Here is a 51,087-nt window from a genome sequence, read left to right as displayed (position 1 = left end):
CGAGAGCACGAACACGCAGTGAATGATGGTCTGCCACATCACGCCGCTCTCGGTGAAGCTCGTGGCCCGTCCTCCTGTCCCGCCAAGGTTGCTGGCCTCGATGAAAGTGCGCAACAGATGGATCGACGAAATGCCGATGATGGCCATCGCCAGTTTGATCTTCAGCACGCTGGCATTGACGTGGCTGAGCCATTCAGGCTCGTCCGGATGGCCTGCGAGATTCAACCGCGACACAAATGTCTCATAGCCGCCGACGATCACCATCACCAGAAGGTTCGAGATCATCACCACGTCGATCAGGCCGAGCACCGCCAGCATGATCTGCTGCTCGCTGAAATCGAACGAATGCGCGAACAGGTGCCACAATTCCTTCAGGAACAGCACGACATAGACGCCCTGCGCCACGATCAGCCCGACATAGAGCGGCAGCTGCAGCCAGCGCGAGCCGAAGATCAGCATCGGGATCGGGCGCAGCCGCAGCGTCTTCGGCGGCAACGGCGTTTCGGGCGTCATGGACATCGGCGGGGGTCTCGCTGCAATCGGGAATCGCGGAGCGCATCCGCGCGGCCTTATAGCCGACGCCCGCAGCGCGACCCGCGCGGCAACTGGCCGCAGCCGAAACGCAGCCGCGCTACTTGATCGCCACGATGAAGAGCCGTGGAAACCGCAGCAGCACCTTGCCGTCGGCCTGCGGCGGATAGGCGGCGGCGATCCGCGCGGTGTAGGCGGCGAGATAGGCCTTGCGCTCCGGCAGTTCCAAAGGATCGATGAACGGCCGCAGCCCGGTGCCCTTGACCCATTCGACGATCGCCATCGCGTCGTCCAGCACATGATTGTAGACGGTGTGCCAGATCTCCAGCCGGCTGCACAACGGCCGCAAGACATCGTAATAGGCGCTGGGCTTCGGCAAAGCGTCGCGCAGCTGCGCGGCCTCGGCCAGATGATGCCGCCACGGCTCCTGAAACGCCACCTCGCGCATCATGATGTGCGACGGCTCGTCGAGATTGTCCGGCATCTGCACCGCCAGCACGCCGCCCGGCTCCAGCGCGCCGACCAGCCGCTGCATATGCTTGAGATGGTTCGGCACCCATTGGAACACGGCATTGGCGAACACCACGTCGGTGCCGATCGGCGGCGCCCAATGCGCGATATTGGCCTCGATGAAATTGTAACCCGGCAGCCGATCGCGGGCCTGCCGCAGCATGTCGGCGGAGGTGTCGACGCCGGTGACCTTGGCCTGCGGCCAGCGCTTCACCAGAAGCTCGGTGGAATTGCCCGGACCGCAGCCGATGTCCGCCACCCGACGCGGATCATCCAGCGGGATTTGCGCCAACAGGTCGCGCGCCGGCCGAGTGCGCTCGTCCTCGAATTTCAGATACTGCTCGGCGTTCCAATCGGCCATCCGTCGAATCCCCGTACACCCCGCCCCACCGCGTCCTGCCATTATGCCAGCCCGCCGATACGGGCAAGATACGAAATTGCGGGTGAAAAGTTTGGCTGGTTTCGGCAGAGCTCGCGGGAAACTTCCGGCCCTCTGACCAATACCCTCGCCGCCGCTGCGCTTGCGCGCCCGGCGCCCGGCGCCCGGCGCCCGCAGCCGCGGCTTGACCTTTCTGTATATGATGACAATATACAACAATGTTCAGTCTGGACCAGATCACCGGGTTCGATTGGGACCCCGGCAACGCCCGGAAGAGCACCGACAAGCATGGCATCAGCCAGGCGGAGGCGGAGCAGGTGTTTGTCAACAAGCCGCTGCTGTTCTTGGACGATCCGACCCATAGCAAGAGCGAAGTGCGCTACCACGCCTATGGCAAGAGCAACGCCGGCCGGCTGTTACAGGTCAGCTTCACGTTGCGACAGGATGAAACGCTGCTGCGGATCATTTCCGCCCGCCCGATGAGCGCCAGGGAGCGCGCCCGCTATGCCGAAGAAGCTTAAGCCGATCCCGAAATTCGCCAACGAGGCGGAGGAGCGTGCCTTCTGGGAGTCGCACGATACCGCGGACTATCTTGATCTCAGCAAGGCGGTGCCGGTGCGCTTCCCCAACCTCAAACCGTCGACCACCGCGATCTCGCTGCGGCTGCCGGTCAGCCTGCTGGAGCAGATCAAGATCGCCGCCAACAAGCGCGACGTGCCGTATCAGTCGCTGATCAAGATCTGGCTAGCGGAGAAGGTGGGGTAGTAAGGCAGGAAAGCGTGGCTAACGGTGATCGACGCAACTATGAGCCAGCATTACTTGTCGCGTTAATACTACGGAGCAAGCCATGGCGACGACCGTAACAACCAAGGGCCAGATCACGCTGCCCAAGAAGGTCCGCGATGCTGCGGGCATCAAACCGGGCGACAAGGTCGAAGTTCGCAACACCGCATCGGGCGGGATCTTCATCGGGAAATCCGGCTCCGAGGCCGAATATCTCAAGAAGTTGCAGGCGATCGCAAAACGCTATCCGATCCGCGGCGGCACCACGGATGAGATCATGCTCGAACTGCGCGGCGATCCAGCGGACGACTTCGAGAAGTGACGCTGATCGATACCAATGTTTTGATCGACATCTTGTCGAGCGATGCCAATTGGCAACGATGGTCGTCCGCGGCGCTCCGGCAGCAATCGCAGCACGGCGTCCTTCTGATTAACGAAATCGTCTATGCCGAACTTTCCGGCCGCTATGCCAGCCAGCAAACGCTGGATGCGGCGGTCCACGAGCTTCACCTTCACTTCGAATGGCTTCCCAAGTCAGCGCTCTATATCGCGGGCCAGACCTTCACCGCCTATCGCCGTTCCGGGGGCGTCCGAACTGCCATCCTCGCCGATTTCTTCATCGGAGCTCACGCTGCCACGGCGAGAATTCCCATTCCGACGCGCGACACCGCACGATACCGCAGCTACTTCCCAGAAGTCGAACTGATCGCGCCGACCTGAGATTACCCTACCGCGTCAGCTTCTTGTACTTCGCCCGGTGCGGGATCACCGCGTCCTGGCCGAGCCTTCGCATCTTGTCCTTCTCGTAGTCCTGGAAATTGCCTTCGAACCATTCGACATGGCTGTCGTCTTCGAACGCCAGGATATGCGTGGCGATACGGTCGAGGAACCAGCGGTCATGGCTGATGATCACCGCGCAGCCGGCGAAATCCTCCAGCGCTTCTTCCAAGGCGCGCAGCGTATCGACGTCGAGGTCGTTGGTCGGCTCGTCGAGCAACAGCACGTTGCTGCCGGATTTCAGCATCTTGGCCAGATGCACGCGGTTGCGCTCGCCGCCGGACAGTGAGCCGACCTTCTTCTGCTGGTCACCGCCCTTGAAATTGAACGACGAGCAATAGCCGCGCGAATTGACCTCGCGCTTGCCGAGCAGGATCAGTTCGTTGCCGCCGGAGATTTCCTCCCAGACGTTCTTGTTGCCGTCGAGGCTGTCGCGGGATTGATCGACATAGCCCAGATGCACGGTCTCGCCGACCGTGATGCTGCCGGTGTCGGGTTTCTCCTGCCCGGTGATCATGCGGAACAGCGTGGTCTTGCCGGCGCAGTTCGGGCCGATCACGCCGACGATGCCGCCGGGCGGCAGCTTGAAGGTGAGGTTGTCGATCAGCACCCGCTCGCCGAAACTCTTGCTGAGGCCTTCGACGTCGACCACGTTCTGGCCGAGCCGCTCGGCCACCGGAATGATGATCTGCGCGGTCTGGCTCTGCTTCTCGCTGGCCTTGTTGAGCAGCTCCTCATAGCGCTGGTAGCGCGCCTTGGATTTCGCCTGCCGCGCCTTCGGCGAGGCCGCGATCCATTCCTGCTCGCGCATCAGGGTGCGCTGGTGGGCAGCGTCCTCGCGGCCCTCCTGCTCCAGCCGCTTCTGCTTCTGCTTCAGCCAGGACGAGTAGTTGCCCTCATAGGGAATCCCCTTGCCGCGGTCGAGCTCGAGAATCCAGCTGGTGACGTTGTCGAGGAAGTAGCGGTCATGGGTGACGATCAGGATCGCGCCGGGATAGTTGCGCAGATGGCCTTCCAGCCACGACACCGATTCGGCGTCGAGATGGTTGGTCGGTTCGTCGAGCAGCAGCAATTCGGGCTCGTCGAGCAGCAATTTGCACAACGCGACGCGGCGGCGTTCGCCGCCGGACAGTTTGGTGACGTCGGCGTCGTCGGCCGGGCAGCGCAGCGCGTCCATCGCCTGGTCGACCTTGCTGTCGAGGTCCCACAGCCCCGCGGACTCGATCTGGTCCTGCAGCTTGGTCATCTCGTCGGCGGTCTCTTCGGAATAGTTCATCGCCAGCTCGTTGTAGCGATCGAGGATCGCCTTCTGCTTGGCGACGCCGAGCATGACGTTTTCTCGCACGCTCAAGGCCGGATCGAGCTGCGGCTCCTGTTCGAGATAGCCGACCCGGGCGCCCTGCGCGACCCAGGCCTCGCCGGTGAACTCCTTGTCGATCCCGGCCATGATCTTGAGCAGCGTCGACTTGCCGGAGCCGTTGACGCCGAGCACGCCGATCTTGGCGTCCGGATAGAACGACAGGTTGACGTTATCGAGCACCTTGCGGCTCGGATAGGTCTTGGACAGACCCTGCATGAAGTAGACGAACTGGCGCGCCATCGTGATCCCTGAAAAGCCGTCGGATGTGTGGAAATGGTTGCCGCTGATGTAGCGGTGCGAGTTGCAAAGGGCAACCCGAGTGAAGGCGGCGTTAAGCCTTCATTAAGGATAGCGGGTCGATAAGGTGCGATCGCGGCATTCGAACCAATTTTTAATCAGTTCGGCGAACACTGCTGCAAGCCCTGCGCGCGTTTGGCGATCAGGCGGGGCACCCAACCGGGCATCAGCCATGGCTCACGTCGCGACGACGTCGTCCCCATTGCCGGAGCAGGCTTTCGAGCCGCCGGCGCGGCCGTTCGAGGAGATCCGCGACTTCTGGCGGCAGTTCTTCGTCGCCGCGTTCAGCCCGTATCGGCCGGAATTGCACTATATGCGCGGACCGGGGCCGGCCTTTGAAGCCAAGCACGGCCACCGCGGACGATCGCCCCAGCGCTGAGCGACCGCGCCGCATCCGCCGCTTTATGACACTCGCCGTTGTTTCGAGCAGCCTCTGCGGCTGAATCACGCACGCGCCACAGCGGCGGCGCGCTCCCCTCCCCCTTGCGGGGAGGGGAGCAGAGGCGCTCGTCAATTTATCGGATACGTCTTATCGGGACGTCTTTTGTCGGGGACGTCTTTTTGGACCGCTTACGCCGTCAGCGCACCGTCACCGGCGCCGGCAGCGCCGGCACCACGGTCGGCGCGGTGCCGGGCACCGGCGAGACCTGCACCGTCGAACCCGGCTGCGGCCCGGCGGGAGCGCCGATCGGCTGCGCCTGCGCGGTGGTGGTGGCGATCGGCGGCCGCGGACCGGCCGGCAACACCACGACGCGGGTGCCGACCTTGACCCGATCGAATAGATCGGAGACGTCGTCATTCAGCATGCCAATGCAGCCCGACGACACGAACTTGCCGATCGTCGAGGGCTGGTTGGTGCCGTGGATGCGATACACCGTGGCGCCGAGATACATCGCCCGCGCGCCGAGCGGATTGCCCGGGCCGCCGGCCATGAAGCGCGGCAGATAGGGCTGGCGCTCGATCATCTCGGTCGGCGGATGCCAATCCGGCCATTCCGCCTTGCGGGTGATCTTCTGCACGCCGTTCCAGGTAAAGCCATCGCGGCCGACGCGAACGCCGTAGCGGATCGCGCGACCGCCGCCCAAGATGTAATAGAGGTGCGTGTTCGGGGTATCGACCACCAGCGTGCCCGGCGGCTCCTTGGTCGGGAACGCGACTTCCTGGCGCCGCAGATTCGGCGGCAGCTGGACGTTGGTGTCGGCCTCGGGCTGTTCTTCCGGCGGCAACGCCGACAGCGTCACCGGCCGACCGTCATTGCCGGCCGCGCCACCCGGCGCGGCGCCGGCCTGCGACGGCGCGCCGACGGCTTCCGGCGGACGGACCGGGTGATTTTCATCGCCCGGATAGATGAAGCCCGCGCCGGGGCCACGGCCGGAGTCGTTGCCGCGATCGGAATACACCGGCGCGCCGGCGGGACGGTCGGAATAGATCACCGGCGGCGGCCCGGCGGGACGGCCGTAGCGCGGATCGTCCGGCGACAACACCGGACCCTGCGGAAGCTGGTTCTGCGGCGCGCTCTGCACCGCGCCGCGATCGGAATACACTGGGGCGCCGGCCGGCCGGCCATAACGCGGATCATCCGGCGACAGCACCGGCCCCGGCGCCGGCAACGCCACCGAACCCGGTCCGCGGCCGCCGTCTTCGTCGTCCAGCGCGTCGAAATCCGGCATCGCGTCGCCGCCGGCCCGCGGCGGATAGGCCGCAGGCGGCGTCGCGTAGGGCCCGCCGGCAGGAAGGTTGCTTTGCGCGGTGGCGAGCGGCATGACCACGGCGCTGGCGGCCACGGTCGCGAAAATCGTCAGAATGCGTTTGATCGTCATTACTTTTGTATAAACCCCAAGCCACAACCGGATCCTTAACGGGGATGGCGGACGATCACGGCACATTCAAGACAAAATCGCGAATTGCCGCGGAAATCGAGCATATTCTGCGGAACTTGCGACATTTGTGATCGATCGTTTGCGATCGTGCGGGGCAGGCGCCGCGGCTGCGGCGGCGCATCGCCGCATCGAGCGGTTCGCCGCGGCAAAGCCGCGGAAATTTCTGCGAATCGCCGCGACCGTTACGATATTCTGCAAGCCGGCTGATTCGCGGCGCGTCGCGGCGATCAGGCTCAAGTTGCGTTGTCACCGCGTTCCCGTTGGCTCAAGGCTCCTTCGCCCCGGCGAAGGCGGAACAAGACGAATGCTCCCCGGATTCCGTTTTCTGTTCACGGCGGTGGTGTTGTCGGTATCGCTGCTGGTATTCGGCCTCGGCGCTGCGGCGTTGCTGCGCGCCTCCCACGAACAATTCATCGCCACGCCGATCATCCGGCAGGCCTCGCCGCTGTTCGCCCGCCACGACGAGCCGACCGCGCCGCTGCTGACCATGCTGCGGGTCGATCCGGCGCCGGAGCGCGCCGCGCCGCAGCCGGCCAGCCTGACCGCGCCGACCTCGCCCGAGGCCGAGCCGGCCGTGATCCCCGGCGTAGCCGAGCCGCCCGCCGCAAGCCCGCAGGCCAGCACGCCCGCAGCGACGGGTGACACGCCTGCCCCCGCCGACTCCGCAACCACCGAGTCGGTAAAGACCGAAACGGCAAAGGCCGAACCCGCCGCGCTGCAATCGCCCGCCGCGGCCGAACCGGCGAAAGCCGAGCCCAAGGTTGAGCCGCCGAGCGTGATTGCAACGGTCGCCGAGGCGCCGGCCAGCCTCGCCGCGGCCCCGGCGGCGGTCGCCGAGCCGGCGCAGTCCGCTGCGCTGAGCGATCCGCCCGCCTCGCGCGACGCCGCGGCCGCCGTCGTGCCGGCAGCGACGCTGGTGGATCGTCCGAGCCCTGACGACGCCAAATCGGCAACGCTCGCGGAGGCCGCGACCGGCGAGGTCGCCGCGCCGCCCAAGGCCGCGATCAAGAAAAAGAAGAAACGCGTTCAGGCGCGCAAGCCGGCGAAACGCCGTCCGGCGGCGCGGTCGCGCAGCCGCCGCCCGGCGGTTGCCAAGCCGGCCGCCGCCTCACCGCTCGGAAATTAGCGACGCTTCGGCTCACGCCGGTCCGGTCGCGACCGGCGGGCCGTCCGGCAGCCCCCATTCCGCCCACGAGCCGTCATACAGCGCGGTGCGATCGACGCCGAGCCGCTTGAGCGCCAGCGTGATCACCGCCGCGGTGACGCCGGAGCCGCAACTGCTGACGATCGGTTTTTCCAGATCGACGCCGGCGGCGGCGAACACGGCACGCAATTCATCGGGCGATTTCATCGTCGCGTCGGCGTTGAGAAGATCGGTGAACGGCACGTTGCGGCTGCCGGGAATCCGCCCCGGGCGGCGCCCCGGCCAGGGCTCGGCGACCGCGCCCTCGAAGCGCTCGCGGGAGCGGGCATCGACCACCTGCTCGGCCTCGGAGTCGAGGTTGGCAATCACCTGGTCGATCTTGCGCAACCGCGCGGCGTCGAACCGCGGCGCAAAGTCTTGCGCCGGCGTGGCCACCTCGCCGTTCTCGACAGCGTGGCCTGCGGCGAGCCAGGCCTTCAGCCCGCCCTCCAGCACTCTCACATTCTCGAAGCCGTACAGCTTGAAGGTCCACCAGGCGCGCGGCGCGCCGAGATAATTGCCGGCGTCATACACCACCACGAGGCTGTCATTGCCGACGCCAAGCGCGCCGACATAGCGGGCGAACTGCTCCGGCTGCGGCACCATATGCGGCAGCGGATTGTCCGGATCGGCAACCGCGTCGACGTCATAGAACGCAGCGCCCGGCAGATGCCGCGCCAGATAGTCGTCATGCGCGGTCGGCGGCCGCGCCGCCGGCATCTTGTAGGAGGCGTCGATGACGCGGAGCTTCGGATCGGCGATGTGGTCGGCGAGCCATTGCGGCGAAACCAGCGGGTCGTGCAGAAATGTCATTGGGTGGGTCCGTTGTTATCAGGTGATCCTGGAATCGATAGTTGCATGCCGTCGCCCTCCGAGGCCTCCGCTGCGCTCCGGCGCCTCAGGGTGACGCCGTGGTGCCTTGGCGCCGACTTCGCGCGCCGTCATCCTGAGGCGCGAAGCCGCGCTTGCGGCGAGCCTCGAAGGATGACGAGATAGAACGCCGGCGCCACTTCGTCGACTCACTCCTTCGCCTTGCGCGGCGTCACATGCTCCACCGCGCCGCCGGCGTCGCGCCAGGCCGCAAAGCCGCCGGCGATATGCGCCACCGGCGCCAATCCCATGTCCCGCGCGGTCTTCGCCGCCAACGCCGAGCGCATCCCGCCGGCGCAATAGAACACGAATTTCTTGCTCTCCTGAAACACCGGCTTGGCATAGGGGCTGTCCGGATCGATCCAGAACTCCAGCATGCCGCGGGTGCAGGCGAACGCCCCGGGGATCCGGCCGTCGCGCTCGATCTCGCGCGGGTCGCGGATGTCGACGATCACCACCGCGTTGTCGGCGCCGATCTGATAGGCGGCGATCGCCTGCTCGGCGCTCAGCGTCTCGATCTGCGCGTTGGCCTCTTCGAGCAGCGCCTTGATGCCGCGGGTGATGTGCTGGGGCATGATGACCTTCGTTCAGTTTTTTCCGATGCATTCGCCGTGATCCGCAGCGCGCTCCCTCTCCCCGCTTGCGGGGAGAGGTGACGCATTCCGCGGCGCAGCGCCGATGACCGCCGCAAAGCCCTTACCGCACCAATTCCTTCATCGCGGCTTCCAGTCCCTCCAGCGTCAGCGGAAACATCCGCTCGGAGAACAGCCGGCGGATCAGCTTGGTGGATTGCGAATAGTCCCAGTGCCGCTGCGGCACCGGATTGAGCCACACCGCATGCGGATAGGTGCGGGTCACGCGCTCCAGCCAGACCGCGCCGGCCTCCTCGTTGATATGTTCGACCGAGCCGCCCGGCGTCATCAGCTCATAGGTCGACATCGCGGCGTCGCCGACGAACACCACCTTGTAGTCGTGCGGATACTTGTGCAGCACGTCCCAGGTCGGCGTGCGGTCGGTGAAGCGGCGGCGATTCTGCTTCCACACGCCTTCATAGAGGCAATTGTGGAAGTAGAAATATTCCATGTGCTTGAACTCGGCCTTGGCCGCCGAGAACAATTCCTCGACCTGGGCGACGTGGGAATCCATCGAGCCGCCGATGTCGAAGAACACCAGCACCTTGACGGCGTTGCGCCGCTCCGGGCGCATCGCCACGTCGAGATAGCCGTGGTTGGCGGTCTGCTTGATGGTGGTGTCGAGATCGAGTTCGTCGGGCGCGCCGGTGCGGGCGAATTTGCGCAGCCGACGCAGCGCCACCTTGATGTTGCGGATGCCGAGTTCGACATCGCCGTCGAGATCCTTGAACTCGCGCTTGTCCCAGACCTTGACCGCGCGCTGGTGCCGGCTCTTGTCCTGGCCGATCCGCACGCCTTCCGGATTGTAACCCTCGGCGCCGAACGGCGAGGTGCCGGCGGTGCCGATCCATTTGTTGCCGCCCTGGTGGCGGCCCTTCTGTTCCTTCAGGCGCTCGCGCAAGGTTTCCATCAGCTTGTCCCAGCCCAGCGCCTCGATCTGTTTCTTCTCCTCTTCGGTGAGATACTTCTCCGCCAGCTTCTTCAGCCATTCGGCGGGAATCTCCGCCTTCTCCATCGCATCGAGCAGGGTTTCCAGCCCCTTGAAAACGGTGCCGAACACCCGGTCGAATTTGTCGAGGTTGCGCTCGTCCTTCACCAGGGCGGCGCGCGACAGATAGTAGAAGTTCTCGACGCTCTGCCCGGCGAGGTCGGCGTCGAGCGCCTCCATCAGCGTCAGATATTCGCGCAGCGTCACTGGAACCTGCGCGTCGCGCAACGATGTGAAGAATTGCAGGAACATGGTTGAAGATTGCCTGACGCCCGGCGCGCGTCAAGAGGCCGTCACGACGGAAACCCCTGCAACGCCGAAGCCGGCGGCCGGCGCCGCCTGGCGGCGGCGGCAAGCCGCGCGGCGAAAACCGGGGCCGCTCTTAGCGCCCGGTAAAGCAGAGCGACGCTAGGATACGGTTCCCTTGGCGCCGAGCATCCCGCAAAATGCCTCCACAGACCAGCCGAATAGCACGACTGCTCAGCCACCCGGTCGCCGCAGCCGTCGTCGTTGCGCTGTTCGTTCTGGCGATGAGCGGCAGCGTGATCGGACTGGTGGCCTGGAAGGCCGCCACCGCGCGCAGCAGCGAACTCGCCCAGCGTTCGGTGGCGATCGAGAATCTGGCGCATTCGCTGGCCGATCAGGCGTCGCACGCGATCCAGTCGGTCGACGTCGCCTTGAGCAACATCGTCGATGCCTGGCCGGTGCGGGCGGCGGACCCGGAGCGCGGCAAGCGCCGCTTGAACGATCTCGTCGCCCGGCTGCCGCAGATCCGCGCCCTCGCCCTCGTCGACGCCGATGGCAACACCGTGTTGTCGACGCTGGCCGCCCCGATCCTCCCCGGCGAGGCGCTGACCAGCAACCTCGCCTTTCACCGCGCCAACGCCGACCGCGCGCTGCACATCTTCGCGCTGCGGTCCGCCGGCCAGCCCGGCGTCGGGCTGTCGAAACGATTGTCCAATGCCGACGGCAGTTTCGCCGGCGTCGTGGTGGCGCTGATCAATACCGAGCAATTCAGCGCGCTGTACCAGGCCTTCCAGCTCGGCAAGCGCGGCAGCGTCAGCATCCTGCGCGCCGACGGCACGGTGCTGATGCAATCGACGCCGACGCAGGCCGGGTCGAAGAACCCGCGCAGCGACACGGCGCCGGTGCCGTTGCCGGATTCCTTCAACGGCACCCACAAGAGGCTGGCCGCCGACGGCGCCTGGCAGCATTACGGCTATGCGCATGCGCCGCGCTATCCGATCATCGTGGCGGTGTCGCAGCATGAAGACGATATCCTGCAGGGCTGGCGCGCCGGGCTGCGCTCCGACATCATCGTCGCCGCGCTATTGTTGTGCTGCATCGCGCTGCTGGCGGCGCTGCTAACTTCGCAGTTCCGGCTGCGGCTGTCGATCGAGCGCGCGCTGCGCGACCGCGAGACCCGCTACCGGCTGTTGGCCGACAACATCGCCGACGTGGTGATGCTGCTCGACCGCGACGGCAAATTTCTCTACGTGTCGCCGTCGCTGCAAGCCGTGCTCGGCTTCAACCCGCGGCGACTGATCGGGCAATCCTGCTTCGACTACATCCTGCCGGCCGACATTCGCGCGGTGCGGCGCGCCGCCGCGCGCCTGAACAACGCCGCGGAAACCCGCACCGCCTCGTTCCGGACCTTGCGCGCCGACGGCTCGCAGGCCTGGGTCGAGGTCAACTTCAAGCTCACCGCCTCCGCCGACGCCGGCGGCACCGAGCTGGTGGCGGTGCTGCGCGACGTCACCGAGCGTCACAGGATGGAAGACGAACTCAAAGCGCTGAATTTCCGGCTCGCCGAGCTGGCGACCACCGACGGCCTCACCGAGCTTGCCAACCGGCGCAGCATGGATGGCTTCCTGCGGCTGCATTATCCGGCGCAGCCGCGGATCTCATTGCTGCTGATCGACATCGATCATTTCAAGCGCTTCAACGACGGCTACGGCCATCAGGCCGGCGACGCCTGCCTGCAACGCGTCGCCAGGGTTCTGGCCGACGCCACTTCCGCCACCGGGCTCGCGGCGCGCTACGGCGGCGAGGAATTCGCCGTCATTCTGCCGGGGGTCGGCGAACAGGACGCGGTGCAGATCGCCGAAACGATTCGCCGCGCCATCGCCGCGCTGGGGATTGCCACCCCGAGCCCCGACCGCAACCCGGTCACGGTGAGCATCGGCATCGCCAGCCGGACCTCGACGTCGCTCAACGAAGAGGATCTGCTGCGCGCCGCCGATCTGGCGATGTACGCGGCCAAGCGAAGCGGCCGCAATCGCAGCGTCGCCGCGTCGTCACTGCCCGACGATGGCACGGGCGTCGTGCCGCTCAATCGGCTGATCCAGGCCGGCTGATCCGCCGTCGCGACGCCGGCCGGCTGCGCTGGACCTGCGCGGTTTTTCAACTAGTGTGGTGGCAGGCCGTAGCGCAAGCTGCGTCATGAAAACCACAGGGCACACCACGGATGAAATTCACCGGCACCAAGGACTACGTCGCGACCGATGACCTCAAGATCGCCGTCAACGCCGCGATCGTATTGGAACGCCCGCTGCTGGTGAAGGGCGAACCCGGCACCGGCAAGACCGTGCTGGCCGAGGAAGTCGCCAAGGCGCTCGGCGCGCCGCTATTGACCTGGCATATCAAGTCGACCACCAAGGCGCAGCAGGGGCTGTATGAATACGACGCTGTGTCGCGGCTGCGCGACAGCCAGCTCGGCGACTCCCGGGTCTCCGACATCGCCAACTACATCAAGCGCGGCAAATTGTGGGAGGCCTTCACCCATCCGCAGCGCCCGGTGCTACTGATCGACGAGATCGACAAGGCCGATATCGAATTCCCCAACGACCTGTTGCTCGAACTCGACCGCATGGAATTCCACGTCTATGAGACCGGCGAGACGATCAAGGCGGAGAAGCGCCCGATCGTGATGATCACCTCGAACAACGAGAAGGAACTGCCGGACGCGTTCCTGCGCCGCTGCTTTTTCCACTACATCAAGTTTCCCGATCAGGAGACCATGAACAAGATCGTCGAGGTGCATTTCCCTGGCATCAAGCCGCGGCTGGTGGCCGAGGCGATGCGGATCTTCTTCGAGGTCCGCGAGGTGCCCGGGCTGAAGAAGAAGCCGTCGACCTCGGAGCTGCTGGACTGGCTAAAGCTGCTGCTCAACGAGGACATGGCGCCGGAGAACTTGCGCGAACGCGACCCGCGCAAGCTGATCCCGCCGCTGCACGGCGCGCTGTTGAAGAACGAGCAGGACGTGCATCTGTTTGAGCGGCTGGCGTTCCTCAGCCGGCGCGAGGTGTGAGGGTTGCCGTCGCCTGGGGAGCGCTTGCAGATCTTCAGCAGGAGGACAGCGGGAGTGATTTTGCCCGGCGCGTGATCGGACGGGCGACCGCGCTTAGCGCAGTTCCTCGCCGAAATCGAACAACGGCTCGTAGTTCCACTGCGGCCGCACCATGACCTGGCAGCCCTTCTCGAACGGCAGCACGCCGACGGTGCGCTCGTCGCGAATGATCTCCACCGACCAGTTCTTCGAGGCGTCGGGGTGCTGCTGCACCAGGCGCCGGATCACGCCGGCGGCGAACAGCGTGGCGTCGATATCATCGTCGAGCGCCGCCCCGTCGTGGCCCGGGCCATCGACGCGGTTGATCGGATCGCAGATGTGAAATCGGTAAAACGGCATGGCGTCACTTTGCCCGCTCAAACCGAAAACGAAATGATGTAAGTCAAATTGGAACCAGCAGCCATGCACAAACCGACGGCTTTTCGCTCCTAAAACTATCAGTCTCTCGAATCGTTCGCCCAGTTCCATGCTGCTCTCGGGCTAACGCAACCTGTCGTTGAGTTGAAAGCCGAGATGCGCCTTCACCGTCGGCCATTCCGCGGCAACGATACTGTAGATTACGGTGTCGCGTAGCGTGCCGTTCGGCGCCACCTGATGACTGCGCAGGATACCGTCCTGCTTGGCGCCGAGCCGTTCGATGCCGCGTCGCGAGGCGTGATTGAAAAAATGCGTGCGGAACTCGACCGCGATGCAATGCAGTTTCTCGAACGCGTGGGTCAGCAGCAATAACTTGCACTGGGTGTTGAGCCCACTGCGTTGCACCCGTCGCGCGTACCAAGTCGAGCCGATCTCGACGCGGCGGTTGGCGGCGTCGACATGCATGTAGCTGGTCATGCCGGCGATCGCGCCCTCGCCGTCGCGGACGGTGAACGGCAGCATCGCCCCGCCGCTCTGCAGCGCCAGCCGCCGCGCGATCTCGGCCTCCATGTCCTCGGGCGCCGGAATCGCGGTGTACCACAGCCTCCACAACTCGCCGTCCCACACCGCCGCGATCAGCCCGTCGCGATGCGCAGGCTCCAGCGGCTGCAGCGTCGCATGCGGGCCGCTGAGGGTGATCGGTTGAAGCCAAGACATCGGGAGTCCTTCCAAGAATCTGCCCAAGAATCTGCGGGCACCGCAGCTTTGCAAGCCGCGCCGCGGTGTTGCAACACATTTGCACCAACCGCGCGGCGTCACGCCACTGCGCCGGCGCGGGCTTTCCGCCGCGGATGATTAACAATCGAGCCGCCGCGGCGCGCCTGGCCGCTTCCGAAGCCGCGGCGTCGCGCTCCCTGCATTATCGCAGCCAAAACACGCCGGCGCGCCGGACGGCGAGGCGTTTCCGCGCCTGCGGCGGCCGCGCCTGCTTAACGCTTTATCCAACAACATCTTGCACATTTGCGCATTCAGAGGCGCGGCAACGCGGTTGATTCGATGCAGCACGACACACTTTCCACCAGCTTCGGCACTGTCATCTCGGTCCGCGGATCGTTGGCCCGGATCGGGCTGTTGGCGGCCAGCAAATTGGAGCGCGCGCAGGTGCGCGCAACCGTCGGCCGCTTCATCTCGATCCGCTGCGCCAATTCCACCATCGTCGCGATGATCACCGAAGTGTCGTGCGAGAATCTGTCACCGACCGACGATTATATCGCGATCGCCTCGGTCGACCTGCTCGGCGAGATCGTCAGCGCGCCGCTGCGCGCCAAATTCCAGCGCGGCGTCACCAATTATCCGACCATCGGCGATGCCGCCGAACTGATCACCCGAGAGGAATTGCGCACCGTCTATGCCCCGACCGGCTCCGACCAGATCAATGTCGGCACGCTGCAGCAGGACCAGTCGGTTGTCGCCTATGTCGACATCGAGGACATGCTGTCGAAGCATTTCGCGGTGCTCGGCTCGACCGGCGTCGGCAAATCCTCCGGCGTCTCGCTGCTGCTCAACGAAATCCTGAAATCGCGGCCGCATCTGCGGATCTTCCTGCTCGACGTGCACAACGAATACGGCCGCTGCTTCGGCGACCGCGCGCTGGTGCTCAATCCGCGCAATCTGAAGCTGCCGTTCTGGCTGTTCAATTTCGAAGAGATCGTCGACGTCTTGTTCGCCGGCCGCCCCGGCGTGCCGGAAGAATTGGATATCCTGGCCGAGGTGTTGCCGATCGCCAAGGGCGTCTACACCCAGTATCAGAACGCCGACCGCATCGGGCTGAAGCGGATCGATCCGAAGACCATCGGCTACACCGCCGATACCCCGGTGCCGTACCGGCTGGTCGACCTGATCTCGCTGATCGACGAGCGGATGGGCAAACTGGAAAACCGTTCCTCGCGCATCATCTATCACAAGCTGATCTCGCGCATCGAGACCGTGCGCAACGACCCGCGCTACGCCTTCATGTTCGACAACGCCAATGTCGGCGGCGACACCATGGCGGAAGTGATCAGCCATCTGTTCCGGCTGCCCGCCAACGGCCGGCCGATGACCATCATGCAGCTTGCCGGTTTCCCCGCCGAAGTCGTCGATTCGGTGGTGTCGGTGCTGTGCCGGATGGCGTTCGATTTCGGGCTGTGGAGCGACGGCGTGTCGCCGCTATTGTTCGTCTGCGAGGAAGCCCATCGCTACGCCTCCGCCGACCGCAACATCGGCTTCGGCCCGACCCGCAAGGCGGTGTCACGGATCGCCAAGGAAGGCCGCAAATACGGCGTCTATCTCGGCCTGGTCACGCAGCGCCCGGCCGAGCTCGATCCCACCATCATCTCGCAATGCAACACGCTGTTCGCGATGCGGCTCGCCAACGAGCGCGACCAGGCGCTCTTGCGCTCGGCGGTGTCGGACGCCGCCGCCAATCTGTTGTCGTTCATCCCCTCGCTCGGCACCCGCGAGGTGCTGGCGTTCGGCGAAGGCGTGGCGTTGCCGACCCGGCTGCGCTTCAAGGAAGTGCCGCCGCATCAATTGCCGCGCTCCGAGGCCACCATCGCCACGGTGCCGTCGGTGGCCGCCGGCCACGACATGCATTTCGTCGACGCGGTGCTGGAGCGCTGGCGCGGCGCCACCTCGCATCGCGAGGTGCCGAACGATCCCGGCCCGACCGAGCGGCCGATCGCCCGCAGCATCGAGTCGCCGCTGCTGCAGCCCTCGCTCGGGCTCGACCCCGACCGCTTCTCGCTCTTGAAGAAACCGCTGCGCTGAGCGCGGTGGCGCGGCCGGCTTGCTTTCGCGGCGGCGGCGACCGACACTACGCGCCCTGTTACGTTCGCCGGACCCCCTCACCATGCCGTCGCCGATCGCCCCGCGATTTCCCGTCCCCGCCCTCGACCAACTGCCCGACGACATCCGCGACCGGATTCTCGCGGTGCAGGAGAAATCCGGCTTCGTGCCGAACGTGTTCCTGACGCTGGCCTATCGGCCGGACGAATTCCGCGCCTTCTTCGCCTATCACGACGCCCTGATGGACAAGGACGGCGGGCTGACCAAGGCCGAGCGCGAGATGATCGTGGTGGCGACCTCGGCGGCCAATCAATGCCATTACTGCGTGATCGCGCACGGCGCGATCCTGCGGGTCCGCGCCAAGAACCCGCAGATCGCCGACCAGATCGCGGTGAATTATCGCAAGGCCGATATCACCCCGCGGCAGAAGGCGATGCTGGATTTCGCCATGCTGGTGTCGCGCGCCGCCGAAACCGTCACCGCCAAGGACATCGACGAACTCAGCCGCCACGGCTTTTCCGACGACGAGATCTGGGACATCACCGCGATCGCCGCATTCTTCGCGCTGTCGAACCGGCTCGCCAACGTCACCGCGATGCGGCCGAACGACGAATTCTACCTGATGGGCCGGTTGCCGAAATAGCACCCGCACGAGGCGATGGCATTGATCGAGTGGTCGGAGATCGTCCTGCGGCTTGGCGCCGCCACCCTGGCCGGTGGCGCGATCGGGCTCAATCGCGACCTGCACGGCAAACCGATCGGCGTGCGCACGCTGGGCCTCGTCAGCCTGGCCTCCGCCGTGGTGGTGATGCTGGCCGATCCCGGCGACAGCGTCGGCCGCATCACCGACGCCACCAGCCGGGTGATTCAGGGCATCTTGACCGGCATCGGTTTTCTCGGCGCCGGAGTGATCGTGCGCTCGCCGCGTCGCGCCCGGGTGCACGGCCTGACCAGCGCCGCCTGCACCTGGCTAACCGCCTGCGTCGGCATCGTCTGCGGCGCCGGGCAATGGCGCATCATCGCGGTGGCGCTGGCGATCGCCTTCGTCGTGCTGCTGACCGGCGGGCCGCTGGAACGCCGGCTGCATCGGCTGCTCGGCGGCAAGGAGCCGCCGAAGCCGGTCGCCGAAGCGCCGCCGAGCGACCCGCCAGCATGTTAGTCCGCGCCGCCGCCTCCCCGACCGACAGTCTCCTCGCTCCGCGCCGGCTTGCCGCGCGGCCGGCGCGCCGCATCACCAAGCCCGCTCGATGACCAGATCCCGGCAATCAAAATCCAAGCGGCGCATCATTCAGTTCGGCGGCCGCGAGATCGTCGCCGAAGGACTCGATCTCGGCTTCTGGGCCGACATCAGCCATCGCTGCATGACCGCCTCGTGGCCGAGCTTCATCGCCGGCGCGGCCGCGGTGTTTCTGATCTTCAACGCGGCTTTCGCGCTGCTGTATTGGATCGGCGACCAGCCGATCGCCAACGTGCCGGGCGGCGCCTATATCGATTTTTTCTATTTCAGCATCGAAACGCTGTCGACCGCGGGCTATGGCGACATGCATCCGCAGACCCATTACGGGCACTTCGTCGCCACAATCGAATTGTTCACCGGCATCTTTTCGATGTCGTTGATGACCGGGCTGATCTTTGCGCGGTTCTCCCGGCCCAATGCGCGGGTGATGTTCGCCAAGAGTCTGGTGGTGTCGATCCATGAGGGCAAGCCGACCCTGATGGCGCGGTTCGCCAATGAGCGCCACACCATCGTCAGCCATGCCACCGCGCAGATCTCGCTGTTCCGCACCGGCATCAGCAAGGAGGGCCACCGCTATGGTCACTTCACCGACCTGCCGCTGACGCGTGGCGACAGCCCGGTGCTGGCGCTGAGCTGGATGCTGTACCACGTGATCGACGCGCACAGCCCGCTGCATGGTCTTGGCCCCGACGAGCTGAAGGCCATGAACGCGCACTTCATAGTGCTGGTCCCCGGCTACGACGAGATGGCGGCGCAGACCGTGCGCTCGCGGCAGACCTACTTCCCCGACGACGTCCGCTTCGGCGAGCATTACGCCGATATCGTCAGCATCGCCGACAACGGCCGGGTCCGCATCGACTACAGCCGGTTCCACGACACCGAGCCGGACCGGCCCGACGCCGCGCCGGGCCGTCAAAGCCACTAAGCTAATATGCAAATTCGGCGGACGGTTTCCGGTTGTGGTCGGCGGGGTTTTTCTCCACACTGCGACGATGCGATGTCAGCAACATCGCGTGACGGATCAGCAGCCATGAAGGCCCAGCGACCGAGCATTGCCGACGATGATCACCGCGTGCTGCAATTCCGGCCGCGCGCCGGCGCGGCGCCGCCGCCGCAACTGCATGTCGAGCCGGGTTCGGGAACCGGGCCGCACCATCCGGCCGATGATCTCTCCCGCTATCAGCACAGCGGCGAGAAACCCGACGAGTTCCGCCATCGCATGTTGGCCAATCTGGCGGCCCTCGCCTTCACCATCGCGCTCACCGCAATCGGGATCTGGCTCGCGGTCAGTCTCGCCGACATGCGCAAGACCCAGGACTGCGTGTTGATGGGGCGGCGGGACTGCGCGCAGATCGGCAATTCGCAAGGCTGAGCCTCGATCTCCTCCGGAATATGATACCGCCAGGCTTTTGCCTGCCATTGAACTCCGGCCGGCGCTCCGTTATACGGGCAAACGATCGCTTCCTTGCCGCGCGGAGCCGTCCGGGGGACGCCTGGGTTTGGTTCCTGCAGCGAGCAAATTCTCTCCACCATATCAAAGGCTTCATGATGACTTCCACATTTGATCGGGTCGCTACAATCATTGCGGAAACCTGCGACATCCCGCGCGACACGATTACGCCGGAAAGCCACGCGATCGACGATCTGGGGATCGACAGCCTGGACTTCCTCGACATCGCCTTCGCCATCGACAAGGCGTTCGGCATCAAGTTGCCGCTGGAAAAGTGGACCCAGGAGGTCAACGACGGCAAGGCGACCACCGAACAGTATTTCGTGCTCAACAATCTCAGCGCCCGCATCGACGAATTGGTCGCGGCCAAGGGCGCGTAGCGCCCGCACCATGAACCTTGCTTATTTCCATCTGATCGACCGGATCGTCGCGCTCGACGTCGACAAGCGCAGCATCACGGTCGAAGCCCAGGTCCCCACCGAGAGCACGATCTTCGAGGGGCATTTTCCCGGCTATCCCTTGATGCCGGGCGTGCTGTTGATCGAGACCATGGCGCAGACCTCGGGCTGGCTGATGATCGCGCTGATGAAGTTCGAGCGCATGCCGTTCCTCGCCGCGGTGAAGGACGCCAAGATGCGCAACTTCGTCACCCCCGGCGAATTGCTGACCATCGAAGCCAGCATCGCTCATGAAGGATCCGGCTACAGCATGACCTCCGCCAAGATCTTCAGCGGCGGCAAGCTCGCCTGCAACGCCACCCTCACCTTCCGCCACGTGCCGTTTCCGAACCCGGATCTGCGCGGGCATATGGAAGTGATGGCCAAACGTATCGGTTTCCCGCAACAGGCGATCGCCCATGGCTGAGACGCAAACAGACGCAACGCAAGCGGTGGAAGCCTGGATCACCGGGATCGGCCTTGCCTCATCGCTGACCGAAGGGCTCGACGCGCATTGGGACGCGTTGAACGCCGGCCGCGTCAACGTCGACGCCAAAAGCCTCGCGCCCTATGTGGTGCATCCGCTGGCGCCGATCAGCTTCGATCAGCAGATCCCGAAAAAGGGCGACCAGCGGCAGATGGAGGCCTGGCAGCGGATCGGCACCTATGCCGCCGGTCTGGCGCTGGAATCCGCCGGCCTCAAGGGCAACAAGGACATCTTGTCGAAGATGGACATGATCGTCGCCGCCGGCGGCGGCGAGCGCGATCTGGCGGTGGATTCGGCGATCCTCAACGCCGAGGCGCAGGGCAATACGCCGCCCGGCTTCCTCAACGAACGGCTGATGAACGACCTGCGCCCGACATTGTTTCTGGCGCAGCTCTCCAACCTGCTGGCCGGCAACATCGCCATCGTCCACGGCGTCACCGGATCGTCGCGCACCTTCATGGGCGAGGAACAGGCCGGCATCGACGCCGCCCGCATCGCGCTGGCGCGGATCGCCGCCGGCCAGAGCGACATCGCGCTGATCGGCGCAGCCCAGAACGGCGAGCGCAAAGATCTGTTGATGCTGTACGAATTCGGCGACTTCAGCCTCAAGGACGCCTACGCGCCGGTGTGGCAGCGCGAACCCAAGGGCGGCTTCGCGCTCGGCTCCGGCAGCGCCTTCCTGGTGATCGAATCGCGCGCCCATGCCGAGGCCCGCGGCGCCAAGCCGTTCGCGCGGCTGCGCAGCGTGGTCGCCGATCTCGCCCCGCGCCAGCCCGGCGCGGTCGCCGCCACGCTGGACAAATTATGGTCGAAGCTCGGCCCGGTCGATGCCGGCCATGCCGCGATCATCACCGGCGCCACCGGCGCCGAGCCGGTCACCGCCGAGGAGCGTGCGTTTCTTCGTGAGCACGCTGATCTGCCGGTGCGCGCCACCGGCACCAGTTTCGGCCACATCATGGAAGCGCAGTTTCCGCTCGGCATCGCGCTCGCCGCGCTGTCGATTTCGCGCGGCGCCCTGTTTGCGCCGAACGACCCGACCGGCCTCGAGCGTGAGATGTCGTCGGCGCCGAACCAGATCGTGGTGATCGGCACCGGCCACTGGCGCGGCGAAGGCATGGCGCTGGTGGAGGCGATCAGTTGAACCCGCACCCGACGGAGTTGTCATGACAGCAACGCGCGATAAGTTCGGCCGACCGATCGTCGTCATCACCGGCATGGGCGTGGTGACCTCGCTCGGCGCCGGCAAGACCGACAATTGGGCCAAGCTGACCGCCGGCGAATCCGGCATCCGCACCATCACCCGATTCCCCACCGACGGCCTCAAGACCACGATGGCCGGCGCGATCGACTTCGTGCCGGTGGAGCCGTTCTCCTCCACCGTGCTGTCGGAGCGGCTCGCCGACATCGCCACCGAAGAGGCGATCGCGCAGGCCGGCATCGGCCGCAAGGGCGATTTCCCCGGCCCGTTGTTTCTCGCCGTGGCGCCGGTCGAGCTGGAATGGACCGCGCGCCGCGAGCTCGCCGCCGCGGTCGCGCGCGGCAACGACATCAACTACGACACACTGCTGGAGGTCTCCGGCGGCGGCAAGTTTGCGCCCTACCACCGCCGCTTCATGTTCGCCTCCGTCGCCGACCATCTCGCCGACACCTACGGCACCAAGGGCTCGCCGATCTCGCTGTCGACCGCCTGCGCCTCGGGCGCCACCGCGATCCAACTCGGCGTCGAGGCGATCCGCCGCGGCGAAGCCGACGCCGCCTTGTGCGTCGGCACCGACGGCTCGGTCAACGCCGAAGCGCTGATCCGATTCTCGCTGTTGTCGGCGCTGTCGACCCAGAACGATCCGCCGCAGACCGCGGTGAAGCCGTTCGCCAAGAACCGCGACGGCTTCGTGATGGCCGAAGGCGCCGGCGCGCTGGTGCTGGAAAGCTACCAAGCCGCCACCGCGCGCGGCGCCAAGATCCTCGGCATCGTCGCCGGCTGCGGCGAACTGGCGGACTCCTTTCACCGCACCCGCTCCAGCCCCGACGGCAAGCCGATCGTCGGCTGCGTGCGCAACGCCCTGACCGACGCCGGCCTGCTGGCCGAGCAAATCGACTACATCAACGCCCACGGCACCGGCACGCCGGAAAACGACAAGATGGAATATCTCGGCATCTCCACGGTGTTCGGCGAACGCGCCACCACCATCCCGGTGTCGTCGAACAAGTCGATGGTCGGCCATACGCTGTCGGCGGCCGGCGCCGTCGAGGCGATCTTCTCGCTGTTGACGCTGGAGCATCAGCGGATTCCGCCGACCATCAATTACGACGTGCCGGATCCGGCGATTCCGTTCGACGTGGTGCCGAACACGGCGCGCGACGCCCGCGTTACCGCGGTGATGTCGAACTCGTTCGGCTTCGGCGGCCAGAACGCCTCGCTGATCCTGACCGGCGAACCGGGCTAGTATTCGACGGCGGAGGCTGCGTCGCGAGCCCGGCTTCACCTGTCGCTTCGTAAGAGACCGCGCGCCGCCGCCGCGAGGCCGCCAGTCCTCCGACCTTGAGTTAACGCGCTCGGCGGTTGACGCCTCGGCTTCAACCGGCGATACGCAACCCGCGGAAATCCCGCCCTTTCGTCCGGAACACCATCCCATGCGCGCGCTCACCCTCGTCGCCGACCGCCAATTGGTGGTTGCAGAACTTCCCGATCCGCCGCAACCGGCCGAAGGCGAGGTGCAGATCCGCGTCGGCGCGGTGGCACTCAACCACATCGACGTCTGGGGCTTTCGCGGCATGGCCTTCGTCAAGCGCAAGCTGCCGATCGTGGTCGGCGCCGAGGCCGCCGGCGAAATCGCCGCGGTCGGCGACGGCGTCAGCCGCTTCAAGGTCGGGCAAAAGGTCGCGATGTACGGCGCGCTGACCTGCGGCCATTGCAAGCCCTGCCGCGACGGCCGCGACAATTTCTGCGAGAACGTCGGCGGGCTGATCGGCTTTCACGTCGACGGCTTCGCCCGCGAATTGTTGAACATGCCGGAGCGGCTGGTGATCCCGGTGCCGGACAGCGTCAGCGTGCGCGACGCCGCCTGCGCGCCGATCGCGTTCTCCACCGTGCAGCACATGCTGTTCGACAACGCCAAGCTGCAGCCCGGCGAAACCATTCTGGTGCATGCCGGCGGCTCCGGCATCGGCAGCGTGGCGATCATGATGGCGAAGGCGATCGGCTGCACCGTGATCACCACGGTCGGCGACGATTCCAAGATCGAAGGCGTGAAGAAGCTCGGCGCCGACCACGTCATCAACTACCGCAACGACCGCTTCGAGCACGAGACCCGCAAGATCACCAAGAAGAAGGGGGTCGACGTGGTGTTCGAACACGTCGGCGCCGACACCTTCAACGGCTCGCTGATGGTGATGAAGCGCGGCGGCCGCCTGGTCACCTGCGGCTCGACCTCGGGGCCGACCGCGACCATCAATCTGATGCAGCTATTCCAGCAGCAATACCGCATCTTTGGCTCGTTCGGCGCCACCATCCGCAACATCGAACAGAGCCTGGACAAGATCGCCGCCGGCATGCATCCGGTGATCGATACCGAGGTGCCGATCGAGGACGTCGAAGTGGCGCTGAAGCGCATGGAAAGCCGGCAGGTGTTCGGCAAAATCGTCGTTCACCTGCGATGAACCGGGTTCTGCTCCGCAGCGTCGCGATCGTCCGCACGCTGACCAAGTCGGCGCTCGGCGCCGTGGTCGGCGCGATCGCAGTCGGGCTGCTGCGTACCACCCGGCATTTCGATCCGATCGCCACCGCGGATTTCTTCGGCCGGGTGACGCGCAAGATCGGGCCGCATCTGCCGGAGCAGAACATCGGCCGCGCCAATCTGGCCGCCGCGTTCCCGGACAAATCCCCGCAAGAGATCGACGGCATTCTCGAGGGGGTGTGGGACAATCTCGGCCGGGTCGCTGCCGAATTCGCTCATCTCGATCACGTCTGGGATTTCGATCCGGCGCAGCCCGGCCACGGCCGCATCGAGCTTGCCCCGCGCACGCTGGAACTGTTCGAACAATTGCAACGCGACGGCAAGCCGGCGCTGGTGTTCGCCAGCCACACCGCGAATTGGGAATTGCCGGCCGTGGCCGCGGTGGCGCATGGGCTCGACTCCGCGGTGCTGTATCGCCCACCCAACATCGCCGCCGCCGATCGCATCGTGCAGCAATTGCGCGCGGTGAAAATGGGCGCGCTGATCGCCGCCGGCAGCGGCGCGCCGATCCGGCTCGCGCATGCGCTGCAGAGCGGCCAGCATGTCGGCATGCTGGTCGATCAATGGTTCTCCAACGGCGTCGAGGTGACGTTCTTCGGCCGCAAGACCCGGGCCAATCCGCTGCTGGCCCGGCTGCTGCGGCAGATCGACTGTCCGATCCACGGCGTGCGTATCATCCGGCTGCCCGAGCACCGCTTTCGCGTCGAACTGACCGAGCAGATTCCGCCGGTCCGCAATGCCAACGGCGAGATCGACATCCAGGGCACCATGCAGGTGATCACCTCGACGATCGAAGGCTGGGTGCGGGAATATCCCGAGCAGTGGCTATGGCTGCACCGCCGCTGGCGATAGCGGCTGCGGCGGCGCGGTCGCGCAATTCAAACACGACCGTCATTCCGGGGCGCGAGGCCGAAAGGCCGAGCGAACCCGGAATCTTGCAACACGACCGACTCTCACGTCCACAGCGAGATTCCGGGTTCGCTCGAGCTTCGCTCTCGCGCCCCGGAATGACAGCCTTTGGGGTTGCGAGAGCGCGGGCGCTCACCAGCAGAATGCTGCGGCCTCCGGCTACAGCCCGGTCTTCACCTTGGTCCACAGTCGGTTGATGACGCGCTGGGTGGCTGGGTCACGCGCGGTGATGATGAACAGCCGTTTCTCCGTCGCGGGATCCGGATACACCATCTTGTTGCCGATCACCTTGGGATCGATCAGCTTCTGGCTGGCCAGGTTGCCATTGGCGTAGGACAGGAAATCGGAATTTTTCGCCGCCACCTCGGGGCGATACAGGTAGTTGATCAGTTCGTGCGCCTCGGCGACATTCTTGGCGTCGGCCGGGATCGCCAGATTGTCGAAGAACATCTGCGCGCCCTCCTTCGGGATCGCATAGCCGATCTCGACGCCGTTGTTGGCCTCGGCGGTGCGGCTGCGCGCCTGCATGATGTCGCCCGACCAGCCGACCACCAGGCAGATCTCGCCGGTGGCGAGCGCGCTGAGATATTCCGAGGAGTGAAACTTGCGCACGTAGGGCCGCACCTTGCTGACCAGATCGGCGGCCTTCTCCAGGTCGGCCGGCTTGGTGGAGTTCGGGTCGAGGCCGAGATAGCTCAGCGCCGCGGGCAGGATGTCGTCGGGTGAATCCAGCATGTGCACGCCGCAGTCCTGGAACTTGGCGAGATTCTCCGGCTTGAACACCATCGCCCAGCTATCGATCACCGCGTCCGGACCGAGGATCCTGTGCACCGCGGCGACGTTGTAGCCGATCCCGGTGGTGCCCCACATGTAGTTCGCCGCATAGCGATTGCCGGGATCGTAGATCGCCAGCCGCTTGGTGACGACGTCCCAGGCGTTGCCGAGGTTCGGCAGCCTCGCCTTGTCGAGCTTCTGGAAGATGTTGGCGGCGATCTGGCGCTGCAGGAAATACGCGGTCGGCACCACCACATCGTAGCCGGACTTGCCGGCGAGCAGCCTTGTCTCCAGCGTCTCGTTGGCGTCGAAGGTGTCGTAGATCACCTTGATGCCGGTCTCGCGGGTGAAGTCGTCGAGCACGCCGGGCGCGATGTAGTTCGACCAGTTGTAGAAATTCACCACGCGCTCCTCGGCGCGGGCGGGCAGCGCCATGATCACGCAGCCGATGAGGGCCGCGAGAAACCGAAGACGACCGCTGAGGTGAAACCGCATCGTTGCTCCTATAGCGTTTTCGAGCGAAGTGGATCCCGGTTCGCGTGAAGAAAACGCGTCAAAATAATAAGCTAGAACTCCGGCTCTGATTCTATCAGAACCGCAATAGCGCTAGCGGCGGTGCACCGCATCCGACAGCCGCTCCAGCGCGGTGTCGAGCGTGGCGTCCTTCTTGGCGAAGCAGAATCGCACCACCGAGGTGACGGCGTCCTCCTCGTAGAACGCCGAGACCGGAATCGCGGCGACCTTGTAGTCGGTGACGATGCGCCGGCAGAACGTCTCGTCGGTTTCGTTGAGCCCGAGCGGCGCCAGATCGACGGTGAGAAAATAGGTGCCCTGCGACTGGATCACCGGGAAGCCGATGCTCTTCAGCCCGCTTGCCAGCCGGTCGCGGCTGACCGCGAGATCCTTGCGCATCTGCAGGAAGTACTCGTCGGCCTTGCCGAGCCCATAGGCCACCGCGACCTGCAAATTCGGCGCGGTGGTGAAGGTGAGAAACTGGTGCACCTTGGCGGCCACCCGCAACAGCGCAGGCGCCGCGCAGACGAAGCCGATCTTCCAGCCGGTCAGCGAAAAGATCTTGCCAGCCGAGCCGATCTTGATGGTGCGCTCGCGCATGCCGGGAATCGAGATCAGCGGAATATGCGCGCGGCCGTCGAACACCACGTGTTCCCAGACCTCGTCGCAGATCGCGACGGCGTCGAACTCCTGGCAGAACCGCGCCAGCAATTCGAGGTCTTCGCGCGGATAGACCACCGCGGCCGGGTTGAGCGGATTGTTGAACACCACCGCCTTGGTCTTGGGCGTGAACACCGCGCGCAATGCGTCTTCGGTCAGCCGCCAATACGGCGGCTCCAGCCGCACCAGCCGCGGAATTCCGCCGGCCTGGCGAATGATCGGCAGATAGGAGTCGTAGACCGGCTGGAACACGATGACTTCGTCGCCGGGCTCGACCACCGCGAGGATCGACGCGGTCAGCGCCTCGGTGCCGCCCGAGGTCACCATCACTTCGCTCATCGGATCGAGCGCGACGCCGTGCCAATGCGCATAATGCTTGGCCACCGCCTGCCGCAGTTCCGGAATCCCCATCATCGACGGGTATTGGTTGTTGCCATGCAGCACCGCGTCGGCGGCGGCGCGGCGGATGTCCTCCGGACCCGGATCGTCGGGAAACCCCTGGCCGAGATTGATGGCGTTGTTGTCGCGCGCTAGCTGCGACATCGCCTCGAATACCGTGACCGGCAGATCGGCAAAGACCGGGTTCATCGGCGGATCAGTGGCCCGGCTTGGTCGGCAATCCCGACGCCTTCCAGCCGAGAATGCCGCCGGCCAGATGCTTGTCATAGGCCAGCCCCGCCGCCTGCGCGGCCAGCGACGCGGTCACCGAGCGCTTGCCGGACCTGCAGGCGAACACCACCTCTTTGCCGTGCGGGTCCGGGATGGCTTTCGGATCGAAGCTCGACAGCGGCACCACCACCGCCTCGGGGTAGGCCTCCGCGGCGACCTCGTTGGGTTCGCGGACGTCGACCAGCAGATAGCGTCCCTCCGCAATCCCCGCCGACACCTGCTGCGGCGTCAAATCGTGAACCTGAGCTCCCACACCACTCTCCCCCGCCGTCGCACTGATCGGATCGAATTGCATACCCACGAGCACGGCGACACTCGGCAAGGGCAGCGCCAACGTCGCGCCTTGGGCGATGAAAATCAAGCGCTTGAACCAGTTGGTCATGGTCGGAATCCTCGGCAATGCGATTGAGACATTCTCTGCGAGGCGCCGTTCTGAGGCAAAATCATGCGACATTCATTGATCTGCGCGGTCCGGCCGAATCCGCGTTGCAGACCCGCGGCTGCAGCATCGCGCCGGCTCAGATGGTGACCTGGGTGCCGACCTCCACCACCCGCCCGGTGGGGATCTGGAAGTAGTCGGTGGCGTCGTTGGCGGAGCGGCTCAGCGCGATGAACAGATGGTTCTGCCAGCGCGGCATGCCGGATTGCGCGGCCGGCTTCAGCGAGCGCCGCGACACGAAGAACGACGTCGACATGATGTCGAACTGCCAGCCGAGCTTGCGGGCGATCACCAGCGCCTTCGGCACGTTGGGCGATTCCATGAAGCCGAAGCGCAGCCGCACCTTGGAGAACTTGTCGCTGATGTTCTCCATGCTGACGCGTTCGGCGAGACTGACCCGCGGAGTCTGCGCGGTCTGGATGGTCAGGATCACGTTGTGCTCGTGCAGCACCTTGTTGTGCTTGAGATTGTGCAACAGCGCGGTCGGCACATATTCCGGGTCGCTGGTGAGAAATACCGCGGTGCCCTTGACGATATGCGGCGGGCGCTTTTCCAGGCTCTGGATCAGATCGTTCAGCGGCACCTCGGTGCGCCTCGTCTTCAGGATCAGCATCGCCGAACCGCGCCGCCACACCCAGATCATCGCCGCCATCATCAGGCCGAACAAGAGCGGCACCCAGGCGCCCTCCAGCAGCTTCAGCAGATTGGCGCTGAAAAAGATGGCGTCCACCGCGACGAAGGGAAAGATCAAGGCGGCGGCCGCCGCCGGGCGCCAGCCCCACAATTTCCAGATCACCACGAAGCCCATCACGCCGTCGACCACCATGGTGGTGGACACCGCGATGCCGTAGGCCGACGCCAGACCGCTCGAGCTACGGAATAGCAGCACCAGCATCAACACCCCGATCAACAGCAGCATGTTGACCCGCGGCAGATAGATCTGCCCGGCGTGGGTCTCCGAGGTGTAGCGCACCTCAAAGCGCGGCAACAGGCCGAGCTGCACTGCCTGGCTGATCAGCGAAAACGCCCCGGTGATCACCGCTTGGCTGGCGATCACGGTGGCGGCGGTCGCCAGCACGATCAGCGGCAGCAGGAAATTCTCCGGGACCATGCGGTAGAACGTGTTCTCGACCGCATCGGGATGCGACAGCACCAGCGCGCCCTGGCCGAAGTAATTGATCAGCAGCGACGGCAGCACGAAGAACAGCCAGCCGGTCTGGATCGGCCTGCGGCCGAAATGGCCGAGATCGGCGTATAGCGCCTCGCCGCCAGTGACCGCGAGAAACACCGCGCCGATCGTCACCAGCCCGACCATACCATGCGACAGCATGAAGTGCACTGCGTGCCAGGGATTGATCGCCGCCAGCACCGAGGGATCGTCGTTGATGTGAATGAGCCCGAGCACCGCCAGCATGCTGAACCAGACGATCATCACCGGGCCGAACGCCGAGGCGACCTTCGCGGTGCCCCAGCGCTGGAATGCAAACAGCACCACCAGGATGCCGACCGTCAGCGGCACCACATAGTGCTCGAGCGCAGGTGCTGCGATCTTCAAACCTTCGACCGCCGACAGCACCGAGATCGCCGGGGTGATCATGGAATCGCCGATGAACATCGAGGCACCGATCACGCCGAGGCTCATCAGCACCACGCTGCGCCGCCCCAGCGCGCGCTGCCCGAGCGCCATCAAGGACAGCGTGCCGCCCTCGCCGTTGTTGTCGGCGCGCAGTAGCAGCAGCACGTATTTCGCCGTCACCACGATCAGTAGTGACCACAGGATCAGCGACAACACGCCGAGCACGATGACGCGGGTGACCTGGGCGCCTTCCGCGGCGACATGCACCGCCTCGCGGAAGGCGTAGAGCGGCGAGGTTCCGATGTCGCCGAACACCACGCCGATGCCGCCGAGCGTCAGCGCCCAGAAGCCTGTGGTGGGAGGAGCGTCGGGGGACGCGGCGCTGGTAAGGGCCATGATGCTGGAAACGCTCTGATGATAGTTTTGATCCCGACCGAGCCGGCGGGGCAGCCCCATATGGTGACGCGGATTATAACACCGTTGGTTCGATGTCACCCCCTGCGCGGCACTCCCCAACAGGGAAATCGCGGCACCAGACCGGGGCGGCGGACATTGAGCGGGCGGCCATCAGGCGGCGGGCCCGGCGGTTATCTTGCGCTCTAAGCCGTTGAAAGCCAAGATAAAACGCGCCGGCACACGGTCCCCGGATACCAGCTTTGCTAGGGTTTCAGCCCGGGCGGCAGCGGCGGGCTTTCCCGCATCAGGGTAATGGTGACCCGGCGATTGGCGGCCAGCATCGGATCGTCGGGAAATAACGGCTGGCTGTCGGCCTTGCCGGAGACCGCGAACACGTGGCTGGTCGGCAGCCCCTCGCGCTCCAGGATCTGGCGCACCGCATTGGCGCGGTCGGACGACAGGTCGAAGGCGTTGTAGTCGGTGCGCCCCGGCATCAGACCGGAGGAGGTGTGACCGACGATCGACACCCGCAGCGGGGTGGCGCGCAACGGCGCCGCCAGTTTCTGGATCAACAGCCGGGTGCGCTCGAACGGCACCTTGGAGCCGTCGGCGAACATCGAGCGGCCGTCCTGGTCGATAATCTCGAGGTTGAGGCCCTCTTTGGTCTCCTCGAACATGATGTTCTTCGACAGTTCGGTCAGTTCCGGCAGGTCCTGCAGCGCCTGGCGCAGCGACGCCGAGGCCAGCGCAAAATCCCGCTCGGCTTTGGTCTGCGAGGGCGTGGTCGTCGACTCGCCGCCGTCGTCCGGATTGGGGGTGTTGGTGGCCTCGTCGGGCGAGACGTGCGCCTTGTTTTTGACCTTGCCGCGGGTCGGGATGCCGTCGGTTTCCAGCACGCCGGAATAGCGCGAGTCGCTCTGCACGCCGAACGCCTCGCGGATCGATCCGGCGGCAACCTGCAGTTTGTGCTGATCCTGGTTGGAGAACGACACGAGCATCACAAAGAAGCTCATCATCAGGCCCATCAGATCGGCGAAGGTCACGAACCAGCCGTGGCCGCCCGCGTGTTCCTCCGCCTTTTTCTTCTTGGCCATGGCTTGTTTTCCGGACCGCCGCCAGCGACCGCCTACGCCGGCATCGGTTCGCCTTCTTCATGGCGATGTTTTTCCGGCAGATAGGCCAGCAGCATTTCGCGCACCAAGGTCGGGCTCTTGGAATCCCGGATCATCAGGATGCCGTCGATGATCAACGTGCGATTGGTCTCCTCGTCGATCTTCTTGCCGTGCAACTTGTCGGCGATCGGCAGGCAGAACAGGTTGGCGACCAGCGCGCCGTACAACGTCGCCAGCAACGCGGTGGCCATGAACGGGCCGAGCTTCGAGGGGTCGGTCATGTTGGCGAACATCTGCACCATGCCGATCAGCGTGCCGATCATGCCGAACGCCGGCGCGCAGTCGCCGATCGCGCGATAGATCTTGCTGCCCTCGTCGAGATGCATCAGGAAGTTGTCGCGATCCCGCTCCATGTTGTCGCGGATGAATTCCAGGTCGTAACCGTCGGCGACGTAGCGGATGCCCTTGGCCAGAAACGGTTCGTCGGTTTCGACCTTCTCGAGGCCGACCGGGCCCTGCTTGCGGGCGATCTCGGCGATCCGCGCCAGTTCTTCCACCAGGTCGCGCGCCGACAGCCGGCTCATCGTGAAGGCGAATTTGGCGCCGAGCGGCAGACCGTGCAGCATCACGCCGAGCGGGAAGCGGATCATCGTCGCGGTGATCGAGCCGCCGAAGATGATGATCATGGCATGTTCGCTGATGAACATGTGTAGATCGCCGCCCATGAACACCATCAGGGCGATCACGCACATGCCGCCGAGCAGTCCGGCGCTCGTCATAATATCCATTGCAAACTCCGAGGCGCACGCACTCGACTCAGCCGCACTTGGCGGCGGCACAACCCGTTCTGAGCAGCGCGGAACCACCGTAGCGTCGGCGCCATTAAAGACCCGTTACCGGATAAGTAATTATTAACAACAGCCTAATGGCGATGCGCAGAAGCCGTTCAAGGCCGCGCGCATCCTCCGCCCGACCGGCCGCGCCGCGCCAGACACCCCGGGCACACAGGTCTTGGCTGCAAATAGCGCGGGTCGGCCGGGTCGCTCTGGCGCGACAAACGCGCTATAGACCTCGCCGACCGCCTCGGCTGCGCACGGCGCACCGAAACCCCGCTGGCCGTGAACCGCCAGTCCTCCGCACCGGCGCCACGCGCCCGCGATTGAAGAAGACATGACCTTCACACAAAGCAACAGACTGGCGCCCTATCGCGCGGCACTACAGGCGTTGGACGACGACGGCCGGCTGCGGCGCCTGGTTCCGCGCGCCGGCATCGACTTCGTCTCCAATGATTATCTGGCGCTGGCCAACGCGCCGCGGCTCAGAGACGCGGTGACCGCCGCGCTCGAAGCCGGCACCCCGATCGGCTCCGGCGGCTCGCGCAGCCTGCGCGGCAACTGCGCCGAACATCAGAGCCTCGAAAGCTACGCCGCGGAGTTTTTTGGCGCCGACGCCGCGCTGTTTTTCGCCGCCGGCTATGTGGCGAATTTCGCCGTGCTGACCACGCTGCCGCAGCGCGGCGATCTGTTGGCGCTGGACACCCTGGTCCACGCCAGCATCCATGAAGGCGCCCGCGCCGGCCGCGCCGACTATCGCGACGGCGGTCACAACGACGCCCAGGCGATGGAGAATACGATCAAGGCCTGGCGCGCCGAGGGCGGCACCGGCCGGGTCTGGATCGTGGTCGAAAGCCTCTACAGCATGGACGGCGATTTTGCGCCGCTCGCGGAACTGATAGCGCTGGCTGATCGCCACGACGCCTTTCTGATCGTCGACGAAGCCCATGCCACCGGGATCTACGGCCCGCAGGGCCGCGGCCTCACCGCGCCGTTCGAGGGACGCGAAAACCTGATCGTGGTGCATACCTGCGGCAAGGCGCTCGGCGCCGCCGGCGCGCTGGTGACGATGACGCAGGTGTTGCGGGATTTCATGGTCAATCGCTGCCGGCCGTTCATCTTTTCCACCGCGCCGTCGCCGTTGGTGGCGCTCGCGGTGAGGGAAGCGCTGATGCTGTTGCGGGACGAACCGGAACGGCCACAACGGCTGCTCGATCTGATCCAGTTCACCCACCGCGAATTCGAAGCCCGCGGCGGACAGCGGCTGTCGAATTCGCAGATCCTGCCCTACATCGTCGGCGACAATGTGCGGGCGATGACGCTCGCCGCGGCGATGCAGGCGCGCGGCTTCGACATCCGCGGCATCCGGCCGCCGACGGTGCCGGCCGGCACCGCGCGATTGCGGATCTCGCTGACGCTGAACGTCGGCGAGGCCGAGGTGCTGGCGATGCTCGACGCCCTCGACGAAGAAACCAAAGGTGCCGCGAGATGAGCCAGGCGATCGTTGTCAGCGGCACCGATACCGACATCGGCAAGACGGTGTTTTCCGCCGGGCTCGCCGGATTTCTCGGCGCCTCCTATTGGAAGCCGGTGCAGGCCGGGCTCGACGGCGGCACCGATTCCGGCCGGGTTGCGGCGCTCAGCGGGCTGCCCGCCGAATGCATCCTGCCGGAGCGCTTTCGCCTCAACACCCCGGCCTCGCCGCATCTTGCGGCTTCGATCGACGGCGTTCGCATCGAACTCGACGCGCTCAACGTGCCGCAAATCGCCGGCCCGCTGGTGATCGAAGGCGCCGGCGGGCTGATGGTGCCGCTGAATTCCGACACGATGTATATCGACGCCTTCGCGCGCTGGAAGTTGCCGGTGGTGCTGTGCGCGCGCACCGCGCTCGGCACTATCAACCATGCGCTGTTGTCGATCGAAGCGCTGCGCCGCCGCGACATTGCGATCTGCGGCGTCGCCTTCATCGGCGACGAGGTGCGCGACAGCGAAGACATCATCTGCGCAATCGGCAAGGTGCGACGGCTCGGTCGGCTGCCGCGGCTCGATCCGCTGAATCGCCAGACGCTGCAGGCCGCTTTCGCAACCGCCTTCAACCGGGATGATTTCGTATCGTGAGCACCGCATCGCATTCGCCGATCTGGCATCCGTTCACCCAGCACGCGCTGCACGGCGCCATGACCAAGGTGGTGCGCGGCGACGGCGCCTATCTCTACACCGACGACGGCGCGCGCATCATCGACGCCATCGCCTCGTGGTGGGTGGTGACCCACGGCCATTGCCATCCGCATATCGTCAAGGCGATCCAGGAGCAGGCCGCGCAGCTCAACCAGATCATCTTCGCCGGCTACACCCATCAGCCCGCCGAAGACGTCGCCAAGGCGCTGTTGAAGCTGACGCCGAGCGGGCTGGACTACGTGTTCTTCTCCGACAGTGGCTCGACCGCGGTGGAAGTGGCGCTGAAGATGGCGCTCGGCTATTGGCGCAATATCGGCGAGCCGCGCTCGGGGATTGCGGTGATGCAGCACTCCTATCACGGCGACACCGTGGGCACGATGTCGGTCGGCGCCCGCGGCGTTTTCAACGCCGCCTATGAGCCGCTGTTGTTCGACGTCACGGTGATCCCGTTTCCCAGCGCCGGCCACGAACAGGCGACGCTGGACGCGCTGGAGGCGGCGTGCCGCGCCAAGCCCGCGGCGTTCATCGTCGAGCCGCTGTTGCTCGGCTCGGGCGGCATGCTGATCTATCCGCCCTCGGTGCTGCGCGAGATGAAGCGGATCTGCGAGGCGTCCAACGTGCTGTTCATCGCCGACGAGGTGATGACCGGCTGGGGCCGCACCGGCACGCTGTTCGCCTGCGAACAGGCCGAGGTGTTGCCCGATATCGCCTGCTATTCGAAGGGCCTGACCGGCGGCTCGCTGCCGCTGGCGGTGACGCTGTGCCGTGGCGAGATCTACGAGGCGCATTATTCGCCGGACCGCACCCGCACCTTCTTCCATTCCAGTTCCTACACCGCCAATTCGGTGGCCTGCGCCGCGGCGCGCGCCAACCTCGAATTGTGGCAGGATCCGCAATGCGCCGCCGGCGTCGCGGCGGTGGCGGCGATGCAGGCGCAGCGCCTGAAGCCGTTCGAGAACGATCCGCGGTTCGAGAACGTGCGCCGCATCGGCACCATCACCGCGCTCGATCTCAAAGCCCCGGACGGCGGCTATCTCGCCGGCATCGGGCCGAAGCTGCTAACCTTCTTCTCCAGCCGCAACCTGCTGCTGCGGCCGCTCGGCAACACCATCTATGTGATGCCGCCCTATTGCGTTTCGGCCGCCGATCTCGACGAAATCTACACCGCGATCGGCGACGCCGCCGACGCGCTGATTCCGGCTCAGTGAATCTCGGCGGAACGCCGCAACGCCTCCTTGAGGCGCTCGAGCGTGAACGACGGGCTGCGCGCGATCTCCAGGATCGGCGCCTCGCGGCGACCGCAGAGCTCCGCCGCCTCGGGCAGTTGCACGGCAACTTCTGGAGGAATCACCACCGCGCCGTGGCGATCGGCATGGATCAGATCGCCGGAGCGCACCGTCATTCCGGCAACCCGGATCTCGTCGGCAAAGCCCTCGACGTGGACATAAGCGTGCGACGGCCCGATCGAGCCGGCCAGAGCCTGGAAGTCCGGCGCCCATTGCCCGATGTCGCGGATCGAGCCGTCGGTGACGACGCCGCGGCAACCCAGCGCCTTGTGCACCGCGCTGTTGACCTCGCCCCAGAACGCGCCGAAGCCCGAGTCGGGCCCGTCGAGATCCTGGATCACGCTGATACGCGGCCCCTGCCCGCTGCCGACATAGTCGTAATAGGCCAGCCGCCGCGCCTGCTGTTCGGCCGGCGATAGGCTGGAGGCAACCGCGGCGCGGATCGTGGCGGTGCGGGCATAGCCGACGATCGGCGGCAGATCTGGGAACGGACATTGCAGCGGCTTGGTGGTGAAGCCGATCAGCCGACGCTGCGGCGCCACCAGTTCCAGCGCGTTGCAGATCGTCGGGGTGTCATAGCGCGCCAGCGCCTCGAGAACCGCCGCAGACAACGGCGCCGTCGTGGATGGGGTCAAGCCTGTCCTCCTGGTTCGCGTTTGGACAGCGCGCCGCGGCGCTGCCGGCGGCGACTATCCACGGACCAGGCGCGCTGCGCAACCCGGGGTCAATTCAGCCGCGGCGGCCGCTCGTCCTGCGTCGAATCGGCGGTCGGCGATAGCGACGAGGTCGGATGCGGCCCATGGTTGCCGGCAGCCGCGCCGTGCGCGGGATGCGCGGCGGCGTTGCGGGCGCGCTCGCGATACGACCGCACCCCGAGCGGCAGGCTGATCAGATACAGCAGTGTGCCGACCGACAGCATGTACCAGGGATAGCCGATCAGCAGCGCGATGATGAACACCACCGAGACGAACAGCGGCAACACCATTTCCGGCGGCACCCGCATCCGCACCGCCTTGCCGGAGAACACCGGCAGCCGCGACACCATCAGCCCGGCGATCACCAGCGTATAGAGCGCGGTCAGCACCGCCGGCAGCGACGGCGCGCCGAGAAACGACATGTAGACCGGCAACAGCACGGCGATGGCGCCGGCCGGCGCCGGCACCCCGGTGAAGAAATTCGTCGCGAAGGCCGGCTTGTTGGGATCGTCCATCGTCGAATTGAAGCGCGCCAGCCTGAGCCCGCCGCTGATCGCGAAAATCATCGAGGCGATCCAGCCGACATTGTGCAGCTCATGCAATTGCCAGAAATACAGGATCAGCCCGGGTGCCACGCCGAAGTTGACGAAGTCGGCCAGGCTGTCGAGTTCGGCGCCGAATTTCGACTGCCCCTTGATCATCCGCGCGACCCGGCCGTCGAGCCCGTCGAGCACCGCGGCGAACACGATCGCCGCCACCGCGAGCTCCATCCGCCCCTCGGTGGAGAGCCGGATCGCGGTCAGGCCGGCACAGATCGCCAGCAGGGTGATCACGTTGGGGACCAACATCCGCACCGGGATCGGGCCGAACCGGCGCCGCGGCGGGTCGTTGAATTTCGGATCAAACGGCATCGACATCGCCTTCAAAGATCAAGCTTATGGATTGCGCACGATCCAGACCCGGATCCACTTATCCCATTTTCCGGATCATGCTTTGGCTTGCCACATATAGTCCGTCCGCGGCGGCTTCGCCATCGCCGGCGCTGGCGTCACCTGCGACATCGGCGTCAGGCCGCCCGATAGCTGCGACCGCCGTCGCCCTGGCGGAAGTCGGCCAGCACGGTTTCGCCGGCGATCGAAGTCTGTCCCGGCGACACCAGCGCCTTGGCGCCGTCCGGCAGGTAGACGTCGAGCCGCGAGCCGAAGCGGATCAGGCCGAAGCGTTCGCCGGCGCCCAGCGTCTGCCCGACCCGGACGAAGGAGACGATCCGCCGCGCCACCAGGCCGGCGATCTGGATCACGCCGATCTGGCCGCCGGCGGTCGAGATCACCATCGAATTGCGCTCATTGTCCTCGCTGGCCTTATCGAGGTCGGCATTGATGAATTTGCCGGGGCTGTAGACGATGCGCTCGACCCGCCCGGCCACCGGGGCGCGGTTCACGTGGCAGTTGAACACGCTCATGAAGATCGAAATCCGCAGCAGCGGCTTGTCGCCGAGGCCGAGTTCGGCCGGCGGCACCATCGCCACCACCATCGACACCCGGCCATCGGCCGGCGCCACCACCAGGTCGTCGCGCACCGGCGTCACCCGCACCGGATCGCGGAAGAACAGCGCGCACCAGATCGTCAGCACCACGCCGATCCAGCCCAGCGGCGTCCACAGCCAGAACAGCAACAGACTGATCAACGCGAAGCCGCCGATGAACGGATAGCCTTCGCGATGGATCGGCGGAATTTGCGCACGGATGGAATTGACGATCGACATCAGCTCACTGCTTCTGTTGTCCCCTCGCCCCTTGTGGGCGAGGGTGGCGCGTCGCGCGGCGACGGGCCGGGAACCGGGTTATATGAAGAATCGCGCGGCGCCGCCATGATTCGCTTGTGGGATGGGCTGGTGTCGTTCAGCGGGCCGCTCACTCCGCAGCGTCCGGGGTGGCCAGGGTGTCATGCTCCACCTCGCGGTCCGGCACCGAATCGTCGAGCGCCGGCGCGCGGGGCGGTGCAGCGACCTCCTCGCCGATCAAGGCCAGCTTTTCGCGCGCCTCCTGCGCCTCGCGCTGCCTGTTCCACATGCTGGCGTAAAGCCCGTTTGCGGCGAGAAGCTGGCCGTGCCTGCCGCGCTCGACGATGCGCCCCTGGTCCAGCACGATGATCTCGTCGGCGCCGACGATGGTGGACAGCCGATGCGCGATCACCAGCGACGTGCGGTTGCGGGATACCCGCTCCAGCGCATCCTGGATTTCCTGCTCAGTGTGACTGTCGAGCGCCGAGGTGGCCTCGTCGAGCAGCAGGATCGGCGGCGCCTTCAGCACGGTGCGGGCGATCGCCACCCGCTGCTTCTCGCCGCCGGACAGTTTCAGGCCGCGCTCGCCGACCTCGGTGTCGTAGCCTTTCGGCGAGGCCTGGATGAAGGCGTCGATCTGCGCGGTCTTCGCCGCCTCCTCGACCTCGGCGTCGCTGGCGTCCCAGCGGCCGTAGCGGATGTTGTAGCGGATGGTGTCGTTGAACAGCACGGTGTCCTGCGGCACCATGCCGATCGAGGCGCGCAGCGAGCCCTGCGTCACCTTGCGGATGTCCTGACCGTCGATCAGGATGCGGCCGCCGGAGACGTCGTACAGCCGGAACAACAGCCGCGAGATCGTCGACTTGCCGGCGCCGGAGGGGCCGACGATCGCCACGGTCTTGCCGGCCGGCACCTCGAAGCTGAGCCCCTTGAGGATCGGCCGCGCCGGATCATAGGAGAACCGCACGTCGTCGAAGCGGACATGGCCGCTCGACACCACCAGCGGCGCGGCGCCGGGCAGATCCTTGACCTCGGGGTTCTTGGTCAAGACGCCGAACATCTTCTCGATGTCGACGATCGCCTGCTTGATCTCGCGATACACCATCCCCATGAAATTCAGCGGCTGGTAGAGCTGGATCATCATGGCGTTGACCATGACGAAATCGCCGACCGATTTGTTGCCGTTGCGCACGCCGATCGCGCACATCAGCATGGTCGCGGTCAGGCCGCAGGTGAAGATCACCGCCTGGCCGGCGTTGAGCACGGCGAGCGAGGTGTAGGTCTTGACGCTGGCGCGCTCGTACCGCGCCATGGTGCGGTCGTAACGCTCGGCCTCTCGGGTCTCGGCGCTGAAATATTTCACGGTCTCGTAGTTCAACAGCGAATCGATCGCCTTGGTGTTGGCCTCGCTGTCGGACTCGTTCATGTTGCGGCGGATGCCGATCCGCCATTCGGTGGCGAGATAGGTATAGTACATGTAGATCACCACCGTGATCAGCGTCACCAGCACGTAGCGCCAGTCGAACTGCCACAACAGCACTCCCATCAGCAGCGACACCTCGACGATGGTCGGCACCAATTGCAGGATCACCATCCGCACGATGACCTCGATGCCGTTGCGGCCGCGCTCCAGCACCCTTGTCAGCCCGCCGGTCTTGCGCTCGAGGTGAAACCGCAGCGACAATTCGTGCATATGCACAAAGGTCATGTAGGCGAGCTTGCGCACCGCGTGCATCGCCACCTTGGCGAACACGCCGTCGCGCCACTGCGTCAGCACCGCCATCAGCACCCGCACCGCGCCGTAGCTCGCGGTCATGAGCAGCGGCGAGGCGATCAGCCACAGCGTCCAGTTCGACGACTCGACCGGCGCGGTGTCGGCCCCGGTCAAAGCGTCGATCGCCCATTTGAAGGTGAACGGCACCACCATGGTGGCGAGCTTGGCGATCAGCAGCAGCAGCATCGCCCAGACCACGCGCATCTTCAGGTCGACGCGGTCGCCGGGCCAGATATACGGCCACAGCTGCACCAGCGTGCCCAGCATGGTCGGCTTGGACGCCGAATCGTCGGGTGCGGCGATCGGCTCGGCGCCCCTGTGCGCGTGGTGAGGAGTCATCCAGAATGCCTGAAGAATGAATGTAACGACGCGCCACGGCAAAGCCGCCGCGTCGCGCGGATCGGAGTTTTGGTCAGCCCGTGATATAGTGCCTTTGCGCGCGCCATGCACCCTGGCCGGCGATTCTTTTCGCCCCGCGCGCCCCGCAGTTGCCGCTGCGACGCGCTGCGATTCGCAGTTTCGCCGCGCCGCACACCGGCCCGATGTCTTGACGATGTGATCTTGCGGTGCCACATCGCCCGCATGGGCGAAATCAAAACGGTCTGTGTCTATTGCGGCTCCGGTGCCGGCACCAATCCGCGATTCATCGAAACCGCCATCGCATTCGGCAGACAGCTGGCGCTGAGCGGGATCGGGTTGGTCTATGGCGGCGGCTCGATCGGGCTGATGGGCGCGGTGGCGAAAGCCACGCTCGACCACGGCGGCACCGTCACCGGGATCATTCCGAGCTTTCTCACCAAAAAAGAAAACATGCTCGATCGCGTGCAGGAACTGATCGTCACCGACGACATGCACGAGCGCAAGCGGCTGATGTTCGAGCGCTCCGACGCCTTCGTGGCACTGCCTGGCGGCATCGGCACGCTGGAGGAACTGGTCGAGCAATTGACCTGGCAGCAGCTCGGCCGGCACAAGAAGCCGATCCTGATCGCCAATGTCGACGGCTTCTGGGAACCGCTCTTGGCGCTGCTCGACCATATGCGCGACACCGCCTTCATCCGGCCGAACCTCACGGTCGAGCTGTTGCAGGCCGACGCGGTCGAGCAGATCCTGCCGATGCTGCGCGACGCCGCCGCGGCCACCGCGGACGACGAGGCCGAAGCCGTGGTGCCGGAAATCGCCGAGCGGTTTTAGGGCGCTTCGGCACGCCTCCGAGAAGCAACCAACTCGTCATTCCGGGGCGCGAGAGCGTTTAGCTCGAGCGAACCCGAATCTCGCAACGTTCACGGCCGCCGCCCGCGGCAAGATTCCGGGTTCACTCACGGCTCACGCCGTTCGCGCCCCGGAATGACGCTGGGAATTGATGGAGCGCTGCAAGCCGCGGCTCGACTTCAGCTCTACCGCAACTCAGCGTCAGCTCAGCTTCATCTCAACTGCAAAAAATTAAACCGCACGTTCACGCCGAGGCGCGCTGCGCCGCCGGCGCCACTTCGAAAATCTTGCCGGGGTTGAGAATGCCCTTGGGATCGAGCGCGGCTTTCAGCGTGCGCATCAGCGCGATCTCGGCAGCGTTGCGGCTGATATGCAGATAGGGTTTCTTCTCGAGACCAATGCCGTGCTCGGCCGACACCGAGCCGTGGCAGGCGGCCAGCGGCCGATACACGAGCGCCTCGATCTTCGGGCGCAGCGCCAGATAGTTCTGCGGCTTGACCTGCACCACGACGTGCAGATTGCCGTCGCCGAGATGGCCGAAGATCCACAGCCGGTGATCGCCGATCTCCGCCTCCAGCGCCGCGCGCAGACCATCGGCATAGGCTTCCATCGCCGCGATCGGCAGCGAGATGTCGAACACCACCGGCAGCCCGCCCTGCATCACCTGGCCGACATCGTCGCGCAGCGCCCAGAACGCGCGGCAATCGGCCTCGGACTGCGCGATCGCGGCGTCGGCGATCAGCCCGGCTTCCAGCGCGCTTTCCATCGCCGCATGAAACCGCTGGCTGTCGAGCTCGTGATCGGCGCCCTGGCTTTCGACCAAGACGTAGTACGGATGATGCTGGGCGATCGGCGGCTGGCCGTTGGCCGGCGCGGTGGTGACCAGTTGATAGAACGACTGCCACATCACCTCGAACGCCGACAACGTGCCGCCGAGCGCGCGGTCGCTATGCTTGAGGAATTTGGCCAGCGCCTCGAAACTGTTCAGGCCCACGAAGGCCATGTTGGTGGCGAGCGGCTTTTCCCGCAGCCGCAGCACCAACTTCGTGATGACGCCGAGCGTGCCCTCCGAGCCGATGAACAATTGCTTCAGATCGTAGCCGGCGTTGTTCTTGATCAACTGGTTCATTGAGGAGACGATGCTGCCGTCGGCCAGCACCACTTCGAGCCCGAGCACCATGTCGCGGGTCATGCCGTAGCGGATCACCCGATTGCCGCCGGCATTGGTGGCAGCGTTGCCGCCGAGCGTGGCGCTGCCGCGGGCGCCGAGATCGAGCGGAAACGCCAGATCGTGCTGCTCGACCGCCTCCTGCAGGGTCTGCAGCACCACCCCGGCCTCGACCGTCGCGGTGCGTTGCAACGGATCGATCGCCTCGATGGCACGCATCCGCTCCAGCGACAGGATCACGTCGTTGGCGCCGGCGTCGCCGCCATGCACCAGCCCGGTGAGACCGCCCTGGGTGATCACCGCGACGTTGTGGGCGTGGCACCAGCGCAGCACGTCGGAGACCTCCTTAGTGCTGGCGGGCCGCACCAGCGCCGCGGCGCGCAGATTGTCGAAGCGGAAGGCGCCGGCGGAGCGCTTGCCGAGTTCGGCGGGCTCCAACACGCCGGTGTCGCCGACGATGTGGCGCAGCGCAGAGACGATGGCCGCGGTCATGGGGTCCTCCCTCAAATCATCGCTTCGATCAGGCGCGGGCCGCGCTGCGCCATGGCGTCGGCATATTGCGCGGTGAATTCTTCCGCCGTGGCGGCGCGGCTCGACGCGACGCCGAGGCCGGAGGCGATCTGCACCCAGTTGATCTCCGGATTGTGCAGATCGAGCATCGACAGCGCCTTGGCGCCGGCTGCACCGACGCCGACGCGCTGCAGCTCGATGTTCAATATCGCGTAGGAATGGTTGGCGAAGATCACCACGGTGACGTCGAGATTCTCTCGCGCCATGGTCCACAGCGCCTGCAACGTATAGGCGGCGCCGCCGTCACCCGACGGGCACACCACCTTGCGATCGGGCGCAGCCAGCGCCGCGCCGACCGCGAGCGGCAGCCCCTGCCCGATCGAGCCGCCAGCCAGCGGCAAATGGGTGTAGGGCCGCGCCCGCGCCAGATGGATCATCAAGGCAAGCCCGGAGGTGGCGGACTCGTCGGCATAGATCGCGTTGTCAGGCGTGAAGTGCGCGATCACCTGTGCCACGCCGAGCGAGTTCAGCTTGCCCTTCGGCAAATCCGGCAGCACCAGCGGCGTGCGGGTCGCGGGCTCGGCCGGCGCATCCAGCGCGTCGGCGAGATGTTGCAACGCGCCGGCGCCGTCCTCATGCGGCTGCGCCAGATAGCTGAACACGCAAGCTTCCGCCGCGCCCCAGCTCGGCTTGCCGGGATAGGCGAAGAACGACACCGGCGGCTTGGCGCCGACCAGGATCAGCTGCGTGACGTCTTTCAGGAACGCCACGATCTGTTCGGCGAAATACGGAATACGCTCGACCGGAACCCGGCCGGCGCCGAATTCGCCATGCGGCGCGAAGGTGTCGCACAACAGTCGCGCGCCGGTTTTCGCCTGGATCCGTCCGGCGGCCTCGAGGCCGGCGCCGCGCAGGCCGTCGCCGCGGATCAACAGCGCGGATTTCTTGCCGTTGCCGAGCAGCGCCGCCACGCCCTCGATGGTGTCGGTGGCGACCCGCGCCGGGCCGATGTCGTCGAGCTGGTGCGCCGCCAGCGCGGCTTCGTTCCAGGCGACATCCGCCGGCATGATCAGCGTGGCGATGCCGTGCGGCGCGGCGCGCGCCGCCTGCACCGCACGCGCGGCGTCGGCGCCGACGCTGCCGGCGCTGGTCGATTGATGAATCCACGACGACACCGGCCGGGCGAAACCGACAATGTCGGAGGTCAACAGCGCGTCATATTGCAGGTGATAGGTGGCGTGATCGCCGACCACGTTGACGATCGGGCTCGCGGCGCGCCGTGCGTTGTGCAGATTGGCGAGGCCGTTGGCGAGGCCGGGGCCGAGATGCAGCAAGGTCGCCGCCGGTTTGCCGGCGATGCGGCCATAGCCGTCGGCGGCGCCGGTCGCGACCCCTTCGAACAGGCACAGCACCGGGCGCATGCCGCCAACCGCGTCGAGCGCCGCGACAAAATGCATTTCCGATGTGCCGGGATTGGCGAAACAGATCTCAACGCCGCAATTGACCAGGGTCTGCACAACCGACTGTGCGCCGTTCATGGCGGTGCCCAAACTGACGTCTCCTCATGGTCTCGCCCCGGCTCTTTGTTGCGGACAGGTGTTGTCCAGCAATCGGCGGGGTCGTCTTATCAAGCGGCGGTTATCTGCCACTGTGAGAGTGTAGCCACGCGGCGTGCATTGATTCAAGTCAACGCTGGACGCCGCGCTAATTTCTTGGGACGAAATCACCTACCGCAACTGCGAGACGCTCGCGGTGAGGTCACGGCATCACGCCTGGGCGTTGCATTTCACCAGCTTGTAGACCACCGAATCCATCAGCGCCTGGAACGAAGCGTCGATGATATTCGGCGACACCCCGATGGTGGTCCAGCGTTCGCCCTGCTCGTCCTCGCTCTCGATCAGCACCCGGGTCACCGCCTCGGTGCCGCCATTGAGGATACGGACGCGGTAATCGATCAGCTTGAGGCTCTCGATGTACTTCTGGAACTTGCCGAGGTCCTTGCGCAGGGCAACATCGAGCGCGTTGACCGGACCGTTGCCTTCGGCGGCGGAGATCAGGATTTCGCCGTCGACCTCGACCTTGACCACCGCCATCGCCATGGTGACGCGGTTGCCGTGCGAATTGTAGCGCTGCTCGACATTGACGTCGAACTGCTCGACCCGGAAGAACTCCGGCACCTTGCCGAGCGTGCGCCGCGCCAGCAGATCGAACGAGGCATTGGCGGATTCATAGGCGTAGCCGGCGGCTTCGCGCTCCTTCAATTCCTCGACCAGCCGGTTCAGCTTCGGATCATCCTTGTCGAACGGAATGGTGGTGCGCGACAGCGCCGCCAGCACGTTGGAGCGGCCGGCCTGATCGGACACCAGCACCTTGCGGTGATTGCCGACCGCCTCCGGCGTGACGTGCTCGTAAGTATGCGGATCCTTCATCACCGCGGAGGCGTGAATCCCGGTCTTGGTGACGAAGGCGCTGCCGCCGACATAGGCCGCGTGCGGATTGCTCGGGCGGTTGAGGATGTTGTCGAGCGCGCGCGACACCTGCATCAGCGTGGCGAGCTTTTCGTCGGACACGCCGATCTCGAACGCCTCGGCGAATTCCGGCTTCAGCTTCAAGGTCGGGATCATCGCACACAGATTGGCATTGCCGCAGCGCTCGCCGAGCCCGTTCAAGGTGCCCTGGATCTGCCGCGCGCCGGCGCGGACGGCGGCAAACGAACAGGCCACCGCCTGCTCGGTGTCGTTGTGGGCGTGGATGCCGACATGGCTGCCGGGGATTTCTTTCACCACCTCGCGGACGATCGCTTCAATCTGATCCGGCATGGTGCCGCCATTGGTGTCGCACAGCACCACCCAGCGCGCGCCGGACTCATACGCCGTCTTGGCGCAGGACAGCGCGAAGGCCGGATCTTGCTTGTAGCCGTCGAAGAAATGCTCGCAATCGACCAGCACCTCGCGGCCCTTGGCCTTGGCGGCGCCCACGCTGTCGCGGATCGAGGCGAGGTTTTCATCGTTGGTGGTGCCGAGCGCGACGCGGACCTGGTAGGCCGACGACTTCGCCACGAAGCAGATCGCACCGGCCTTGGCTTCCAAGAGCGCGGCGATGCCGGGATCGTTCGACGCCGAGCGGCCGGGCCGCCGCGTCATGCCGAAGGCGGTGAAGGTGGCGGATTGCAGGCCGGGATCGGTGGCAAAAAATTCGGTGTCGCTGGGATTGGCGCCGGGATAGCCGCCTTCGACATAGTCGATGCCGAGATCGTCGAGCATTTCCGCGATCAGCCGCTTGTCGTGCAGCGTGAAATCGACGCCGTTGGTCTGCGCGCCATCGCGCAGCGTAGTATCGAATAAATAGAGGCGTTCGCGGCTCATGACTTGGCTCCTGCGGCCGCGGCATCGGCCAAAGTTTTTTGCATGGTGGTGTTGGCGAGCCATTCACCGTTGAGGGTCACGGTGTTGCGCTGGGTCGCGACATAGCCGCGCTTCGCGAAAAACGGCTCGGCGTTGTCGCTAGCCTCGACGGTGAGTTGTTTGGCACCGCGGGCGGCGGCGAGCTTTTCCAGCGCGTCACACAACAGCGACGCCACGCCCTGCAAGGCGGCGCTGGGATGCACGTACAACAGATCGATCAGGTCGGCGCCCTTCAGCGAGGCGAAGCCGACCGGCGAACTTTGCAGCGTCGCGATCAAGGTGAGTTGCGACGACAGCCTTTGACCGAACGCCGCCTCGTCGTCGACGGCACTGATCCAGGCCTGCTGCTGGGCTTCGTTGTAGTCCTCAACGGTCAATTCCTCGACGCTGGCGGCGAATATGGCGGCGAGCACCGGCGTGTCGGCCGGCAGGAACGGCCGCAGCGCCGGCCGTGGCATGGCTTGTCCCATCGCGCTCACCAGAATCCGTAGAGTTTCAGCACCAGCACGATGGCGCCGGCGAGCAGCCCGACCTTGATGGCGATGTAGTACAGCCAGTGTTTCGGAAACGGCGTGTCGGGCTTGCTCATCGCAGGGTCTCCTTTGAACGTCGCTTAGTGCCGACGACAGCAATCTGCGTCGAGATTCCGGGTTCGCTCGCGCATTCGCGCTCGCGCCCCGGAATGACGGGGGGCGTCATTGCGAGCCAGCGGACGGCGCAACGCGCCGGCCGCTGTGCGAAGCAATCCAGGGCCAAGCGCACGGAGCCCCTGGATTGCTTCGTCGCAAGGGCTCCTCGCAATGACGCTAGAGCAGCCGGCTCGCGCGAAAACGCGCTCCTCGGGATGACGATGTGATTGGGGGGAGTCATCGCGCGATCTCCCAGGTGGTGATCGGCTTGCCGTCGGCATCCTTGCCGTCCTTCAGCACCACGCCCATCGCGGCGAGTTCATCGCGGATGCGGTCGGATTCGGTCCAGTCTTTCGCACGACGAGCAGCATTTCGGTGAGCGATCTTGACTTCGATCAAATTCTCTTCCGAGCGACCGATCTGCCGATCGAATTCACTCAAATTCACTCCAAGTAATTTCAGAGTTGCATGGAAAGCTGCTGCTTTTCCCTTGTCTTCGGGTCGGTGCTTCAATTCTAAAAACTGACGATCCAGTTCAACAATAACGTGGGGAACATTCAGATCGTCGCAGAGCGCTGCAACAACACGCTCGTCAACCTCTTCTTCATCAACGGAAGCTTGGCTTCCTGCGACCTTGAAGAACTCCACCAGTTTATTCCGCGCCCAGAGCAACCGCGCTCCGGTCCAATCGATGGGTTGCCGATAATGGGTCGTCAGCATCGCGTACCTAAGAGCAGCGCCCTCCCAGGTCCTGCCCCCAAATTTGTAGCTACCCAGCAGCTCCCGGATGGTGACGAAATTGCCGAGGCTTTTCGACATCTTCTCGCCTTCGACCTGCAGGAAACCGTTGTGCATCCAGGTCGTGGCCATGCGGTCGGTGTGGAAGGCGCAGCAGCTTTGCGCGACCTCGTTCTCGTGATGCGGAAACACCAGGTCGATGCCGCCGCCATGGATGTCGAAGGTTTCGCCGAGGTGCTTCCAGGCCATCGCCGAGCATTCGATGTGCCAGCCCGGACGGCCTTGCGTGGCGATGCCGGCCGGCGACGGCCAGGACGGTTCGCCCGGCTTCGACGGCTTCCACAGCACGAAGTCGGTGGCGTCGCGCTTATACGGCGCGACGTCGACCCTTGCGCCGGCGATCATCTCATCCAATGAGCGATTGGCCAGCGACCCATAGCGCGGCAAAATCGAATTCGCCGCGTTCATCGCCTGCGGCGAGAACAGCACGTGGTCTTCCGCGACATAGGCGAAGCCGCCCGCGACCAGCCGGTCGATGATGCTGCGCATCTCGCCGATATGTTCGGTGGCGCGCGGCTCGATGCTCGGGCGCAGGCAGCCCAGCGCGTCGACGTCGTCGTGGAACTGACGTTCGGTCTGCTCGGTGACCTTGCGGATCGCCTCGTTCAGCGGCAGGCCGGGATAATCCCGCGCGGCGCGGTCGTTGATCTTGTCGTCGACGTCGGTGATGTTGCGGACGTATTTGACATGATCCGCGCCATACAGGTGCCGCAGCAGCCGGAACAGCACGTCGAACACGATCACCGGCCGGGCGTTGCCGATATGGGCGAAATCGTAGACCGTCGGGCCGCAGACATACATCCGCACGTTCGAGCGATCGAGCGGCGCGAAGTCGCGCTTGTCCTTGGTCAGCGTATCGTAAAGGCGCAAAGCCATGGAAATCCCGTCCGTTGCGGCCGGGCGTCCAGTGATCTCACGAGAGAAAAGACGGCCTCAGCCAGCGGTGAGCTAGCTAATAATCTCGCGGCAAAGGCCACAAATCGAGAAAAGACCGTTCATCCGAGCACCATGGAACAGCCGGCGAATCGCGTCAAGTCCGGCGAGTGTCGAGACTCCCGATAGGTTCCGGAACCGACCGATTTCGGCCATGTTCGGGTCCTACGCCGCTTCCGGCCGGCCGAAACGGCCATGGTTAATGATTCTTAACCTTTCGGGTCTAATGAGAATGGGAGTTTCTCTCATTCATTGGTGAGTTATGAAATCCTTTCCCGCCCTGCTGGCCGCGGCCTCGCTGTTGTCGGCCTCCGCCGCGCTGGCCGACAGCCGCGTCTTCATCGTCCCCAACCATTCCGACGGCTACGGCATCGACCAATGCCTCGCCAAGGGTGAAAAATGCGGCGCCTCCGCCGCGCAATCCTATTGCCAGTCGCGGGATTTCGCCGAGGCGACGTCGTATCGGCAGATCGACGCCGAGGAAATCACCGGGACGGTGCCGAAAGCCGTCGGCAATAGCTGCGCGCACGGCGCCTGCAATGAATTCCTCGCCATCACCTGCGCCCGCTGAGGACTGTCCGACCGGCCTTGCGCCGATGCTTCCACTTGCCACACCGGCGCCTCGGAAACGACGTGACGGTGCCGCCAGAAGCGGCTAGACGGGTCGCGCCTGCCGCCGAAAAATGGTTGAGACCTTGATGCGATCCCCGATCCGCCGGATTTTGGCCGGCGCCGTGCTTGTTGGCCTTGGAGCCCTCAATTTCGAAGCCGCGGCGCAGGGCTATCCGCCTCCGTCCGCGCCGCCGCCGCAACAAGGCTATCCGCAGCAAGCCTATCCACCCGGCCAGGGTCCACAGGGCGCGGCTGGCAATCCGATGTGCCAGCGGCTGGAAGCGCAACTGGCCAGCGTCGACCGCGGCGGCAATGGCGATCCGGCCAAGGCCGAGCAGATCCGCCGCTTCGAGGACGCCGCCACCCGCCAGCAGGGCGAACTCGACCGCGTCACCACCCAGGCCAAGCGGATGGGCTGCGACAGCTCCGGGTTCCTGTCGCTATTCAACAACCAGTCCGCGCAATGCGGCCCGATCAACAACCAGATCCAGCAGATGCGCGGCAATCTGGATCAGATCACCGTCAATCTCGAGCGGTTGCGGATGGGCGGCGCCGGCAGCTCGGACCGCGACAACCAGCGCCGCTCGGTGCTCTTGGCGCTGGCGCAGAACAATTGCGGCCCGCAATATGTCGCCGCCGCCCGCAATGGCGGCGGCAATGGCGGCAATTTTCTGGACAATCTGTTCGGCAACAACAACGGCACCCCCGGCGGCAACGACAATCCCGGCGCCGCCGCCCCGGTCCCCACCGACCTCGGGCCGCAGTCCGGCACCTACCGCACCGTATGCGTGCGCAGCTGCGACGGGTTTTATTTTCCGATCTCCTTTGCCACCGTGCCGGGCCGGTTTTCCGACGACGAGAAGACCTGCAAGAATCTCTGTCCGGCGGCCGAGGCCACGCTGTTCACCTACCGCAATCCCGGCGAGGACATGAACCAGGCGGTGTCGATCAACGGCCAACCCTACACCTCGTCGCCCAACGCGTTCCGCTACCGCCAGGAATTCAACCCGTCCTGCGCCTGCAAGGCCGCCGGGCAGACCTGGTCCGACGCCTTAAAGAGCATCGACGACAAGGGCTCGGTCGAACAGGGCGACATCATCGTCACCGAGGAGCGCGCCAAGAAGATGTCGCAGCCGTTGGCGAAGCCGGCGCCGGCGGCACAAAAGAAAGGCGCGGCACAGACCGCCGCTCCGACGACGCCTGCGGCAGCGCCCAGCGCCGCGCCGACCACCGACGCCACGCCCGACACCGGCGGCAACAAGACCATCCGCTCGGTCGGCCCGGCCTTCATTCCGGCAAGGTAGGCAGCTGCGGCAATAGCTGCGCGGCCTGGCGTCCGGACGCATAATTGTCGCTTCGCGCCATGCTTGGCGTCGTCATCCTGGTGAGAGCGCTACCCCTCGAACGCGTCGCTGGTGGCGCGGTTGGCGCGCGAAAGCAGCGCGTCGTCCGGCTCGCGCGGCGGCTCGCCGGAATCCCGGAACCGATTGGTGATCGGATAGCGGCGGTCACGGCCGAAATTCTTGCGCGTCACCTTGACGCCCGGCGCGGCCTGGCGGCGCTTGTATTCGGCGATGTTGAGCAAGCGGTCGATCCGCAGCACGGTGTCGCGCGCAAAGCCGGCGGCGACGATCGAAGCCAGCGGCTGTTCGCGCTCCACCAGCCGCTCCAGAATGCCGTCGAGAATGTCATAGGGCGGCAGCGAATCCTGGTCGGTCTGGTTTTCCCGCAACTCCGCCGTTGGTGGGCGCGTGATGATGTTGACCGGGATCACCTCGCCGGATGGGCCTAAAGCGCCGTCGGGCTTCCACATATTGCGCAAGGTGCAGAGCCGGAACACTTCGGTCTTGTAGATGTCCTTGATCGGGTTGAAGCCGCCGTTCATGTCGCCATAGAGCGTGGCATAGCCGACCGACATTTCCGACTTGTTGCCGGTGGTGACCACCATGGCGCCGGTCTTGTTGGAGATCGCCATCAGCAGCGTGCCGCGGGTGCGGGCCTGCAAATTCTCTTCGGTGATGTCGCGCGCCAGGCCCGCGAAGGTGCCGGCCAGAATGCTCTCGAAACCGTTGACGGCGTCGGCGATCGGCAGCACCTCGTAGCGGATGCCGAGCCGCTCGGCGAGATCGGCAGCGTCGTCCAGCGACACCTGCGCGGTAA

The 51,087-nt window shown here is 65.5% G+C and carries 50 protein-coding genes and 1 pseudogene; 25 read left to right on the top strand and 26 right to left on the bottom strand.

Going from position 1 to position 51,087, the window contains the following annotated elements:
* Positions 1 to 519, bottom strand: a 519-nt coding sequence (locus tag VGC77_RS01970) for a TIGR00645 family protein (RefSeq protein WP_331169879.1), incomplete at its 3' end; no start/stop codon positions are given.
* Positions 520 to 631: 112 nt separating this feature from the next.
* Positions 632 to 1,402 carry a trans-aconitate 2-methyltransferase gene (gene tam, locus VGC77_RS01965; RefSeq protein WP_331169878.1) on the bottom strand — a complete coding sequence of 257 codons (771 nt, stop codon included), beginning with the start codon at positions 1,400 to 1,402 and terminating at the stop codon, positions 632 to 634.
* A gap of 236 nt (positions 1,403 to 1,638) precedes the next feature.
* On the opposite strand from tam, the gene VGC77_RS01960 reads away from it, so the two are divergent.
* From VGC77_RS01960 to VGC77_RS01945, 4 genes are all read left to right on the top strand, one after another.
* Complete coding sequence (locus VGC77_RS01960) at positions 1,639 to 1,941, top strand: BrnT family toxin (protein ID WP_331169877.1); 303 nt, start codon at positions 1,639 to 1,641, stop codon at positions 1,939 to 1,941.
* On the top strand, positions 1,925 to 2,185 hold the full coding sequence (locus VGC77_RS01955) for a BrnA antitoxin family protein (protein ID WP_331169876.1): 261 nt from the start codon (positions 1,925 to 1,927) through the stop codon (positions 2,183 to 2,185). The genes VGC77_RS01960 and VGC77_RS01955 overlap by 17 nt, the downstream gene beginning before the upstream one ends.
* 82 nt (positions 2,186 to 2,267) lie before the next feature.
* Positions 2,268 to 2,525: an AbrB/MazE/SpoVT family DNA-binding domain-containing protein gene (locus VGC77_RS01950; RefSeq protein WP_331169875.1), complete on the top strand. Its 258-nt coding sequence runs from the start codon at positions 2,268 to 2,270 to the stop codon at positions 2,523 to 2,525.
* A complete protein-coding gene (locus VGC77_RS01945; RefSeq protein ID WP_331169874.1) occupies positions 2,522 to 2,923 on the top strand; it encodes a type II toxin-antitoxin system VapC family toxin in 402 nt (133 codons plus the stop codon). The genes VGC77_RS01950 and VGC77_RS01945 overlap by 4 nt, the downstream gene beginning before the upstream one ends.
* A 7-nt stretch (positions 2,924 to 2,930) precedes the next feature.
* Here VGC77_RS01945 and ettA read toward each other — a convergent pair whose 3' ends face one another.
* Positions 2,931 to 4,580 (bottom strand): energy-dependent translational throttle protein EttA, encoded by a 1,650-nt coding sequence (gene ettA / locus VGC77_RS01940; RefSeq protein WP_331169873.1) that lies wholly within the window; start codon positions 4,578 to 4,580, stop codon positions 2,931 to 2,933.
* A 229-nt stretch (positions 4,581 to 4,809) separates the two neighbouring features.
* Between ettA and VGC77_RS01935 the strand changes: the two genes are divergently transcribed.
* Positions 4,810 to 5,016 (top strand): hypothetical protein, encoded by a 207-nt coding sequence (locus VGC77_RS01935; RefSeq protein ID WP_331169872.1) that lies wholly within the window; start codon positions 4,810 to 4,812, stop codon positions 5,014 to 5,016.
* 199 nt (positions 5,017 to 5,215) lie between these two features.
* Here VGC77_RS01935 and VGC77_RS01930 read toward each other — a convergent pair whose 3' ends face one another.
* Together VGC77_RS01930 and VGC77_RS01925 are read right to left on the bottom strand one after the other, a co-directional pair.
* A complete protein-coding gene (locus VGC77_RS01930; RefSeq protein ID WP_331169871.1) occupies positions 5,216 to 6,457 on the bottom strand; it encodes a L,D-transpeptidase in 1,242 nt (413 codons plus the stop codon).
* Positions 6,458 to 6,512: 55 nt separating this feature from the next.
* Positions 6,513 to 6,767 (bottom strand): hypothetical protein, encoded by a 255-nt coding sequence (locus VGC77_RS01925; RefSeq protein ID WP_331169870.1) that lies wholly within the window; start codon positions 6,765 to 6,767, stop codon positions 6,513 to 6,515.
* 54 nt (positions 6,768 to 6,821) lie between these two features.
* Here VGC77_RS01925 and VGC77_RS01920 point away from each other — a divergent pair, with 54 nt between their 5' ends.
* Positions 6,822 to 7,643 (top strand): hypothetical protein, encoded by an 822-nt coding sequence (locus VGC77_RS01920; RefSeq protein ID WP_331169869.1) that lies wholly within the window; start codon positions 6,822 to 6,824, stop codon positions 7,641 to 7,643.
* A gap of 12 nt (positions 7,644 to 7,655) precedes the next feature.
* On the opposite strand, the gene sseA is transcribed toward VGC77_RS01920, so the two are convergent.
* From sseA to VGC77_RS01905, 3 genes are all read right to left on the bottom strand, one after another.
* Entirely contained in the window at positions 7,656 to 8,513 is an 858-nt protein-coding gene (gene sseA, locus VGC77_RS01915) for a 3-mercaptopyruvate sulfurtransferase (RefSeq protein ID WP_331169868.1), read from the bottom strand.
* 206 nt (positions 8,514 to 8,719) lie between these two features.
* Positions 8,720 to 9,145, bottom strand: a complete 426-nt coding sequence (locus VGC77_RS01910; RefSeq protein ID WP_331169867.1) for a rhodanese-like domain-containing protein — start codon at positions 9,143 to 9,145, stop codon at positions 8,720 to 8,722.
* Between the two features lie 121 nt (positions 9,146 to 9,266).
* Positions 9,267 to 10,442, bottom strand: coding sequence for a VWA domain-containing protein (locus VGC77_RS01905; protein ID WP_331169866.1), 1,176 nt, complete (start codon positions 10,440 to 10,442; stop codon positions 9,267 to 9,269).
* A 194-nt stretch (positions 10,443 to 10,636) separates the two neighbouring features.
* On the opposite strand from VGC77_RS01905, the gene VGC77_RS01900 reads away from it, so the two are divergent.
* Both VGC77_RS01900 and VGC77_RS01895 read left to right on the top strand, forming a co-directional pair.
* Positions 10,637 to 12,547, top strand: a complete 1,911-nt coding sequence (locus tag VGC77_RS01900; RefSeq protein ID WP_331169865.1) for a diguanylate cyclase — start codon at positions 10,637 to 10,639, stop codon at positions 12,545 to 12,547.
* 110 nt (positions 12,548 to 12,657) lie between these two features.
* Positions 12,658 to 13,500, top strand: a complete 843-nt coding sequence (locus VGC77_RS01895; protein ID WP_331169864.1) for a MoxR family ATPase — start codon at positions 12,658 to 12,660, stop codon at positions 13,498 to 13,500.
* A 93-nt stretch (positions 13,501 to 13,593) separates the two neighbouring features.
* Here the strand turns inward: VGC77_RS01895 and VGC77_RS01890 are convergent, their stop codons facing one another.
* Together VGC77_RS01890 and VGC77_RS01885 are read right to left on the bottom strand one after the other, a co-directional pair.
* A complete protein-coding gene (locus tag VGC77_RS01890) occupies positions 13,594 to 13,878 on the bottom strand; it encodes a hypothetical protein (RefSeq protein ID WP_331169863.1) in 285 nt (94 codons plus the stop codon).
* Positions 13,879 to 14,019: 141 nt separating this feature from the next.
* The gene (locus VGC77_RS01885; RefSeq protein ID WP_331169862.1) at positions 14,020 to 14,613 is read right to left on the bottom strand and encodes a GNAT family protein; all 594 of its coding nucleotides are present in this window, start codon (positions 14,611 to 14,613) and stop codon (positions 14,020 to 14,022) included.
* Positions 14,614 to 14,952: 339 nt separating this feature from the next.
* On the opposite strand from VGC77_RS01885, the gene VGC77_RS01880 reads away from it, so the two are divergent.
* From VGC77_RS01880 to VGC77_RS01830, 11 genes are all read left to right on the top strand, one after another.
* Positions 14,953 to 16,704, top strand: a complete 1,752-nt coding sequence (locus VGC77_RS01880) for an ATP-binding protein (RefSeq protein WP_331169861.1) — start codon at positions 14,953 to 14,955, stop codon at positions 16,702 to 16,704.
* Positions 16,705 to 16,786: 82 nt separating this feature from the next.
* Positions 16,787 to 17,365: a peroxidase-related enzyme gene (locus VGC77_RS01875; protein ID WP_331169860.1), complete on the top strand. Its 579-nt coding sequence runs from the start codon at positions 16,787 to 16,789 to the stop codon at positions 17,363 to 17,365.
* A gap of 15 nt (positions 17,366 to 17,380) precedes the next feature.
* Positions 17,381 to 17,881 (top strand): MgtC/SapB family protein, encoded by a 501-nt coding sequence (locus VGC77_RS01870; RefSeq protein ID WP_331169859.1) that lies wholly within the window; start codon positions 17,381 to 17,383, stop codon positions 17,879 to 17,881.
* An 88-nt stretch (positions 17,882 to 17,969) separates the two neighbouring features.
* A complete protein-coding gene (locus VGC77_RS01865) occupies positions 17,970 to 18,884 on the top strand; it encodes an ion channel (protein ID WP_331169858.1) in 915 nt (304 codons plus the stop codon).
* 105 nt (positions 18,885 to 18,989) lie between these two features.
* Complete coding sequence (locus tag VGC77_RS01860; protein WP_331169857.1) at positions 18,990 to 19,331, top strand: hypothetical protein; 342 nt, start codon at positions 18,990 to 18,992, stop codon at positions 19,329 to 19,331.
* 176 nt (positions 19,332 to 19,507) lie between these two features.
* A complete protein-coding gene (locus tag VGC77_RS01855) occupies positions 19,508 to 19,789 on the top strand; it encodes an acyl carrier protein (RefSeq protein ID WP_331169856.1) in 282 nt (93 codons plus the stop codon).
* A gap of 10 nt (positions 19,790 to 19,799) precedes the next feature.
* Positions 19,800 to 20,273, top strand: coding sequence for a 3-hydroxyacyl-ACP dehydratase FabZ family protein (locus VGC77_RS01850; protein ID WP_331169855.1), 474 nt, complete (start codon positions 19,800 to 19,802; stop codon positions 20,271 to 20,273).
* Positions 20,266 to 21,474 carry a beta-ketoacyl-ACP synthase gene (locus tag VGC77_RS01845; protein WP_331169854.1) on the top strand — a complete coding sequence of 403 codons (1,209 nt, stop codon included), beginning with the start codon at positions 20,266 to 20,268 and terminating at the stop codon, positions 21,472 to 21,474. The genes VGC77_RS01850 and VGC77_RS01845 overlap by 8 nt, the downstream gene beginning before the upstream one ends.
* Before the next feature lie 22 nt (positions 21,475 to 21,496).
* Positions 21,497 to 22,777, top strand: coding sequence for a beta-ketoacyl-ACP synthase (locus VGC77_RS01840; RefSeq protein ID WP_331169853.1), 1,281 nt, complete (start codon positions 21,497 to 21,499; stop codon positions 22,775 to 22,777).
* A gap of 187 nt (positions 22,778 to 22,964) precedes the next feature.
* Positions 22,965 to 23,990 (top strand): zinc-binding dehydrogenase, encoded by a 1,026-nt coding sequence (locus VGC77_RS01835; protein ID WP_331169852.1) that lies wholly within the window; start codon positions 22,965 to 22,967, stop codon positions 23,988 to 23,990.
* On the top strand, positions 23,987 to 24,919 hold the full coding sequence (locus VGC77_RS01830; protein ID WP_331169851.1) for a lipid A biosynthesis lauroyl acyltransferase: 933 nt from the start codon (positions 23,987 to 23,989) through the stop codon (positions 24,917 to 24,919). Before VGC77_RS01835 ends, VGC77_RS01830 begins: the two co-directional genes overlap by 4 nt.
* Before the next feature lie 216 nt (positions 24,920 to 25,135).
* Here the strand turns inward: VGC77_RS01830 and VGC77_RS01825 are convergent, their stop codons facing one another.
* From VGC77_RS01825 to VGC77_RS01800, 6 genes are all read right to left on the bottom strand, one after another.
* Positions 25,136 to 26,185 carry a polyamine ABC transporter substrate-binding protein gene (locus tag VGC77_RS01825; protein WP_331169881.1) on the bottom strand — a complete coding sequence of 350 codons (1,050 nt, stop codon included), beginning with the start codon at positions 26,183 to 26,185 and terminating at the stop codon, positions 25,136 to 25,138.
* Positions 26,186 to 26,356: 171 nt separating this feature from the next.
* Positions 26,357 to 27,511: an aminotransferase gene (locus VGC77_RS01820; RefSeq protein WP_331169850.1), complete on the bottom strand. Its 1,155-nt coding sequence runs from the start codon at positions 27,509 to 27,511 to the stop codon at positions 26,357 to 26,359.
* Between the two features lie 7 nt (positions 27,512 to 27,518).
* The gene (locus VGC77_RS01815) at positions 27,519 to 27,887 is read right to left on the bottom strand and encodes a rhodanese-like domain-containing protein (protein WP_414709594.1); all 369 of its coding nucleotides are present in this window, start codon (positions 27,885 to 27,887) and stop codon (positions 27,519 to 27,521) included.
* A 223-nt stretch (positions 27,888 to 28,110) separates the two neighbouring features.
* Entirely contained in the window at positions 28,111 to 30,003 is a 1,893-nt protein-coding gene (locus VGC77_RS01810; protein WP_331169849.1) for a potassium transporter Kup, read from the bottom strand.
* 263 nt (positions 30,004 to 30,266) lie between these two features.
* Positions 30,267 to 31,097 (bottom strand): flagellar motor protein MotB, encoded by an 831-nt coding sequence (locus VGC77_RS01805; protein WP_331169848.1) that lies wholly within the window; start codon positions 31,095 to 31,097, stop codon positions 30,267 to 30,269.
* 32 nt (positions 31,098 to 31,129) lie between these two features.
* On the bottom strand, positions 31,130 to 31,903 hold the full coding sequence (locus tag VGC77_RS01800; protein ID WP_331169847.1) for a motility protein A: 774 nt from the start codon (positions 31,901 to 31,903) through the stop codon (positions 31,130 to 31,132).
* Positions 31,904 to 32,285: 382 nt separating this feature from the next.
* On the opposite strand from VGC77_RS01800, the gene VGC77_RS01795 reads away from it, so the two are divergent.
* From VGC77_RS01795 to VGC77_RS01785, 3 genes are read left to right on the top strand one after another with little or no spacing between them, the layout of a single operon-like run.
* Positions 32,286 to 33,440: an 8-amino-7-oxononanoate synthase gene (locus VGC77_RS01795; protein WP_331169846.1), complete on the top strand. Its 1,155-nt coding sequence runs from the start codon at positions 32,286 to 32,288 to the stop codon at positions 33,438 to 33,440.
* Complete coding sequence (gene bioD, locus VGC77_RS01790; protein WP_331169845.1) at positions 33,437 to 34,066, top strand: dethiobiotin synthase; 630 nt, start codon at positions 33,437 to 33,439, stop codon at positions 34,064 to 34,066. The genes VGC77_RS01795 and bioD overlap by 4 nt, the downstream gene beginning before the upstream one ends.
* Complete coding sequence (locus tag VGC77_RS01785) at positions 34,063 to 35,334, top strand: adenosylmethionine--8-amino-7-oxononanoate transaminase (protein WP_331169844.1); 1,272 nt, start codon at positions 34,063 to 34,065, stop codon at positions 35,332 to 35,334. The genes bioD and VGC77_RS01785 overlap by 4 nt, the downstream gene beginning before the upstream one ends.
* Here the strand turns inward: VGC77_RS01785 and VGC77_RS01780 are convergent.
* From VGC77_RS01780 to VGC77_RS01765, 4 genes and pseudogenes are all read right to left on the bottom strand, one after another.
* Entirely contained in the window at positions 35,328 to 36,047 is a 720-nt protein-coding gene (locus VGC77_RS01780) for an RraA family protein (RefSeq protein ID WP_331169843.1), read from the bottom strand. The genes VGC77_RS01785 and VGC77_RS01780 overlap by 7 nt on opposite strands.
* 89 nt (positions 36,048 to 36,136) lie before the next feature.
* The gene (pssA, locus tag VGC77_RS01775; RefSeq protein WP_331169842.1) at positions 36,137 to 37,018 is read right to left on the bottom strand and encodes a CDP-diacylglycerol--serine O-phosphatidyltransferase; all 882 of its coding nucleotides are present in this window, start codon (positions 37,016 to 37,018) and stop codon (positions 36,137 to 36,139) included.
* 155 nt (positions 37,019 to 37,173) lie between these two features.
* Positions 37,174 to 37,887 (bottom strand): annotated as a pseudogene (locus VGC77_RS01770) (phosphatidylserine decarboxylase); the annotation flags it as partial.
* 133 nt (positions 37,888 to 38,020) lie between these two features.
* The gene (locus VGC77_RS01765; protein WP_331169841.1) at positions 38,021 to 40,003 is read right to left on the bottom strand and encodes an ABC transporter ATP-binding protein/permease; all 1,983 of its coding nucleotides are present in this window, start codon (positions 40,001 to 40,003) and stop codon (positions 38,021 to 38,023) included.
* A gap of 243 nt (positions 40,004 to 40,246) precedes the next feature.
* On the opposite strand from VGC77_RS01765, the gene VGC77_RS01760 reads away from it, so the two are divergent.
* Positions 40,247 to 40,855, top strand: coding sequence for a TIGR00730 family Rossman fold protein (locus VGC77_RS01760; protein ID WP_331169840.1), 609 nt, complete (start codon positions 40,247 to 40,249; stop codon positions 40,853 to 40,855).
* A 262-nt stretch (positions 40,856 to 41,117) separates the two neighbouring features.
* Here the strand turns inward: VGC77_RS01760 and VGC77_RS01755 are convergent, their stop codons facing one another.
* From VGC77_RS01755 to cysS, 5 genes are all read right to left on the bottom strand, one after another.
* A complete protein-coding gene (locus tag VGC77_RS01755) occupies positions 41,118 to 42,533 on the bottom strand; it encodes an FAD-binding oxidoreductase (protein WP_331169839.1) in 1,416 nt (471 codons plus the stop codon).
* 11 nt (positions 42,534 to 42,544) lie between these two features.
* Entirely contained in the window at positions 42,545 to 44,089 is a 1,545-nt protein-coding gene (locus VGC77_RS01750; RefSeq protein WP_331169838.1) for an acetolactate synthase large subunit, read from the bottom strand.
* A gap of 228 nt (positions 44,090 to 44,317) precedes the next feature.
* The gene (gene cimA / locus VGC77_RS01745) at positions 44,318 to 45,916 is read right to left on the bottom strand and encodes a citramalate synthase (RefSeq protein WP_331169837.1); all 1,599 of its coding nucleotides are present in this window, start codon (positions 45,914 to 45,916) and stop codon (positions 44,318 to 44,320) included.
* Positions 45,913 to 46,425 carry a GNAT family N-acetyltransferase gene (locus tag VGC77_RS01740; protein WP_331169836.1) on the bottom strand — a complete coding sequence of 171 codons (513 nt, stop codon included), beginning with the start codon at positions 46,423 to 46,425 and terminating at the stop codon, positions 45,913 to 45,915. Before VGC77_RS01740 ends, cimA begins: the two co-directional genes overlap by 4 nt.
* A gap of 396 nt (positions 46,426 to 46,821) precedes the next feature.
* Entirely contained in the window at positions 46,822 to 48,258 is a 1,437-nt protein-coding gene (gene cysS / locus VGC77_RS01735; RefSeq protein ID WP_331169835.1) for a cysteine--tRNA ligase, read from the bottom strand.
* A 319-nt stretch (positions 48,259 to 48,577) separates the two neighbouring features.
* Between cysS and VGC77_RS01730 the strand changes: the two genes are divergently transcribed.
* Positions 48,578 to 48,886: a hypothetical protein gene (locus VGC77_RS01730; protein WP_331169834.1), complete on the top strand. Its 309-nt coding sequence runs from the start codon at positions 48,578 to 48,580 to the stop codon at positions 48,884 to 48,886.
* A gap of 112 nt (positions 48,887 to 48,998) precedes the next feature.
* Entirely contained in the window at positions 48,999 to 50,231 is a 1,233-nt protein-coding gene (locus tag VGC77_RS01725) for a DUF2865 domain-containing protein (protein WP_331169833.1), read from the top strand.
* Between the two features lie 89 nt (positions 50,232 to 50,320).
* On the opposite strand, the gene nadE is transcribed toward VGC77_RS01725, so the two are convergent.
* Positions 50,321 to 51,087: NAD(+) synthase (gene nadE / locus VGC77_RS01720; protein WP_331169832.1), on the bottom strand; the 767-nt coding region annotated here is incomplete at its 5' end.

It is taken from the genome of Rhodopseudomonas sp., from assembly GCF_036404135.1.
In the GTDB taxonomy this organism is placed as follows: domain Bacteria; phylum Pseudomonadota; class Alphaproteobacteria; order Rhizobiales; family Xanthobacteraceae; genus Rhodopseudomonas_A.
Note: the sequence above shows the minus strand (reverse complement) of the source record. Positions and strands in the feature narration are given on the sequence as shown.

Excerpts from the sequence above, each read along its gene's own strand:
- tam (WP_331169878.1), bottom strand. The coding sequence starts at position 1,402 with ATGGCCGATTGGAACGCCGAGCAGTATCTGAAATTCGAGGACGAGCGC.
- VGC77_RS01960 (WP_331169877.1), top strand. The coding sequence starts at position 1,639 with ATGTTCAGTCTGGACCAGATCACCGGGTTCGATTGGGACCCCGGCAAC.
- VGC77_RS01955 (WP_331169876.1), top strand. The coding sequence starts at position 1,925 with ATGCCGAAGAAGCTTAAGCCGATCCCGAAATTCGCCAACGAGGCGGAG.
- VGC77_RS01950 (WP_331169875.1), top strand. The coding sequence starts at position 2,268 with ATGGCGACGACCGTAACAACCAAGGGCCAGATCACGCTGCCCAAGAAG.
- ettA (WP_331169873.1), bottom strand. The coding sequence starts at position 4,580 with ATGGCGCGCCAGTTCGTCTACTTCATGCAGGGTCTGTCCAAGACCTAT.
- VGC77_RS01935 (WP_331169872.1), top strand. The coding sequence starts at position 4,810 with ATGGCTCACGTCGCGACGACGTCGTCCCCATTGCCGGAGCAGGCTTTC.
- VGC77_RS01930 (WP_331169871.1), bottom strand. The coding sequence starts at position 6,457 with ATGACGATCAAACGCATTCTGACGATTTTCGCGACCGTGGCCGCCAGC.
- VGC77_RS01920 (WP_331169869.1), top strand. The coding sequence starts at position 6,822 with ATGCTCCCCGGATTCCGTTTTCTGTTCACGGCGGTGGTGTTGTCGGTA.
- sseA (WP_331169868.1), bottom strand. The coding sequence starts at position 8,513 with ATGACATTTCTGCACGACCCGCTGGTTTCGCCGCAATGGCTCGCCGAC.
- VGC77_RS01910 (WP_331169867.1), bottom strand. The coding sequence starts at position 9,145 with ATGCCCCAGCACATCACCCGCGGCATCAAGGCGCTGCTCGAAGAGGCC.
- VGC77_RS01905 (WP_331169866.1), bottom strand. The coding sequence starts at position 10,442 with ATGTTCCTGCAATTCTTCACATCGTTGCGCGACGCGCAGGTTCCAGTG.
- VGC77_RS01900 (WP_331169865.1), top strand. The coding sequence starts at position 10,637 with ATGCCTCCACAGACCAGCCGAATAGCACGACTGCTCAGCCACCCGGTC.
- VGC77_RS01895 (WP_331169864.1), top strand. The coding sequence starts at position 12,658 with ATGAAATTCACCGGCACCAAGGACTACGTCGCGACCGATGACCTCAAG.
- VGC77_RS01890 (WP_331169863.1), bottom strand. The coding sequence starts at position 13,878 with ATGCCGTTTTACCGATTTCACATCTGCGATCCGATCAACCGCGTCGAT.
- VGC77_RS01885 (WP_331169862.1), bottom strand. The coding sequence starts at position 14,613 with ATGTCTTGGCTTCAACCGATCACCCTCAGCGGCCCGCATGCGACGCTG.
- VGC77_RS01880 (WP_331169861.1), top strand. The coding sequence starts at position 14,953 with ATGCAGCACGACACACTTTCCACCAGCTTCGGCACTGTCATCTCGGTC.
- VGC77_RS01875 (WP_331169860.1), top strand. The coding sequence starts at position 16,787 with ATGCCGTCGCCGATCGCCCCGCGATTTCCCGTCCCCGCCCTCGACCAA.
- VGC77_RS01870 (WP_331169859.1), top strand. The coding sequence starts at position 17,381 with ATGGCATTGATCGAGTGGTCGGAGATCGTCCTGCGGCTTGGCGCCGCC.
- VGC77_RS01865 (WP_331169858.1), top strand. The coding sequence starts at position 17,970 with ATGACCAGATCCCGGCAATCAAAATCCAAGCGGCGCATCATTCAGTTC.
- VGC77_RS01860 (WP_331169857.1), top strand. The coding sequence starts at position 18,990 with ATGAAGGCCCAGCGACCGAGCATTGCCGACGATGATCACCGCGTGCTG.
- VGC77_RS01855 (WP_331169856.1), top strand. The coding sequence starts at position 19,508 with ATGACTTCCACATTTGATCGGGTCGCTACAATCATTGCGGAAACCTGC.
- VGC77_RS01850 (WP_331169855.1), top strand. The coding sequence starts at position 19,800 with ATGAACCTTGCTTATTTCCATCTGATCGACCGGATCGTCGCGCTCGAC.
- VGC77_RS01845 (WP_331169854.1), top strand. The coding sequence starts at position 20,266 with ATGGCTGAGACGCAAACAGACGCAACGCAAGCGGTGGAAGCCTGGATC.
- VGC77_RS01840 (WP_331169853.1), top strand. The coding sequence starts at position 21,497 with ATGACAGCAACGCGCGATAAGTTCGGCCGACCGATCGTCGTCATCACC.
- VGC77_RS01835 (WP_331169852.1), top strand. The coding sequence starts at position 22,965 with ATGCGCGCGCTCACCCTCGTCGCCGACCGCCAATTGGTGGTTGCAGAA.
- VGC77_RS01830 (WP_331169851.1), top strand. The coding sequence starts at position 23,987 with ATGAACCGGGTTCTGCTCCGCAGCGTCGCGATCGTCCGCACGCTGACC.
- VGC77_RS01825 (WP_331169881.1), bottom strand. The coding sequence starts at position 26,185 with ATGGCGCTGCCCGCCCGCGCCGAGGAGCGCGTGGTGAATTTCTACAAC.
- VGC77_RS01820 (WP_331169850.1), bottom strand. The coding sequence starts at position 27,511 with ATGAACCCGGTCTTTGCCGATCTGCCGGTCACGGTATTCGAGGCGATG.
- VGC77_RS01815 (WP_414709594.1), bottom strand. The coding sequence starts at position 27,887 with ATGCAATTCGATCCGATCAGTGCGACGGCGGGGGAGAGTGGTGTGGGA.
- VGC77_RS01810 (WP_331169849.1), bottom strand. The coding sequence starts at position 30,003 with ATGGCCCTTACCAGCGCCGCGTCCCCCGACGCTCCTCCCACCACAGGC.
- VGC77_RS01805 (WP_331169848.1), bottom strand. The coding sequence starts at position 31,097 with ATGGCCAAGAAGAAAAAGGCGGAGGAACACGCGGGCGGCCACGGCTGG.
- VGC77_RS01800 (WP_331169847.1), bottom strand. The coding sequence starts at position 31,903 with ATGGATATTATGACGAGCGCCGGACTGCTCGGCGGCATGTGCGTGATC.
- VGC77_RS01795 (WP_331169846.1), top strand. The coding sequence starts at position 32,286 with ATGACCTTCACACAAAGCAACAGACTGGCGCCCTATCGCGCGGCACTA.
- bioD (WP_331169845.1), top strand. The coding sequence starts at position 33,437 with ATGAGCCAGGCGATCGTTGTCAGCGGCACCGATACCGACATCGGCAAG.
- pssA (WP_331169842.1), bottom strand. The coding sequence starts at position 37,018 with ATGCCGTTTGATCCGAAATTCAACGACCCGCCGCGGCGCCGGTTCGGC.
- VGC77_RS01765 (WP_331169841.1), bottom strand. The coding sequence starts at position 40,003 with ATGACTCCTCACCACGCGCACAGGGGCGCCGAGCCGATCGCCGCACCC.
- VGC77_RS01760 (WP_331169840.1), top strand. The coding sequence starts at position 40,247 with ATGGGCGAAATCAAAACGGTCTGTGTCTATTGCGGCTCCGGTGCCGGC.
- VGC77_RS01755 (WP_331169839.1), bottom strand. The coding sequence starts at position 42,533 with ATGACCGCGGCCATCGTCTCTGCGCTGCGCCACATCGTCGGCGACACC.
- VGC77_RS01750 (WP_331169838.1), bottom strand. The coding sequence starts at position 44,089 with ATGAACGGCGCACAGTCGGTTGTGCAGACCCTGGTCAATTGCGGCGTT.
- cimA (WP_331169837.1), bottom strand. The coding sequence starts at position 45,916 with ATGAGCCGCGAACGCCTCTATTTATTCGATACTACGCTGCGCGATGGC.
- VGC77_RS01740 (WP_331169836.1), bottom strand. The coding sequence starts at position 46,425 with ATGGGACAAGCCATGCCACGGCCGGCGCTGCGGCCGTTCCTGCCGGCC.
- cysS (WP_331169835.1), bottom strand. The coding sequence starts at position 48,258 with ATGGCTTTGCGCCTTTACGATACGCTGACCAAGGACAAGCGCGACTTC.
- VGC77_RS01730 (WP_331169834.1), top strand. The coding sequence starts at position 48,578 with ATGAAATCCTTTCCCGCCCTGCTGGCCGCGGCCTCGCTGTTGTCGGCC.
- VGC77_RS01725 (WP_331169833.1), top strand. The coding sequence starts at position 48,999 with ATGGTTGAGACCTTGATGCGATCCCCGATCCGCCGGATTTTGGCCGGC.